The organism is Natrinema salifodinae, from assembly GCF_900110455.1.
GTDB classification, from domain to species: Archaea; Halobacteriota; Halobacteria; order Halobacteriales; family Natrialbaceae; genus Natrinema; species Natrinema salifodinae.
The window spans coordinates 1-51561 of record NZ_FOIS01000007.1; the positions used below are offsets into that span (position 1 = coordinate 1).

Consider the following 51561-nt stretch of genomic DNA (forward strand, 5'->3'; position numbering starts at 1 on the left):
CTACGGCTGGAAGGATCTCACCGCGAACGCCATCATCGACGGTCGCTCGGTCGTATTGGCGAACGTCTCGAAGGTCCCTGGAGACCGGACGTTCCAGGCGCTGAAGTACCTCGTTGATCGTGCGCGTGACCTCGTGGACGTCGAATGCTTCTACGCAGACGCCGAGTTCGCCACTGTCCAGTTCTGCCGTTACATCGACTACATCAACGAATACTACGTCTTCCGGAAAGGCCACAGAGACCCTGTTAAGGAGGCGTTCAAGGATTTCACCGGAAAGGCGGACTGGACAGACTACACGATGAAGACCAGTTCGCAGGCCGGGAAGGGGTCGAAGGAACACGACACTACACTATTCGCCGTAGAGAAGCGCGGGCAGATCGGCGTGAAGAAAGGCGAGAAACGTGATGAAGATCACAAGCAGGCTGGTCTCGACGACTTCCAGATGGAGAAGCCCGAAGGCCAGCTCACGTTCGACGACCTCGTTGACGACGAGGACATCGAGTACGTCGCCTTCGTCACGAACAAGAAGATCACCAGCAGCGGGATCGATCCGGCCTTAGACCCGAAGGCACACGACAACGAGCATACGGTCTGGGGACAGGCCGAACGCTACCGTCGGCGCTGGTCGATCGAGACGACCTTCCGCCAGGTCAAGTACCAGTTCATGGCGAAGACGCGATCGCGTGACCTCGGTACTCGCCGGTTCTTCTGGATGGTCGGTATCCTGCTGTACAACGGCTGGGCCACGATGAACCTGCTCGTTCAGGAGTGGGCCGCTCAGACGTTCGATGACGACGAGACCGACCCGCCTGTCCGCGGGAAGGTCTACCTCGAAGAACTGGCGAACTTCGACTACGGCTAACCCCGCTGTTTCCGCTCCGGGTTCACTGACTCGGTAGCCGCAGCACTCTCAGTCGCTCCTTCTTTTCGCCGTATCGTGTCGAGAATCAGTCAATCGACCCTACGCCGCCCGCACTGACCGGCTAGTCCGAGTCGTCCCTCCCTTCTTTTCCGATACTACTATCTGGTACAGAAGCCATATTTTGGAGTACTAATAGTACCTCCGCGAATCCTGCTCGCGTTCGTCATCACGCTCGAGCTTGGCGATTGCCGCGTCGACGTCCGCCTGGCGCGCTTCAATCATTCCGACCCGCCTCCGAAGGCATCGAGGGTCTGTTGCCCGCCCTCATCGGGCGTCGGATACTCATCGGCGTCACGCAGCGGGGAGAGGCCGACGTCCTCGGGATTGAGCGATTCGAGGAGGTCCGTACTCGTCGCGCCGCGATCGACGCCGAGTTTGTCCATCCGCGATCGGATGACCTCGGTGCTACGCTCGTAGTTGAACAGCGCCGCGAGCTTGTCGAGCGTGTCGTAGCCGTAGTCGTGATAGAGGTGTGCGAGTGCGCGGTAGTCGTCCCACGGCGCGAGCACGTTGGCGTCGCGGAGGTAGCCCGAGACCGTTTCGAGGGCGGCCTCGAGCGCGTCGGCGATCTCGTCCGGGCGGTCGCCGTTGCGGTAGCGCCGGATCGTGAGTGCGCGGTCGTCGGTCGTCTGTGCGAAGTCGGTTCGGTCGGTCGTAGTCGGGTTGCGAGTTGCCGTTGAGAACTCTTTCGAGTAGTTCTGGATGCTCATCGGTCGCCACCCCCGGCGTTCGAGGCTTCGCGGTCCAGTGTCCGGAGGATTGAGCAATCAGGACAGGCGTGGACGACGTCGCGGTTGTCGCCGAAGACACGGGCGAATTGGCGCGTGACCTGGCTCCCGCAGTTGCGACAGGTGCGGTTGCGATCGGCGTCGGCGGCCGTCGGGTTCCACGATGGGCGAGCGACGCCGCCGTCGGTGACGAGCTTCTGGTCGCCCTCGTCGTCGGCCGGTAGGTAGCTCTTGCGCTGCTGGCCGTCGTGGAACCCCCTGGCGGCTTGCAGGCGGCCCGCCTCGGCGAGTTGCGAACAGTGTTTGGCGATCGTCTTCGGCGCGAACGGGAGTTCCTCCGCGACGCGGGCCGGGAGGACGCCGCCGTTGCCGGCGATCGTCTCGCCGTGCTCGGTGAGCGTTTCGATGGTGTCGATGAGGTCCGCGTCGTCGAGTTGGAGGCCGTACTTGTGGGCGGCCATCTAGGCGTCACCCCCGTTCGTCGCGGCGTTTTTCGGTGGCTGCACGTCGATCGCCGTGACCGAGGTCGGCTCGAGCGTGCCGTCGATCCGCGCGAGCACCGCGTCGAACGTGAGCGGTTCGGCGGTCTCGTCGGCGGCCGTGCGGAGTAGGTACGGCGCGTTGGCCTCGGGCGTGGCCGGGAAGATGTATTCCGTCGGCTCGGCGCGTTCGAGGATCAGCACCTGGCCGGCGTCGAGTCCTTTCACGTCCGGATGGAGGTCGTCAGAACGGGATGCCGAGTCGGGGGTCGATGAGTCGGATGTGGCGTCTCCCGACTCGGCTGTTGTCTGGAGGTCGTCGGCAGCGATAGCCGTGTCGTCAGGGTTGTTGACGGGTGCGTCCTCGTCGTACTCGAGTTCGGTGCCACCGTCCGTCGCCGGGACCGGCGTCGGGTCGGGCTCGGGCGTGACGGACTCGCCAGTCAGTTCGCGTTCGCGAGCGTTGAGCCATTTCATGACGTTCGAGCGGCCCCACTCTTCGGCCTCGATCCGCTGCCACTCGCGGAGGTACTCGAGATCGTCGATGCACTTGATGCGTGCCTCGGCGAGGTACAGTTCGTCGAGCGAGAGGAACCGGGCTGGGTCTTCGCCGAATCGGTCTTCGACCGCGGGATAGGTCGGGCGGTCGGAGGTGCTCGCCTGGTAGGGCGTACTCATTGGTCGACCGCCTCCGCGAGCGTGAGGAACGAATCGTAATCGCGATCGTAGGACGGGGTCGCCGGGAGCGAGACGTCGATCTCGCCGTCGGCCGTGCCGACGACGCACGGCTGGGGTTGGTGGTTGGTCGCAGTCTGCGCACCGGTGTCAGTCCCGCCATAGTTAAGGCGGGGCGAATCTAATGACCTCATTGCTATCTCAATCTCCAATCGGGATAGCACCTGACGCCGTGCCCATAACACGGCGTTTTCCGTGACTCAGATTCTCCAGAGCCACGTGTCTCGGTGCTACATAGTCAATAGAGTTGATACTACTTATAGATATTGGATTATTCCCTATTCAGGAATAGCCTTATAAGGAACAATTCCGTATTGGAGGATAGATGGACCGAGAACTGGTTGCCGTGACGTACAAACACGCGCCGTCCGAGCGAAAAACGATCTGGAAACAGCGAGCAATCGGAAACGTGCTCGAAGAGTGGGAAGACGAACGGCCCACAGACTTCGAGCGCGTGTTCTACACTCACGATACTGGGTGGCTGATCGATTTTCGCGTTCCGACAGACGGGCTTGGGCAATACGGATGGGACACTGGATTCGACCTATCCGTCGAGGTCGACCACGATCTCGTAGACCAGGCCGATATCACCGACCCGGAGTACATCGAAGCACTCGAGCGACTCGCGTTGGCCCTCGAAGACGAGCTGCTGGCCGTCATTGAAGCCGAGCAAGAACAGTCACAGTTCTCCGCAAAGGAGTTCGCCGCGTTGATGCTCTATAAAAAGGAGATGGTCAACGAGGATCGGGCAGCGGATGCGCTCGGAGTCAAGATCGGGACCTATCGCGGGAAGCTCGGTCGGATTCGCGACAAGATCGACGCGGCGAAGCTCACCCTTGAGTTGACCGGCGAACTGGAAGACCATAACGAGCGCGTGCGTGAGTCCGAAGGCTACCACTCGTTCGGTGACTTCGTCGACATCTACGAGGGTGACGAGTACCCGGTTGGCTCGAAGTTACGAAACGATATCATTCAGCACATCCAGAATATCGTCGACCTCCTCGAGCACGAGGACGGGGCGGCTCATTACGACAGTGTTATCGAGCGGACCCAAGAGCGACTGGAGGTCTCCTATCACCGCGCTCGTTACGAGCTGGAGCGCGCGATCGGCAAGGACTTGGTCGAACGCGATGGGAACGTCGTAACGCGTCCCGAGTAGTATCGGCAGGGTTGTCGGGAATACGCTCTTGTACTCGGAAATTCTGTCTCTATTTAATGTCGATCCTGCGTGAGGAACTCGAAGAAGCCGACGCGTTGATCGAAGAGGCCGAAGGAAAGCTGGCTGCGGCAGCTCGAGAGATAGAACTAGTAGCCGAAGAACATTCGACGATGAACGCCCACCACGATATCGAGGACGGGACGATCACCGTCACGGTAGACCACCAGGCAACGGTGAAGAAGCTGAACGAACAACTCCCGTATCCACTCCGTGCGAAAGAGAAACGTGGTGATATCGAGATTGTGGACGTCAAGGCTGAAATCGAGAGTGAGGAGTTGTACAACCTGAAGCAGTTAATAAGAGCGATCGAGGAACAATTCGAAAGTGGCGCACCTATCAAGGCTGTGTTGCAGTACGCACCTGAAGCCTCATACACGAAAGCAGAAGCCGAGCGTGAGATTGAGAAGTTGAAGCAGAAGGGCGAGGTCTACGAGCCGAGTCGAGACCGACTCCGGACGACCTGAGTACACATAACATCGCTGTTATCGAAGTGGGCGGCTCAGGACACTGTTTCTCGAGAGTTTGGCCGGAGTGATACCAGGACTGGTGGCGGATTACACCGCTGTAAGAGAGCGTAAGAACAGGACGGGAGTGCCAACAGACCGCGGTTTGTGGCGAGAGGGCGATCAACGAGGCAGAGAACGGCGATCCAGGGAGGAACGAGTCCGAGAGGTTAGTACCGAGACCCCATGAGTGATTACGGTGTCGTAAACAACCTCAGACGACCGGCGTAAACAGCAAGACCACTATCTTTCACGACTCCATATAGAGTAGTGAAAGAGTAGTGATTACACCCCACAGTAACGAACCGAAACAAACAACCGCAACCGCACTGAAATTAACCGCTCTTATCTTTATCTTGATATCTTAGGGGCTATCGCCCAGAGTCGCTGTTTACGGTCGTCCCTCCGTCGGTGCTTACGACACCGTAATCACTGGCAGATTCGAGTCGGTCGAACTCCTGAGCAACTTCATCCCCACCGTCCTCTGCCGCATTCTCCGCGTTCACGGCGTCATCGGCGGTGTTTACGGTGCTGTCGTCCGACTCAGACGCAACGTCCGCGATCTCTTTCGTGTATGCAACCCATGCGTTCCGGTCGATCACGATGCGGTTCGTCTTCTCGGAGTCGTCGAACTCCATCATGTCCTTCCCGAACTTCCCGACGAACTTCATCGCCCGCCGGATCGTGTTCGCGTTCGGATTCTCGACGTCCAGGCGCTGGGCCAGCTCGGGCGTCGCGATCTCCCGTTCGAGGATATCTTTGACCTTCGTCGACGGGAGCATCATCTTCCCCTCATTCGAGTAGGCGTACTGTCCGAGGTACGGGAACAGGCGAGCGGCGATCTCCTGGTTCTTGCTCAGGTCGTGCTCGTCCGGCTCGAGGTTCTGCGCGGACAGGTACATGTTGTGCAGGGGCAGCAGGTCAGACGGATCGACGCCTGCGTTGGAGTTGGCGACGACCTCTCCTGGGTCGACCTCTCCGCGTTCGATCTTCTCAACCCGCTCTTCTAACTCGAAAACGTCCTCCTTATTGTTGAACGTCCGCCGGTCGTACTTGTTTCGGATCTTCTGAGTCTCTGTCTCGAGTGAGACTTCCAACTCTGCCAACGCACGTGTCAGGTACTGGCGCGCCTGGCGTTCTTGCTGGAGTTCCTTCTCGAGCTCGCCGACACGAGCGGCGAGTTTCTGTTGCTGTTCGACTAACTCTGCGACCGAAACGTCGTCGTGGTCTAACTCTTGCTGGTTGTGCTGACTCATCGCTGTCTTCGTGCGGTCCGGCGACGCCCGAAGACGCCACTCCGAGAGACAAAGCCACGGCTCACGGCGGTAGCTTTAACCTCTCGGAGCGAAAAGGGACAGTTGTCCAGACCGGCCCTTTTCGCCGAGGTTGTTTTCTTCAGCGGTGCGTATGCGAGTTTCCTGTCCTGCGTACTGTCCCTTTGACAGTCGTGTGGCTTAAAACTAGTAGCCACGTCGGACACAGGTCTAGGACTAGACACGCCCGACGGCGTGCCCTCACCGCGTGTCGTACTGTTCTGAATCACGTGAATCTCCAATCGGGATCATGGCGGCTCCATGTGGGTTGCTGCGCTCGTCGCGGGTGGCCTGCCCATAACAGGCGTCGCGACGGGATTCGATACAACGACGGCTCATCGGCTACAGCGTCACCTCTTCGAGTCCAAGTTCCGAGCACGCGGCCGCGAGCCAATCAGGCACGGTCGATGGCTTCGGCACCGGCCCGGCTTCGTCGTAGACGCTTTCGAGATCGCCGGTCGCGAGCACGACGTCGACGACCCAGGTCGTCTCGACGAGCGTCAGCCGGATCGTCGCGGTCGACTCGACGTCGCCGACGATCGTGGCCTCGACGGTCGCGGCCGCCTCGGGAAGCTGGGCAGCGCCGAGCGCCCGCAGGTCGATCCGTTCGGATCGTTCGGGGGGTTGCTCGGACTGAGTCGCTTCGGCGTTCGTGATTGCCATGTCAGAGAATACGTTCGAAGCCGCCTTGAGGCTAAGGGGGTCGTTTCCGACGCTTCCGGCCCCGCCGTCCGGCGATTTTCGTTTCCGGCCCCTGTGTCGATGGTCGGGCGACCGTGCCGCCAAACAGGTCGCGAAACCAGACGTTGCGCGCAGCGCAACAGTCGTAATGGCGGTATAGTTTAGGGGGCGCGTGTTCTCTGTCATGGTAGGGCGTCAGCCTTTGGCCCACTGGACGGCGTGGTGGAGTCACGCCCGTCCACTTCGTTTTCGCAGACAGGTTTCCCGTCCAGAGGCTCGTATTTGCTGACACTCTATCCGTAACACTGAATCCTCTTATACTTTTGGAGCATCTAATCCACAGCATAGACACCTACATTCCATATCGGCCACTTCTTCTACCCAAAAGATAAATACTCACTGCCCTCGAAATATCGAGGCAATTAATGAATGTGCTTTTGAAAGTGGGGGCATGCGCCGCCGGATACCAGGTATGGATCAATTAGACGAGCTAATCCTCGAGTTTCTCGAGGCGATGGGCTCACCCGGCGGTGAGGCTGTTGCTTTGCCACCGACTTCGGTATGGCTTAATCTCGCGAAAGTACGCGAGTCGACTGATAAGCGACAAAATACAGTCTCTCGCCACATGTCTGCGCTTGCTGATGCGGGTCTACTTGAGAAAGTGGATAAAGATCGTGGATACTACACCATCACGGACCTTGGTCGCCGGTACGTGAACAACGAATTATCTAATGAGGAAATCGAAGAGATAAAATCGAAATTATAGACGCCTGTTACGCCGTTTCGCGTTTGACATCCAATTCCTCGCGGACGTGCTCGCGCACTTCGTATTTCGGCCCATTGCACGTCTCGAACGGTCGCACGAGCTTCCGATCCTCGAACTCTGAGAGCCAATCGCGAACCATCCGTTGACTCCGCGCTTCGTCAACACGCTCGTCACTACTGTAGGCTTGCTGAATCGCCCCGCTTTTCGCCGGCCCGATCTCGGCAATCGTTTCGAGACAGATGCGCTGCGTGCGCGACAGCGCCGAGAGGTGCGACCGGATCACGTCGGGTTCGGACATTGGCGTCGCCTGGTCGATAATCTCCATTGTGAGTTCGCTGGCGTTTTGCCCTCGCGCCGTCTCGACGGCGTTGTTCAGGATTGCGATCGCCCGCCGCGCGTCATTTTTCGACCGGCTGGCAATCGTCTCGAGGTGTGTCTGGTCGACGACGCCAGGCTCTAACCCTGCATCGACTCGCGCCTGTAAAATTTCGACGAGCGTCGACTCGTCGTAGCATTTGAACGGCACCGGCGTCAGCGACGTCAGCCGCGAATCCAGGCGATCTTCGGCGTCGGCAAACAGGTGGTGCGTTTCGTTGACGACCGGGAGCAACACAACGCCGGTCATTTCGTAGAGTTCTTTGAGGACTGCCTTCTCACCGATCTGGTCGGCTTCGTCCAATAGCACGACGATGTATCCGTCGATCAAGGTGCGGGTACGCCGCTGGAGTTCGTCGGTCGCAATCGAGCGCCGTGTTTCTGCCGGCCCGTCGCCCAGCTCCTCGAGTAGTTCCTGGTAGACCTGGCGTCGTGACTTTCCGTTGTAGCAGTCGATGTAGGCCGTCTCGATCGGCGGACACTTGCCACCGTCGACGTACTCGGGGTCGACTTCGGCGGGGAGATTCTTGAGCAGCACCCGTGCGGCACACGTCTTCCCCGAGCCTGGCGGCCCGTGGATGAACGCCCCACTGGTGGTGAGTCCCTGTGTAACCGGCTCAAAGATGCTCGTCAGATGGTTGATCTCGCTGTTGCGGTGGACGATCAACTCCCGTGGCGGTTGGACGTCGGGTGTGAGAACGTCCGGGTTCGTAATCATACGTGTCCAGACGAACGACAGTCATATAATCGAAGGGGTGTGGCTGCCGACACTTCCGCCCGTCCAAAGGTCACTCCGCGGGCTGCCAGTCGACTATGAACTTCACCGATCGACTTAATCCTACACGCCAAACACAGCCGAGACGAATTTCTTAACCGCCCGTCGGCGAGCGATCTTCCGACGACCAGGCAACGGATAGGTTAACTCGACTTCACTGCCGCCCATTAATCCACTACCGTCACTCACTTCGACGAGAACAGGGACTCGAATATTTGCTTCTTTCACACTCTCCATGCCTTCGATGGTTGATTTCACGTCGTCGTTGATTGTACCGTCTGTGACGAATGCCGGGAACAATGGCATTGACGCAAGTCCACCCTTCCCGACCGTGATGTTATCGACACGGACGTTTTCTTCGCCAATCGATCGCAACTCGTCGATCCCTTCGCGGACGGTTGTGACAGTAAGGTCGTCGTTGACGATTGTGGGTGCAATGAACCGCCGCTCACGGCCTGCATCGAGCCAACTGGCTGTTTTCGTCTTCGTGTAAACATCCTCGAAAATCTCACTGCCGGAGTCGACAAACTCATAGTCGTTATCTTGCAGATTGAATAGCACCTTTTCAGAGTATTCCTCGGGCTCCATGATCCTAGCAGGAAATTAGTTGGTCTTAAAACTAGTTGGAATGAGAATGCGTTTCGGTTAGTTCTCGTCACCCGACGATTCACGCAGACTGCCTACAGCGCTTGCTGTTTTCGACCCGACCGACTTTCCAGCGCTCGCACTAGCTTTTGCTGTCGCTTTCGTTGCGTGCCAGGTCGTGTGGATCGATTCGAGGGTATGGAATCCGATCAATACCCCACCGATGAACAGAACCAGTGATGCGTCGACACCACTCTGGATAATCCATGGAATCGGGAGCTCGATACCGAGAAAGTTCAACACAAGTCCGGTAGTCCCACCGATCGAGATCCCACCGTACCGCATGGCCTTTTCTTGGGCGGTGAGTACTGTCCATACCATTCCAACAAGCCCAACGATCGCCGCGAACGCGTCATAGATTTTCGTCGCCGCCCCCTCACCACTGCCGTTACCGAATGTACGTTTGACTATCTGTCGGCCAGCATTTTGCGCGAAGACGAGCACTCCACTTACGAACCCGAGACTCAACAACACTGCATAGGGAGACTCGGAGTAGGCTGCTGGTAGAAGCGATGTTGTGTAGATCACACCCGCGAGCCCGAGACAGTACGCGGTTCCCGCTGCGGCGTAGTACTTGCGCCCGCCGCGCCGGACCAGGAGCACGAGCGCGGTAACGACCGTTCCTACCCCGATCGCAAACGCAGGCCATACGAACTGTTGGCCAGCAATGGCAATTGTGACAGCGATACCAACAATGGCTGTTACCACCCAATTTAAGATTTTCACACAGTCACGTTAAGAGATATATACTATAAAACTAGTCCGGGAAATTGAGATATCGGGCGACTGTCCGATGGGTTTGATATCAGCGTGTACGTTTCCTGTAGCTGACTGCCGGGCGATTGTTTTCTGAGTGCTCTCGACAGATTGTAGTAGTCGTAACGCAGTCATTTGGTCGTGGCAATCGGCCACCCACGCATGCTGCGCTCGCGTGGCTAAACAACAACAGCAGTGGAGGTGAGAATCCATACCTCCAGAAGTTCGAGCGGCACTCGCGACGGGTGGCGTGACCCTGCTGGCACAGGGAAACGCGCTCGGATGGGCGCTGGTCGCCGTCGCGGTCGCCGCAACGTCAGGCGAATCGGCCGACGAATAATCTGACCGCCTCACCGGTCAGATCCCTTTTCTCGTACGAGTGTAGGCGCGGTTCATCGGGGTGCCTACAGGATGTAGTATACCATGCCACCTGAAAAGGATTTCTCCCGATCGGCATACTTCGGACCCGCCTGGCGACTCGCTTTTAGTACACGACCGAAACGTTCCACGCGACGAGCCCGCTGCCGACCAGTACCAGGCCGATCGGCACACCGATCCGCCAGGCGCGCGGGCTCGCACGATACAGTCCGTACAGCAGTCCGATCGCGACGGCCTTCAAGGGAAGGAGCACCCACAGTCCGACGGCGCTGGTCACTCGCGGGTGATCCTCTCCGGCGCGTCGGTAATCGACCGGACTGAGTGATTGACTCGGAGGACTGACTCTTACGTGCGTGGAACTCGATAAGGAGATCAACCGAACGCTTTTCGCGTCAGATAGTGTAGCCACTCCCTGTACCCCGAACCCGGCCAAGGTCCTCGGGGGCTCCCGCTTACTCCGTTTCGTCGGCGTCCGACGAGTCGCGACTGTTCTCGAGCGCGTCGTGGATTGCGGCCCGAATCCGCTCGGGGTCGTCCAGGGCGTGTGGGTACTGTGCTTCGAGTGCCTGGAACGTCCGCCGTTTCAGCGTCACGTTCTTCGACTCGGTCTCGTCAAGCGACTCGTCGTCAGCGCCAACGGGCTCGTCGCCCATGCCCGAACACTCACGCGGACCGACTGTTAATCTACGCCTTCACGATGACTACACTGAATGTCGATCAAGATGGTTTGAACTAGCTGAAACGGTTGTTAGCGGTAGATTAATGTGTCTAGGAATGTTTGAATATGATAACCACGCTTGCCCGGCGTAGTCCCCTTCTGGGGACGCTCGACACAACCCCCGCGGTCTGCGCGGTAGGGCTCTGGGGTCGAGAGCCGATCGACGGCCGATCGCGGCAAGCGACATAGAGGCTAGTTTATCCATCCATGAGTGTCCAAGAGAACATTGAGCAACAGCGAGCGGCAGCACTGGAGGACTCTCCGTACCGACGTGATAGTTGGGTCGGCGAGGACGAGACTGACCGGCCCCGTGGCCACGATCCAGCGGAGTTCGACTACCACGCTGAACGCGCGGCCCACGTCGCCCACCAATATCTCAAAGAGACGTCTCAGCGGCTGCTGTGCCCGATCACGCTGAACGCCGACCCCGGCGCTGACGAATCGATCCACGATGCCAATCACGCCGTTGAACTCTCCGAACCCGAGGTCCACCTCCCGTTACAGACCAGCGAGGAGTACGGCGGCAAGCCACTCGAGTACGGCCAAAACCCGAATCGAGTGCGCTACAATCCCGAATACGGCTATATCGTCGGGCCACAGATCCCCGACCGCCCGACGCCACAGTTCATGTCGGTACTCGACGACTTGCTCGAGCACTGGCGCGACGAGCTGGACTTGCGTGACGGCGAAGTGGACAAACTGCGACGCGACGGCCACCGACTGAAACAGACTGGCGAGCGCGATGTGACGATCGTCGCGACGCTCGTCGAGGACGTGACGAGCGACGAACCACTGATTGAGTAACTGATCCTCATGACACGCAAAAACTCCTCTTCGAGCGACGCGACTAGCCGCTGGTTCAAACTCCGCGCTGCCCTATTTGCGGCGATCCTCGTTGCGTCGCTCGTCGGCGCACCGTTGGTCGCTGGAGCCGGGGCCGCCGCGGCGACGTCGACGACCACACAGCCGACGGATATCCAGCCGTCGTTGACAACTTCGACTGTTACAACTGCATCGTTCTCGGACGGTTTCGAAAACCAGCCTGCTGATGATGGCGCTCCTGATGGCTGGACGTCTAATAACGTTTCAGGTAACATTAGTGTATCGACCCAGAAAGTAGTTGAAGGCAATCAAAGCGTTGCACTGTCAGATAACACCGACGGCGCTGATATTGGCATAATCCCTGAATATCAGCCCTATGACAGCAGTAAAGAAGGGAACGTTTCGGTATCGATCAATGCGAATGGCAATGATGGCCCGACAGTAGTACAAATCCTCAATTCATCGGGGGACTATTGGCGTGTGGGTGTCCGTCAAGACGATATCCAAATACAAACGCCGAGTGGCTGGCAGCCGATCGCCAGTGGTGGGTTTAATTCCGGATGGGTGAACATGACCGTCTCTGGATTTGGCGACGGCGATGATGAAGTTATGGTTGAGTGGTCAAACGAGACTGACTCTGGCCAAGGGACCTATTCAGTCAGCCACGAAGTCTATACGGAAACACGACTCCTCACAAACTCACCGTCATCTGTCTACTTTGACGATTTTAGTATCGATGCCAGAGAGGTCACTGGCCGGGTAACAACCCAAGATGGAACTGCTGTCGCCAACGCTACGGTCCATGTCACAGGCGTCAACTACGATTCGATTACACCAGGACCAACACAGTCACTCGAGGACCGGGCCAACGAACTGTTCGACAAGGCTGAAAACCCACTGCCGCCGACCTTTGACCGCTCGCTCAACGTAAAGGGCAGATACATCTCGGACAAGAGTGAGGAGGTTCCACTTGCGTACACGCGCGAAGATATCGCCGTAACGCCATGGCAGGACAACGCCGACCTGCAACCGCCAAAGGTCGTGTTGCCAGCGGACGAACCGGTTGTCTTCGTGCCGTGGAATCCCGACGGCGACGCTGGATTTCTCGGCGACGAATACGCGAATCAACTGCCGGGCAAACAAATCAACAAAGGGCCAGTGATCGCAGAGCAACTCGGTCCGGACGGTTCGGTCACGCAAACGAACGTGATTCCTGTGGCCGAATCGGCCGGCGGTGGACTTACCGACCCCTCGTCACTCCCCTATGCGGAAACCCGACTCTCACCGGGTATCTATCGCATTTACCTCCAAGGCGACGATGCAAAATATCTCATCTCCGTCGGCAACCCGGACCAAATCGCCGGGGCGCTTGAAGATGACTTGAAAGACAAGGCTGGTGATTACACCGATCGCGCCAAGGATATTCGCCAACGCTTTGAGAACAACAAATTCGAGAGAGAAACCGTCCAGACAAACAGCACTGGCTACTATTCTGTAGGTGTTGGGAAGGCGACAGCGACCGTCGCCGTCGAAGCGTACAAAGCGCCGGACGTGCCGGTCGATCCAGGCTCGGAGACACACCCACGAACACAGATCCGGGAGCACATCGACACCTATGGCACCAACTCGTCGATCTATCTCCCATCGAAGCCAACTCGCTACGATGCGCCGACTGACAGTGCTGATGTCGAGTTGCGCGAGGTCAGCTACACGCCATTCGGAAATAACAGCAAATTCGAAAACCGCCTCGCAAACCTCGAGAACCTACTGACAAACGAAACGCAGCGCCTCGAAAGTGCCTTGCAGCAACCCGACGCGAGCCGTGAAGAACTCGAGAACGTCTACTCAGAACTTGAAGATGTCTCGGACCAAAACGACGAACTCCGCCAGCGTGTCGAAGAACTCCTGAACCGCGACCGCGAGACACAGGTCGACGTCACGATCGATCCCGACAACGCGACCGATGCGGAGTTGCGCGAACGGATCGCCGCCCTCGAGCAAGCAGTCCAAGAGGGCCGTGACACGCTCCCGTCGGACGGCACTGAGACTACCGTCGGCGAGGACACGGTCTCGGCGGTTGCACGCTTCCCCGGCGAGCTGACGAAAGACAAAATCACCGTGCTCGCACACCACTCTAATGGCACGACTAAAACGGTCAGCGAGGACTACATCACGCTCGACACGAGCGCGGCAACGAACGTCCCTGGCAACCAGATCGGCACGACCGCGGTCCACGTCGATGACTTCCCGGCCGGCGACGCCGCAAACGTCCAGTTCGAGTGGATCACCGCGAGACCTGACGGCGTCGGGCGGGCAACCGCAACGGCGAATAATCCGTTGGTCAACGCCGACGCACCCAAAATCGATTCAGTGCGCGTCTCGTCGCTCGCACCTGGCCCCGACGACCGCGTCGGCGTCGAAATCAACCCTGGCGAGGACTCGTCGTTCCGGAAACTTACGTCGGCAACGGTCTACGGCCCCGACGGTGTCACGATCCCGACCGAAGCGATCGAGAACGGTCGCGAGACTGGGTTTGTGACGAACGGCCAGGGCACGCACACCCTCGAGTTGACCTACGAGGATACCGAGGCCAACGAGTTCACCAAGACGCTCCGACTCGGAGCAGACACGACTGACCGGCCGCGACCGGCGTCGGTGCGTGCCGAGTCCGGTCCGACCGGTGTCTATGCACTCGTCGGTGACGGGCTCGCAGACGGTGAGGTGTCGATTGCCGAGAACGGCGACATTTCGACCAGCGCGACCGTCGCCGATCCCGAGAACCCACCGAGCGAAATCCACGTTTACACAGGAACGCTCGACACCGACCCAACCGGCGATATTTCCGCACGGCTGGTCGGCGAGGATGGCGCGGCGCTCAACCAGCGCGCGTGGGTCTACATCCACGCCAAGGCGACCACAGACGGCGGCACCTACGTCTACAGGAACGGCAACCAGCCCGTGACGACCGGCGACGGCAACCAGTTCGGGACTGTCACACACCAAGCTGACCAGACGCTGATTAAGACCTACACGAACGCCAACGGCGAGGCACAGGTCACAATCACACAGCCACACGGCCCGATCGACTCGACGGTCGAAGCCGCTCGCTGGCAGCTCCGGAAGTACACGGCTGGGTTCTCCGGGTCTGATCTCATTCCGTTCGCAGGTGTGGTCGGACTCGGTCTGTATACTCGCCGCCGTCACCGTAATCGAGGTGCTACACAATGACCCGTAAAGTCACAACCGTAGCGCTCACGCTCGCTGTCCTGCTCGCCGGAATCACGGTGCCGGTCGCCGCGGCCGACAGTCCGGTGGCGTTTCAGGAGTACGATCGCGGCGGTGACTTACAGCCGAGTTTCATCGTCCACTACGAGGATGGCACACTCGACAGCCTCGAGACGTGGACCGAGGAAGATGCCCGCTACGATCTGATTGCGGTCAACAACGACTCGAGCGAGGCCGTCGTCACTGGTCCACAGTACCACGTCTCGACGCCGGGCTTGCTTGAGGCCCCACGGATCGCCGCACTCGGTGGCACGTCGCTTGCGGTGACGCCACTTGAGTCTCGCAGTTATATCGAAGATGTGTCGCCGAACTACCGCCACAGCTACGTGGAACCAATCACCTCGCTGGCGACCGCCGATGAGTACGACACTCCGGCGAGTAACTGGCGTGTGCGTGGCTCATGGGCGACTGACGGCATCGCGTTCACCGACGACGCCAACGAAAGCACGATCGGTGACGCCCGGCAGGTGATCGACGCCGACGCGGTCAGCGCCGACGGCAGCGGCGTCGACGTGGCCGTGCTCGATACGGGCTTGAACGTCAAAAACGCAAGCGCCGATCCGCTGTATGGCGACCGCATAGCTGGCGCGTACAATTTCGTCACGGACGAGTCGGGCACCGTGACGAACGGCTTCGAGAACATTTCGGATGGCAACGGTCACGGATCGTGGGTTGCATCGGCGATCGCCGCCAACGCGACGAACGACTCGTATGACGGCGTCGCGCCGGGTGCGACACTGCACGTCGGCAAGACGCTGGCCGACGACGGCAGTGGGTCGACCGCTGATATTGTCGACGGGATTCGATGGGCCGAAACGCAGGATACGGATATCTTGTCGATGAGTCTCGGCAGCCCGGTCTATGACGAGGAAATCGCCACCGCACTCGAGGACTATCTCGAGGGCAACGGCACGGTCGCCTACGTGGCGGTCGGCAACTCTCGGATGGTGCGGCCAGCCCAAATCGCAAGCCCGGCGGACGTTCCAGAAGACGGCATCATCTCGGTCGCAGCGACGACCGCTGAGGAACCCGCCAACGCCTCCGTCGCGTACTTCTCCCAGACCGGCAAGGACAACGGCGTGACCGACCTCTCGAGTGGCACGACCCGCGGTGCGTCACCGGATGTGGCTGCACCCGGAATGCAGGTCACGGTACCGACCTACAGCGAATCAGGCTACCGAACCAACAGCACACTCTCTGGGACGAGCATGGCGACGCCAATCGAAGCCGCTCGCGGTGCGGTTGGACTCTCCGCCAACCCGTCTCTCGAAAACCAGACCGAGACGTTCGCCGAGTGGGTCCGAAACACGACGAACCCGGTTCCGAACGCCGGCATCACGGAGGTCGGCAACGGCATGGGCTCGGTTGCGAGGCTCGCGAATCTGAACGCCAGCGAGGAAACGCAGAAAGAGGCCCGCACCGACGCAGCCACAGGCCGTGATGCTGCAAACGGCAACTTCGGGACTGGGTTCCAATTCCAGGCAATCCGGCAGGTCCAACAGGCAGTGGGGCTGTGACGATGCATCGACGCCGATTCTTACAGGCCACGGCCGCGACCGCAGCGACAGTCGCGACAGTTGGTCGTGTGAGTGGGGCGACCTATGATAGTCAACCCGAATACGTCGATCTCGTCTACGACGAAGTCGCACTCGAGCAATACCAACCGTATCTCGTCACGCGTCACCTCGATGTTAAACCGACCGTGGCGTATGCGTGGGTGGCCGACAGCACCGAACGCGAGACGCGGATGTACTGTTACTGGGTCTACTGGACGGTCCAACACGGCCTCTCGCCGTTCGACAGTCACCAACACGACCGCGAACCGATCCTCGTCGAAGTCGACCCGGAAACAGACGAAATCGAGGGCGTCGTCGTCGACGGTTATCATTACCTTGCCAAGCAGTATCCAACGGTGCCGACCGAAGACGGCACCCACCCGCTACTCAGACCAACCCATAAGTGGCACTTCTACACGACGACCACCGAGGTCGGCGAGTTCGTCCCACTCGAGAGCATGCACACGAAGTATACGGCGTGGATGGACAATGGGTGGCTGGCAGACCCGAAGACAGTGACGGTCCCGTGGCGAATCAAAGAGCGCCGACACTGGTGGGACGAAGGCCGTGACAGCGTCTCGATGAATCGGTTGTTCTATTCGTCGCTACTCAACGCCAGTCAGATCACTGGCCTGAATATCGGCGGCGCGCAGGCGACCGACTTCTAACCTTCCCGAACTGGTTGTTCACTCGCGGTTCAAATCCCGTCGTGTGGTGCTTCTCCGTTTTCGCACCCTATGCCACCACCCGGACAGTCCAACAACCGACACAATAACACCTATTGGAAATAACAACAGCACAAACCATGCCCATGGACAACGACTACGACGGCGGCCGACAGCTCGAGCCAGACGAACCGGCCACAACCAGACGCCAAGCAATGGCTGCCGGTATGGCACTGTCGATGCCGATGTTGTTCGATAGCTGGGGCGATGACGACGAACTCGGCGAACTCGGTTTTTTGATACCCACTATGTCGCCGACAGTGGCGAGAAACTCACGATCGACCCGGAGGTCCTTAATTTCGCGAAAAACATCAACGTCAAAGCTCGGCGACTCGCGTGACGAGCTGCGGTACGAGAACTGATCTGTCGCCGATAGTGATTTAACTAACCTTACGAGAAATCAACTAAGAGGTACCAATGAGTGAGAGGAACGCGAAATCAGACGGTGAGGAAGCCGAACTGACCCGACGAGACACCTTGGCGGCAGGCGCATCGATGCCGCTTGCTTTCTGGGACGATTGGTCGATCTTCGCCGACGAGGAGGAAACTGAGTACGATATCCTCCGCGTACTCAACGCCGAAAGTCCGGTCAGCGAGGGCATCACACAACTCGACTTTGGGAACAACCTCTCAGTCGAGCAGACCGCAGAAGACGGCGTTCGAATTGACGCCGCGGCCAGTGGCAGCGGTGCAACCAAACTCGACGATCTCGACAACGTCGACGTTACGGGCTGGCTTGAGGGTACGATCGCCGACCGTCCGGCGAGCGGAGATCTCCCGGCTGGGGTTCGATACGAGGCGACAGACCAAGATATCACGTACCGGAACACATCCTCAAACGGATGGGTCGCTACTGGAGGGACAGGGACGGAATCGAATCCAATCCCAGAACAGCACATTCAATCGGCAAATATAGGTGAAATGTCTGGAGTTTGTACATTTATATCTCCATCTGACTCAATGGCCGACGTGAACAACGCGGTCTCCTCACCCGGAGTTGTTGTCTTCGAAAACGGCAACCATACTCTCAATGACTGGGTAGATATCTCCTCGTCTAACGTTACCGTCATTATACAATCCGGTGCACATATAAAAATTAAAGATAGTACAACTCCAAGTACAATCTCTGATAACAACTCGAATACACACACGCCCGTCTTTTTCGCTAGCGGCGTTTCTGACATCACCATTGTCAACAGAGGAACCATAGATGGGAACAACGCGAATCACGAACGCGGCCAGCCGATCCACTGGAATTCGGTGAGTAACGGCCACATTCGGTCCGAGGGTGGGAATATGGTCGATCTCCATCAAGGCGTTTGGCTCGTTGATTGTGATGATTGTACGACTGACTATCTCTACTCTGACGATTATGGGACTGGCGGCGGTACCCATTTACTTGCATTTGAGGGGTGTACTGGTTGCGAGTTTAACAATACTATCGGACTGGGAGGAGACGAGGTTGTTGATTCACAGGGTATCAATGAAGGATGTGCTGTAAATGGCGCTCTCGGCATTAACCTAGCCTCTGGAATGGAAGTTGCTGACTTCGGTGGTGACAAAGACTGCGAATATAATAATATCCGAGGAGTTGGTGTAGATCAAATAGTCACTGTCAAAGGAAGTGCAGACAAATCTTTCACATCCAAGACCGCATTTTCCCCGCCTGAGAGAGTAACTATTGATGGAGTTTATGGAAGTTGCTCTGAGAATGCAATTGTGGGTGCCAATTCGAGCGCGCCCGTGCACGATCTAACAGTCACGAATATCAATGTCGAGTCAGCTGTTTCTAACGATGCTGCCGTTATTTTCCTTGCTCGCACCTCTAATGGGTGGGATGGACTTACAATAGAGGGCAAAGTCAAGGCTACTGGCACATCTTCGAGAGCGGTCTTTGTGAATGGGGATAATTCGAACAACTATCACTGTGATGGATTAACCGTTGACCTTGATGTTACCGCTAGCGACCATAGTGGATTCAAGGCAATAAACTTCTCAAATATTCATGGATCTATCCGCGCAGAAGATTGTGGTTTCGCCGGTACCGTTCTGCAAGTAAATGGGTCCACGAATGCCAGTAATGCGAATTTAGAAATTCTGTCGGAGAACAATAGCGATAATGGTGTCTATGTTCTTGGGGATCAGACAAATGGGGGGACCTATGTTGATGGCTTCTTCCACGGGACCGCTGTTGGGAATGGTGGGGTAGATGTGAAGTTTCGAATGGAAGTCGAAGATTGCCGTTGGGAAGGCCAGGCAAATACGCTAGACACCACCGGGGTCCGAACAGTAATCAATGGGCTGGGATACAACTCGGGTGATCCTACATCTACTGGTGACTGGTACCAGAACGGCGAAGAGGGAATCCAAGTACGGGACACGTCGAACAACAATACGTACCTCTACAATAACGGCACATGGAGTCAGATTGCGTCGGCGTAATAAGTCTGCCCTGAACGGCGACATTGTGGCCTATTTTTGAGGAATACCACCACAACAATGACAGTAGCAACACGACTCATCGAGTTGTACCGAACGGGCGGCCGCGACGAACTGGCCCGCGGTATCGGCGATTGGATCGCAGTCAACCCACCAGGCCACCTGGCAGCACAACTCACCCAAACTGCGACCCTGTCGGTCGACGGCGTCAGCGCCACGATCGCCGTCGACAGCAAAGAAGACTTGTACCGCGCTCGCGGCCACGGCGAGCGAGACGTCATGGCCGATCTACTCGCGGCGATCGAGGCCGACGATGTCCTGTGGGATATCGGGGCCAACGTCGGGACGTATGCCGTCCTCGCGGCACTGACTGGCGCGACCGTCTCGAGACGCTGGGCTTCGACGTCGACGCGCCGTCCGCCAACTCCTGAAAGCTGAACGTAACTAACACTTCGCCCGTTTTGGAGCACGACGGTTCGACTCCGTCGGCGGGCCTTCGCCGTCGGTAGACGTGGGTGCGAGTCCCACCCGACGGTATCCTACACTTTTCACGCACACTATGACACCCGACCACCCACAGGTCTCGGTCGTCTGCTCGGTCGCCGGTCCAAACGACCGGCTCGAGACGGCGATCGACTGCCTGCTCGCACAGACTCATACGCCCCAAATCGTCGTCACCGTCGACGATGCACCCGACCTGGCGGCCTCCCTCGCAGACCGGTACGCCGACGCGCCGGTCGTGATCGATCACACACCAGGCGCGACTGGCCTGTCGGCGGCACGCAACCGTGGCGCGACCGTCGCCGACGGCGAGATATTCGCCTTTACCGACGCCGACTGCGAGCCGTCGGAGGATTGGGTCGCCGAACTCGTCCGGTGCTACGCTGCCCACGACGCGATCGCGGCGGGCGGCCCGGCGACGCCGGCCTGGCCCGACGACCGGCCGGCCCGTGTGCCACCGGAACTCGACTGGCTCATCGGCGCGACCCACCGCGGGTTCGCTCCCGACGGCGAGGGCATCCGCGAGGTTCGCAACACGTTCGGCTGCAACATCTCGTTCCGCGCGGACGTCTTCGACGCGCTGGGCGGCTTCGACGAACGACTCGGGAAACGCCCCGGTCACGAGATTCAGGGCGAGGAGGCCGAGTTGTGCGCCCGCCTGCGCGAACGCTTCGGCCAGGGCGTCCACTACAACCCCGACGCGGTCGTCACCCACCACGTCGACGACTACCAGCTCGAACGCCGAACGATCCTCGAACGGTCGTTCCTCCAAGGGCGCTCGAAACGCCTGCTCGCTGACCTGCTCCCCGACGCGACCGACACGGAAGCCGACTACCTCGGACGACTGCTCGGTACGTGGGTTCCAGAACGACTCACCCAAACGGTCACGGACCGCTCGCCACGGCCACTCGTCGAGACGGCCTGGCTCCTCGCAGTCACGGCCGCGGTCGGCGTCGGCTATCTGACCGGCGGCACGACGACACTCGAGACACCGACTGAGACACCACACCCGGAGGCCCAAACCCAATGACCGAAATTGCAGTCGCACACGAACACTACCTCGAACGCGGCGGCGGCGAACACGTCGCTGATACACTCGCTCGCACGTTCGACGCCGATATCTACGCCGGCCTGGTCCGCGAGGATGCGACGGCCGACGATCTCGATCCGGAACCGATCTGCGACGGCGCGTGGGCGTCGGTCATGGAGCGATCGGTGTTCGCTCGCGATCTGACCTACTTTCAGGCCTGGCGACATGCTTCCGACCTCCATGACTACGACGCGATTATCCAGTCGGGCAACAATCCTGGCTGGTACGTCCCGCAGGACGACCAAACGATCATCAAATACGTCCACTCTCCACAACGCACTCCCTACGATCGGTGGGCCAACGGTGACCCCGGAGCACTCACGCGCGCCTACGCCGAAGCCGCCCGCCAACTCTATCAAGAGACGCTTACACACCCGGACGTCTTCGTCGCCAATAGTGAGGTGATCGCCAGGCGCTGCCGGAAATACTGGGGCGTCCCCGAGGACAAACTCGAAGTCGTCTACCCGCCGGTCGATACTGAAAGCTACGGACAAGAGCACGCCACGGCAGAACCGACCTATTACTTCACGTTCTCCCGACTCTACCCCTCGAAGCGAATCGACCAGATCGTGCGGGCGTTCACGCGGCTTGACGACAGTTATCAGCTCGTGGTCGGCGGCTCCGGTCCCGACCGCGACCGTCTCGAGTCGATCGCCGACGACAGTGTTCAATTCGTCGGCTACCTCAGCGAAGCCGAGAAACGCCGCCGACTCGCGGAGTGTCGGGCCTTTATTTTCGCCGCCGAAAACGAGGATTTCGGGCTGTGTCCCATCGAAGCGTTCGCAAGCGGGACACCCGTCCTTGGCGTCAACGAGGGCTTCACGCAACACCAAATCCTCGCAGGCCAGAACGGCTACACCTTCGGACGCGACCCCGGTGACCTCGACGGAGCGATTCACCGCTTCGAGCGCGAGGGCGCGGCATGGTCGCCAACCCAACTCGAGACGTTCGCGGCCGACAACTTCGGACGTGAGCGCTTCGCCCGAGAGATGCAACGCATCGTCATGGAGGCCCGCGAACGCAGCGCCATCGACGTGTCCTACGACCGGCCACTCGAGACGACCGACGACGCACAACTGGCCGTCACTGACGGAGGGACCGATGAGTAACGCACACGCCCGCGACCGGTTACACCTCTTTTGTGGCGAGGACTACCGAGAGGAGGCGATCAACGTCGATGCCAATCCCGACGTGGACCCCGACCTCGTACTCGACTTGACCGACTACCCGTGGACCCCCTTCGAGGATGACAGTGTGACATACATCGAAGCCCGCCACGGCCTCGAACACCTGGCCGATCCGACGGCCTTTTTCGAGGAGTGTGCGCGGGTACTCCGATCAGGCGGCACCCTCGAAATCACCGTCCCGCTGGGGGTCAACGCTCGAATGGACAACGATCACGAAACGAAGTGGACCTACGAAACGCCCGAACAGTACTCCGCGCCCGATCGCCGCCCGTGGGACCCCGAAGTTCCCTTCGAGTTGGTCGACCGCAACGTTCGGACGTGGCTCGGCGGCCCACTCGCGCCACTCACGCCGCTGTTCCAAGCGGCTGCTCGCCGCTGGCCGGCGTGGGCCGCGGCCCGCTGCTACGGCGGTGAACTCACCGCGGTCTATCGGAGGGTCGAGCAATGAAGATCTCCCGAGACGGCGTCCTCCCGCAACTCGAGCCGGTCGGCAACCTCGGCCGGTGGCAAGTCCGACTCGGCGCGGCGAAACGCCTGTTCCAGCGGTCGGGCATCCTCTCGCGGATGATTACCATGTGGTCGGCCATGACGGCCGCCTACTCGACGACGCCGCTGTTACAGGATGTGTTCGGCTCGCTCATGGCCTTTCTCGTCGCCGGGACCGGCGCACTCGCGGTCTACGGCGCGTTCGACTACGTCGGACTCATGCCTGGCGAGCAAGCGTTCGGACAAACACAGAGTCAGCGATCGGAACGCTCGCCGCTCAAACGCGACACCGAAGCGATCCTCGAACGCCTTGAGACCGACGCTCCGCGAACCGACGGCGGCCAAGCGACGGTCGTCCCGGAGTGCAACCGCTGTAACAAGGCCGGCGTCCCGGGGACGCACAAAGGAGAGCGAACGATTCGGTGTCCCGATTGCGGCGAGCAACTCTTCCGGAGGATCGACCAATGAGTTTCACAGATTGGATCAACGAATCATGCGAGTTAGTTTCTGAGCAAGGCCTTCGACGTGGTGGGCGGCTTGCCGCCCAAGAGTTCGGCGTCGGCGTCGGCCGCCGCGTCGGGCAACGGATCAACTACGGCGAGTCGTTTTGGGAGCGTGGCGATTGGGACGTGCTCGTCTTACTCGACGCCTGCCGCCACGATCTCATGCAATCGGTCGCCGACGAGTGGGCGTTCCTGCCTGACGATGTGCCGTCGGTCTACAGCTCGGCGAGCATGTCCGAGGAGTTCCTCGAGCGTCACCTCACCGACGAGTATCAGGCCGAGATCGAGAACACGGCCATGGTCGCGGCCAACGCGTTCACGAGACACGATTGGGTTCACGAAGCTGGCTGGCCGCATCTCGACGAAGTCTGGACGCACAGTTGGTCGGAAGACGACGGCACGGTCCTCCCGCGGCCCGTGACGGATGCGGCGGTCGACTACTGGCGGCGTGACGATCGCCAGGCTGACCAGATGATCGTCTGGTACCTGCAACCACACGGCCCGTTCGTCCACGAGGAGTGGTCGCACGGGTTCGAGAAATCAGAAATCGGCGACGGCGCTGGCGTTCACAAATCCGTCTGGAACCGGCTTCGTGACGGTGAACTCACCGAAGAACAACTCTGGAACGGCTACCGCCGCAATCTCGAATTTGTGCTCGAGGACGTTCAGTTGCTCCTCCGCAATCTCGACGCCGAGAACGTCGTCATTTCGTCGGACCACGCCAACGGCCTCGGCGAGTGGGGCGTCTACGGCCACCCGAAGTACGTCCCCGCCCCCGCGGTCAAACGCGTCCCGTGGATCGAGACGACGGCAACCGATGCGGGCGGCTACGAGCCGGCCTATCAGGCCCGGGCCGACGAGACTGACACTGCGGAGATCGACGTCGACGAACGACTCTCGGCACTTGGCTATGCATAGGAAACTCCGATGAGAGAGCACACAATCCGGTGGACGGTCGGAGGGATTCCCCCGCCGCCAGTGGTACCACCACCGTCCTCACCTCCAGTCCCACCACCCGATACCCCTACCCGGGAGGACCCGAATCGTACGCTAACCAACCGTTCTCTGACATCAAATTCCGCTAATGAAATTTAATCGCAACACAGTCACGACGCTGCTTATGGTCGCGCTGGTCGCCCTCGCGGGCATCGGCGCGTTCGCTGGCTCCAGTGCCGCTGCCGAACCGACCGTCGACTCCGATTCGGACCTCCAAGACACCGATACGTGGGTCGACTTCAACGCCTCGGAAAACACGACACAGAAGATCAACTACACGAACACGGATGCACAGGACGGCGCACTCGTCGTCTGGGACCCCGATACGGGCGATAACGCCTCGGATGCGCAGGTTCACGCGGAGTTTGACAACTCTTCGGATGCGTTCTACGAGCGGAACGCGACCGCTGACGAGTACGGCTTCAACCTCTCGGGCGACGACTTAGAAACCGTCCCGATGGAGGCTGGTGAAAACAAGTCGGTCAAGGTCACGATCGCCAACCAGAGCGACTGGGAGGGCGAGAACGCGAATCTGACCACGATGGACGTCACGCTGGATAACACGATGGAGCGCAGCGTGATGTACATCGGCGACCACCAGGTCGAGAACGAAGCCTACGGCCTGAGCCACACGGACAAAGATCCGAAGACGGTCGCCGGTATCAACATCCCGTTCACGGGCGAGCAGGCGACCTCGCTCGATACGTCGCGGGACATCGACGGCTCGAACACGACGGTCTACGCCTACATGGCAAACGACTCGGTTGCGAGCCACTTCGACGATAACTTCGGCTCGCTCGATAGCGCCACCTGGTCCGACGATACGCTCGCCCAACTCGGCGACGACGCGGCGGTCAAGGCCTACGCGAGTTCGCTGCCCGACGACCTCGATAGCAGCACCTCGGCGCTGAAACACGATACCAGCGGCTCGACGGACGCGCTGGTCCTTGAGCTCGGCGACGAGCACGACGGCGAGTCCTCGATCGACATGCAGGTTAACTCCGACCCCGGATTCAGTGACCTGTTCAGCGCCTACGGCCTTGAGGCGTTCAGTATCGGCGGGTTCTCGCTCGGCGTGCTGTTCGTGGTCGGCGGCCGCCGTCGTCTCGGCGCGTAACGGACGCACTGTTTGCTAACTGATTCTGCGTTCGACCCGCACAGGCAGTCTTGCACTGGTTCGACTCCAGTGGCGGGTCCTTATGGCAACGCACGATCACCACGAGACGCTCGAACCGACCGAGACCGACCGCGATCGCGGACGGGCACTGGTCCCACGACTTCGCGAGGCCGGGCTGACGCTGTTCGATGCGGCGACGACGTCGCTGGATCTGCGGCCTAGTCCATCGGTCTGCCCCGATGGGGACTGGCTCTGCGATGAGGACCTCCCGCTCCGCAAGACCTGGTCCCGTCGCGGCCAGGCCGACCACATCCAACTGACTTCGGGCGGGCTCTCGGGACTGTGGACGGTCACGCACCAACTCCCTGACGGCCGATCCGAGGTGATCGCGTCGGACCTCGAGCGCGAGGCAGCCTACGCGCGCGCAGAACAGTACATGGCCGATCTCGATAGCGTCGCGCGGGCGAATCGGACCGGACGAGCGGCGGAGTAAGTAATGCAGTGCGGCCCAGCGGCCGGGACTGGCGTTCTGCAATGCGGGTTCGATTCCCGTCGGTCGCGTGCCCGGTCTCCTACCGGGCCACCAGTGGGGCTCGAGGGCGCTTTCCTCGCCTCTGGTCCTTCGCCCCCTCTCCCAACCGACCCCCCACCCTTCGTTTTCAGTACAAGACCAACCATGAAACTCAAAGATCCACACCGACGACGAGTCCTGCGGCAGACCGGCGCCACGCTCACGGCGATTGGGACTGCCGGGCTCGCAACGACGACCGCCAGCGCCCAGACCGACGACGACAGCCCGCCGGGTGGCCTCCTCGCAAGCGGGTTCGACGTCGGCAACGGCTCCATCTTCGCGTTCCTTCGAGGTTTCCGAAGTGCCCGCCAGTCGCCGCTCGCACAGACACCGTCACTCGAGAACCTCGCCGACGGGATGCGAAACGAGTTCGTCGCCAACGAAGAGCACTGGATCAACTACGGCAATTGGCTCGTCTCGGAGCACGACGAGGTCGAACCGCTCGGGACGACGACGCTCCAGGTCGACGTGTTCGAGTCGACCATCCGCGGAGAGGGCGACCGCGTCGAGACCGTCATCGAAGCTGAGTACGACGACTCGACAGAGGAGTTCACGGCGATCGACTGGCGGATTGAAGCACCAGAGAACCCTGATTATCAGGTCGGAATCAAGGATTCTCACGCCCGGCTGGCCGACGACGACCTCATGGAGTACCGACGCAAGTTCATCGACGAATCGGGCGACGGGAACCACGCAATGCCCGACGGTGAATACGTCGAAGAACTGAAGGGCCGCTACTGGGACGGCATTACGATTGGCCCCGACAGCAAGGGCGTCCTCGAGATCCTGGTCGGAGAGGTGAGTTCTAATGGTTGATATCGTCAAAGAAGCCCAAACGCAGATCGCCAACGCGATCGGCACCGGCAGCCCGGAAGAACAGATCATCGGCTCGGTCGTTCTCGCGGCGTTCGTGATTATGACCTCGAGTATCGGACTCGTCGGGACACTCATCCTCGTGCCGGTCGTCCTGCTGTTCGCGTTCCTCGGCTTCCTGCGGCTCATTCCAGCCGTCGACGACCGGTGGCCGCTGTGAGGTAATCCCATGACTCGCATTCGATCCTTGGTAGTGGTTGCGCTCCTCGTCTGTTCGCTGTTCGCGCTGCCGGCGCTGGCAGCCGACGGGACGACCGACGAGCACGTGACCGATATCGGGGCACAACACGACCTTGACTCCTCCGACGCCGTCTCGGAGTTCAACAGTCAGGGTCACACATCGACGAGACTCACTCGAATCGATATGACCGCGACCGTGGCAACGCAGAAAAGCGAGGTCGGCCTCGAGCACAAACTCACGCCGACCGACGCCGTCAACGACTACCTCCGGCTCGAGTATAACGAGGAGGCGACGCGCACGGTCCGCATCCTCATCCCAAAGGAGTATTGGACGCCGTACAAGCAGGAGGGCGTCGAATCAATCACGACAGACCACACGGCGACGTTCGAACCCGCCCGCGGCGGCGAGTACACGTCGGTCGTCCTCGAGTTTGACGGCCCGGCCGATGTCGTCCTCCCGGCGAAGTGGTACGACTCGATGAGCTACAAGGCCCTCGAGCGCGTCGACCAGCGGATGAACAAATCGGTCGGCGTCACACTTCGAGGCGACGGCTCGCAGTGGAACTACGTCACGGCAGACGAGCTCACATCGGGGCCGGGCTACGAGATCGGTACGCATTCCGACCAGCTAACCGTCCAGTACGACGCGACGCCAGACCAGCCCGAAGAAACGTGGATCAACGCGCCGCAGGGTGAATCCATGCGTCAAGACCTGTATTACTACACGCGAGACTCAGAGAACAGCACCTCGTACATCGTCTCGAAAACCGAGGACCCGCCGACGGTCCGATACAAGGTCAACGCGACATTCATGGACCGCCTTCGTGGGAATATCCGAGATATCCAGTTAATCCCGGATCGGTTTCAGGATCTCTTCGACGGAGGTGATCTCTTTGGGTAAACTACTACCAGACCCACAAATCGGCGGCATCGGCGGGATGCTCCTGTGGCTCTTTTTCATCACCATCGCGCTGACGTTCCTGTTGACGACCGGTCTCGCATCGGTCCTAATCGTCGCCGTTGTGTGGGGAGCAATCCTACTGGTGTTGTACTTCGTCCTCTCGAGAATCCTGTTCCGACTCAAGCGGGGAAGATAAGCGATGGATGCCGGATTCATCTTTCCCGCCGTCGCGACGGTGCTACTGACGCTGTTGGTGGTCTACCGCCACGGCGAGGCCGTCGAATCGGCGTACAACACGTTCGATTTCCTCCGCCGAGTTGTCGGTGCGATACTTATCGTACTGATTGCGTTTACGTTCCTCCGCAGCGGGAGCACGATGCTCTTTCTGATCGCCCTTGGCTTGATCGCCTTCGCGACCATCTGGTTTGCGGTTGAACGCCCCGACAAAGCACTCGTCTAACCATGCCACTCCATAGAGACCCACGCGACCGACTCGATGCGATCGAACGCGAACTCGATCGTGACAGCGTCGACCCCGAGGTGCGCGATCGCCTCGAGAACGAACTGCCGGAGGTGTACCAGGAGTACATCTCGTTGCAATCGGACAAAGCGTTCGACCAGCACGTCGCCAAATACGTCAGCGAAGCCTACGCGGAGAAACAGCGCGGCAATCGTGGCCCACTGTGTACGTGCTCAAACCCGACATGCCCGCTGACGAACGGCAAAATCCCGGCAAAGATCCGGTACAACGGCGACTCGGTCCTGCCCCAGAAAAGCGGCCGGAAGCGTGCCCTCGAGTACATCCACCGCCACGCCGGCGCCGAGGTGCTGCACGAAGTCCTCGATGCGTGGGACCAACGCGAGGGGAAACTGCATCGGCAAATCTCGAAGATCCACAACGAACTGCTCGAAGACCGTGCGTCTGAGCTTCGCGAGGTGCCAACTCAATGAGCAAGGCCTACGACACTGGCCCAGCCGTCACCGGGCCGAACGTCCTGTCCTATCACGAGTTTCGGACCGACGAGGAACTCGAGAATCGGCAGAAAGCGATCCGCCAGCGGATTCGGACGGCGATCGACGACGGCCACGAAGCCCAGTCGAAAGGCGAGTACGGCCAGCTTGCACGAATCATTTCGGCGGGCCTGCTGCCAGTGCTGGATATCGATCGGTACAGCCTGCGGCTGTACGACGAACGCCTGCACGACAGTCCCTACGGGTGGCATATGACCGCACTCTCGCGGTTTTTCGAGAACCAAGACCGCTATCTCACACCCGAATCCGTCGACGGGAGGGAATGGTTATCTGCACGCTCGAACCGGGGGGAAACGCCCGAAGAACACCGCCAGCGCATCCTCGATGGTGTGTTTGAAAGCCTCGAGAGCGCGGCGATCATGGAGGGCTACCTGCCCTCGCGCCTCGAGAAACAACAGCCGGTGTATGGCTTTTCGATGCAACTCGGCGAGCGGTACGTCCGGCCGGATTCGACCGCCGGCGGCACGCTTGACATTCGCGATACCGACGACGAGCTGAAAACGATCCTCTGTGCGGGCTCGAAAGGGTCGGGCAAGTCGACGGCCGTCGAGTCAATGGTGCTCGACTCCTATGCCAACGGCCACAAGATCGTGGACCTCGTCGACTTCTTCAAATCAGAGAACGCGACCTACGACCTCCCCCAACAGGAGCCGACGAACGCGGATCTGATCGAAGCCCGCGAGGCGATGGACCTCGGTGCCGGATTCGAGGACTGGGACGAGCGGCCGAACCTCGAGATCATGGCGCCACTCTCGCCCGGCCTCGAGAAAATGCAGGTGCCGTACAACGAGGACAGCGACGAGCCGGTGATGCGGCCGTTTACAATCCCGGCGTCGGATCTGACCTTCCGACAGTTGGTGATGCTGTTGCACAACACGACGCCGACTCAGGAGAATCACCTCCGATCGGCCCACCAGAAGCTCGTCAACTCCGGGCGCGACTGGACGCTGAAAGACGTTGCCGACACAGTCCGAAACAAAACCGGCGCGGGTGACTCGGTGTGCGATCGCATCGAGACGGCCCTCGAGACGGCACAAGGCAAGTCCTTCATCCGGGATAAGGAGTGTGAGCACCAACTCGACTGGTCAGACATCATGCAAAACGAGGACGTGATTACCTCGTTTACCGTCCACACCATCCGCGAGCCCTCGGACCGGCTACTGGTACTGTCGTACCTACTCGACTCGGTCTACGACGCCCGTGAGCAACTCACGCGGCACAATCTGACCGAGAACTTCGCGCCGATGACCATCGTGATGCGCGAGATGCACAAGGTCGCACCACGGAGCAAGTCCGAACAGGAGGCAGAGAGCACGATGGAGGGCTACATGATCGATACACTCTCAGAGTTGTTCGCGCTGGCCCGCCACGCGAACACCGAGATTATCGCGGACACGCAGGAGTTCAAACAGCAACTCTCATCGGAAGTATCCGGGCTGTTCGACCACATCTACTGTTTCCAAAGCCACGTCCCCGACGTGAAAAATATCTTCAAGACGCGACTCGACGACACCGACCCGGCAGAGACGATCGCCCAGTTCGAACAACCGGGGAAATGCGCGCTTGTCAACGAGGACGGCTACACCATGCCGATTCAGTTCGCGCCGCCGCCGTGTCACCACCTCGAAGCCAAAGAGGACGGTAGCGGCCTCGGAATGCGGGCTCGAGTCGACGAGACCGGCGAGAAGCTACTCCCGGCGCCGTGGAACGCGAACGTCCCGGCACGGCTCAAGTTCGACGACACGCCGGACGACCCGGTCGCGGAGTTCTGCGAGAAGTTCATCGACCAGACGAACGACATGAACGACTACGCAGTCAAAGAGTACATCACAGACACGTACAACGAGTGGGCGAAAGTCCAAGACAAGAAGATTATGAGCCACGACAAGATCCATCGGCGCGTAAAGAACCACTTCGACCTTGGGGACGACACTGATGCGAAGCCAACTGTCGACGGTGAGCGGAAGTATGCTCACCGGACACTTGTGCTTCGTGGCGAGGACGTTCCAATATAGACCACGGCCACCAAAGGCTACCACAGGCCTATCGCGTCGGCTACCTAAAATCGCAAGAGGAAGTCGGGATGCCCACCATGTCTACCGGTCTTGGCCCTGAGCGATAGTCCTGTATATTGGAAAGCGCGCGCATTACGCCCGCGGAATCAAATAGTACAGCAAAATTTCATGAAACGCGCCTACGCACACGTGAGAAGCAACTCCACCGACCGACCGCCGCCAATCGACCTCGAGCCGTCGTATCGCAATTCCAACTAACGAATTATCAACATCGCAATTCCCGATCCAGTGTTCAATCAATGAACCAACCAGCATCCGCTCCGCATGGATCAGACTACCACAATCAAGACGAGCCGGATCAGCATCGAACTGAGGGACGTCGACGAAGAAATACTGTGGCTCTTGCTCGAGGGCCGCTGCACGCCGCGCTACCTTGCCGGCGAGATCGGCGTCGTCCAACAGTACATCTCGCAACGACTCTCGAGACTCGTCGAGAACGACGTCGTCACGAAGGTCGATCGCGGACTGTACGAGCTGCCCGACGAGTATCGCCAGGAGGTGACGGCCGATGAGTGAGACCACGTCGCCGGGCTCGAAGTTCAACCCCTTCAACTGGCCAGACCACCTCCGACAGCGCCGGACCAAAGACCCAGACGAGCCGTCAGCTCGAGACGTTCATGATCCCCATACGTGGGAGGACCCGGACCCGTCGATCCGCGAACGACTCACGCCGAGTACGGCCGCCCAGTGGCTCTTACTCGGTGCTGGCCTCTTACTGTCTGCTGGGTTGGTCCTGTATCTGTATCCGATATTTGGAACGACGTTCAAGAATCCGCTGGCGCTTGGTGCGTTCGGATTCCTGTCTTACAGCCTCTTGGTGTACCTGAAAGGCCGGCAGGACGGCATTCAAGCCTACATCGACATGGCAAAGTCGCTGGTCTACTACGGCGACGACTTCGATCTCCGCCTTGGGGAAGAGCAAGGCGAGCAAGCCGGTCGGTCGCTGTTTTCGCCCTACGTCGATCTCTCCTATGGTGGCTTCAACTCCCGCCCGCTCAAGAAGCGAGACCTCCCCTACGAGGCGTCGAAACTCCGGTCGAACCGGAGCGACGACGCGGGCGAGGAACCCGTCGTTGATCGACTGAACGCGACGACGGTCACGAAAGAGACCGACAACTTCGGCACGGTCATGTTCACCCACGCCTCGGACCTCGAGTACGACGAGTTCGGGCTCTACTCGGATCGCTATACGCCACTGCCGAACGAAATGGACGAGGATGTCGTCGACAACGTGAACCAGCTTATCGACAGTCTCGAGCACTCGATTAAGACGCTTGACCAGAAGGTCGACATGTACCAGGAATCCAACGAAGAGCTTCGTAACGTCAAAGAGAGCCAGACCGCGCCGCAACTCAAAGAAACGCTGCAACTGCTGGGTATGCTCCGTGGGATGTTCGACCAGGACGGCCGCCGAACGACGGACGTGGAGGACTTCGAGAACCCCTACGACAAACTCGAGGAGGAGATGAACCAATGAGACGCATCACCACGGCCCTGCTTGCACTGCTGGCGATCTCGTCGCTGCTCGTCGCCGCGTCGGGGACTGCCTTCGCGGATGAACGAGCGGAGGTAACGGTCTCGCAACCGGACTACATCGACGCTGAGGTCTCGACCGACCGCGCCGAAAACGCGACCGTCTACCACGCCCACGGCCCCGAACAGACGCTTACACTCGAGAATGCGAACTACTCGAACGTGACCGACGTCGGAGTCCTCGACGGCCCCGGAACGATCGAACCGAACGACGCAACCGAGACGTTCACGTTCGATCCGCAGGGCAACGAGGCAACGACACGCGTCTATTTCGACGTCCGCGAGAACGGCGCAACGACGCGGTATATCGCTGATGTTCGCGTCTCAGACGTTGCGTGGGCGCACGTTCCCCAGAGTAAGTACGACGACCAACAGGACGAACTTTCAACGTGGGAATCAGTCAAACGCGACGCCCAGAACATCGCACCCGGGCAGGACCCAACGGAGACGATTCGGAGCGGCCTCCAGAAAGAGGGTTTCTTCGCGTCCCCCGGCCAGTCGTTGCTCAACGACATGATCGGGACGGTGACGATGCTGTTCTGGACGCCCGGCGGGCTCGTCATCGGCGGTCTGATCCTCGCGATTGTGGTCGTCTCGATCGCGAAACACTACCGCTACCGGAACCGCACGCAGAAACAGTTCGCCGAACTCGAGGAAATGCAACGCGAGATCGACGACGCGTGGCTTCAGAAGGCTCGAAAGATCATCCCGCAGATGAGCCTCAACGAGATGTTCCCCGACCACATCGCCCGTGCACTCCGTGACCACCTTGGTCGGAACACGTGGCTGGCGTTCAAGCAGTACAGCCTCTTCCGGTCGCCGGCGTCGGTCAAAGGAACGATGCTCCAGATGATGGCCCAGGTCGGCTACGTCGGCCGCCTCGAGTACGACGAAAACGGCCAGCTTATCGAGGCACGTGCGGTGAAAGGCTCGCTCGAGGACGATGGTGACGATGACGGAGAGTCGATCCCGATCTCCGACGGCGGCGAGCGAACCGGCCACGTGGAAACGTTCGACCTCTCGAATCTCGAGTACGAAAACGACCGTGCTCGCGAGATTATCGAGATGATCCCGGCCGACGACCTCGATGAGCGCGTGTTCGACGAGGAGATCGATATCTCGCGGGTCAACTTCCCGATCGACAACGACGAGGTGAGCGACGCCGAGCTGATCGACGAACTGAACCCCTCCTTCCCCGGCGACTTCGAGGACCGCGAACAGTACGCTCGCGTCCTCGCTGAACTCATGCAGTTCGTCGCCGACCACGACACGTACACCGACGACGAGGGCAACGTCCGCCGGGAGATGGACCTGCTGTCGTTCCTGATGGAGATGGATACAATTCTCCACGACGAGGCAGACTTCCCGCCCGCGTACATGTACCAGAAAGAGTTGCTGTGCGCTGCTGAACACATGGACAAAGGTGAGCGACTGAACGAACGCGTCGAATCCGCCGAACTCGACGGCGTCTCGAGTTCCCGAATCAACCTTGATGGCGTCGGAGGTGCTGACTGATGGTCCTGCGGCTACTCGAGAAGAGTGCACCGGTGAAACTCGAGGGAACGGACCGCTTTGCCTTCCGTTGGGGGCTGGCGTACATCATCTTCTTGCTGGCCGCCTCTGCGGCCCTGTTGCGTCTCCTCGGGGGCTCGAGTACTGTCAGCCAGTGGCGGACGGCCGTCTCGTGGCTCGCGTTCGCGACGCTGATCTTCTTCATCGCCGCGGCGAACAGCTACCTCAAGTACGACGCGACCGACGAACGCGAACGCGACCACCTGCGGGCGATTCGGCCCCAGTTGATCAACGTCTCACCGACGAAACTGACGATTCACCGAAGCGAATCCCTCGCCGGCTATCACGACCGGATTCTCGGGCTGTTCGACGGCGAACGGCCCGACGACGTCGCGACGGTCCGTGAATCGCTTGCAGAGTTCCGCCAGGTATGGGACGAACGGACCCGTGTCCTGCCGGGGCTTGCCTCGAAGTTGGCCTACGAGGGTGCCTTTATCCTCGTTGCTGGGTCGGTCCTGTACCTCCCGATATCGTGGTGGTCTGGGGGCGAATCAGCCGGCTTCAACATCACGCTCGAGCCGGTTGTCTCACTCCTTGGGACGCTTGCGACCGCGTTCCCCGGCTCGGAGGTTGCCCTTCCGCTTGGCCTGTCGCTGGTTTTGCTCGCCGGCGAAGCGCTGTACCGGCACTGGTTGGCCCTGTCGCTCACCCTCTTTGCCGGCGCGGCCGTCATTACGTGGCTCGACCGTGTCACCGCCGAGGATCTGGACGTAACGCTGTACCCCGACCGACGGGTCGCGGCCAGCGGCCTGGTCGGTGTCCTCGCGATGATCTACGTCGTCGGGGCGGCCGTCGCGACCGTCGTCGGCGGACTGTTCGGACTCGTCGGCCTATCGATCATCGGCGACGTACTCGGGCTGCTTGCGGCCGGCTTTATCGCCGTCGTGTTCGGCCGAGACGCCGTCGCCGACCTGCGTGCCCGTCTCGTCACGCGCCAGCAGTGGCCCGACGAGAACACCGAACTCGTGGCCGTCTACCTCGTCTGCCGGAAGGTCTTCGCGGCCGCTGGCTTGCTCTGTCTGCCGCTGGTGGTCGCGTACTCGGTGTCTGTTGTCGGGAGCGGCCGCCTCTTTGCCGTCGCTCTCGAGGTGGCCCGCGCCCCGTGGCACATCAAACTCCCTGCGGTGGCCGTCGTTGTCTTCGCGCTGGCACTCGTCGCGCGGAACTACCCCGATCTCGCCTCGCAACTCCGCGAGGCCTGCCGCCGGGCGCTGAGTTCCCAGCTCGTCCGCGGGATGTTATTTTCTCGTGGGATTCCGATTCTCGCCGTCCTCGTCGGCTTCGGGCTCTCGTTCCCATTTGCCGTTCAGTCCGGTGCTGGCCCGCCGGCAGCGATCCTCGTCGGCATCATCGTCGGAGCGTTCGCGAGACTCGCGACGATGGCATGGCAGGCGTCGAAATACCGCTTTATCGACTTCGCCAACCGCGATAGCGGCCGGTCGGAGGTCGTTGTCGAAGCGTTCACGCTCGAGGACGCCGACGGCGAGGACATCTATGTGGCCCGCGTGGACGGCCACGAACTCGCCCACCGGGACAAAGACGTCCTCGTGGGCGTCGTCCTGAAAGAAGTGCGTGAGCGCCTCGAGAGCGGCGAGATTCGCCCCTCATTCGCCCACTACTACTTCGAAGAAGCGACCGAGCACGGTCACGTCGATATCGGCTTTGTCGCCGACGAGTACCGCGGTGATATCAAGACCCGCATCGACGCGACGCTACGCGAGCACGATGGTGAGCTCGAGGTCGAAAAGCTGGACAAAGAAATGAAAGCAGAGTACGCCGACGCCGCGTACAAGCAAGCGATTCGGGCGCTCGAGGGACGCGGTGAGATCGACGTTCGGCGCGGGAAGTACGTCCTGCACTGATGTACGACGATCCGTCAGTGTGGGAACTCGGCCTCATCGCGGCGATCATCCTCGCGGCAAGCGTCCGCGACCGCCTCGAAAGCGACCCCGACCCCATCGAGGAGGCCAAACGCCTCTACGCCGAGGGCATGATCGACGAACCAGAACTCGAGCGCCGCATCGAGGAGGCCGTCGACGACGACCACGAGGCGATCCGGCTGGTCGTCGAGGACGTCAATGGCGTCTCTGACTCACGCTCGAAGGCGATCGCCCGCGAGTACGACTCGCTGGACGAGCTGCGTGCGTCCGATCGGGAGAAACTCGAGGGCGTGCCGGGGATTGGAGAGGAGTTGGCCGAGGCCGTGCTCGAAAGGGTTCGATCCACCGGAAACGCGGAGTGATAGGTACGTAACCAGGCTCTATCGAGTATGGGAGCGTGATGGGCTCTCGCTACCACTCTCATTATGTAACTTATCGATGGCCCAGGGAGTGAATAGGTACAATGTGATTTCGAAGTTATTCAGACAGAGGTTGATCGCAATTTCTTCAACCATACATATATAGTGTAATTACGAGTGACCCATTTAAAGAGAGACCAGCTTAGAGAAGTGCCTCTACCTCGAAAGCGATCAACACGTAGGCCGTATCTATCGATCTACCCAATGCGTGTGCACGAGCACGCCAACAACACCCGCAGCCCCAATTATCGTTGCGAGTTTTATCTCGAGTGACAGCGATCTCCTAGATAGGAGCAACGCGACTCCACCGAAAAACACAGCGAACCCAACCGTATGAGTGACGCCACGATGGGTTAGCAGTTCATCAAGGCTGTGTCCCGCTCCTTTTGCAACTGCCGCAAGCCCGACTACCAGTACACTACTACCAACCACGCTGACGGGGAGTTCTGTCAGTCCGAGCGCAGTCACCAATTTCAATCCGACCATCCTCGGTATCCATGGATTTTGTACGGACACGAATAGAGCCCCAACGACAGCCGTGCCGATGAGGATTTTCCCAAGGTATCGTCTCGGGATAGACGAATGGATGTCGATATCTGGAAGCACTGATCCTATTAATAGAACAGTGAATACGCCTCCGATTAGAATTGCTATCGTTCGTGGGGGATAGCCCTCTTTAATCGCATATGTGCCCGCAAGAGCGGCAGCAACGATCGCTACGATTGCTCCCGCTCGAACGTGTTCGTCGAACCCACCCATTTTGATCAGGTAGAACCAGAACCTCACATGATAAAGAAGTTCGTGAACGCGAGACCGTCACACAGGAGCTACTCACGAACCTCGTCGATACTCTTCGAGACGTCTTCCATTTGAAGGTCTGAATACGCTTCGTGTGTTGTCTCGATAGACTGGTGCCGCAACGCTTCTTGAGCCTTTTCGGACATGCCATTCGCGTACAGGTCGCGACCGAGCGCCCGTCGAGCGCCGTGGAGCGTGAGATAGTCGTAATCGCCGTCGGGGTCGATGTTCGCCTCTTTCGTGAGTCGTTTCAACAGCCGGCGAACGCCCTCTTTGGAGATCGACGGCGGCGGGACCTCATGTTCACGGTGTAGCGAGTCGAGAACCTCGGTTTTCCCCGCGTCGCCCCTACCCTCGAGTGCCGCAGATACCGCTTCCTCACTGACCGTTTCCTCGAGTCGGTCCTTTTTCGATCCATAGTGGCCGGTCGGGAAGACTGGCCACTCGTCGGTCGGCGGCTCGAGGAAACCGTACCACCGATCGAGCACGTTGTGAACGCTTTCGGGGAACGGTGCCTCTTCGTACTCGCGAGACTTTCCATACACTTCGATCAACTGCCGGTCGAAATCGACGTCCGACCAGCGCAGGCCCGGTCGCTTGTCGTCTTTCGGGTCGGCGAACAATTCCGCTCCGCGTGCGCCGGTGCCGCCGAGCATCACCACGATCGCCCGGTCGCGCAGTGCCGTCTGTGCGTCGGTTCGGATCGTTCCCTCGAGCGCCATGTCGACACGCTTGGTCGCGTAGTGCTCGAGTTGCTTTCGGTCGCGGTCTGACCAGTACTGGGTTTTCCGCTTCCCGTCGTCCTGCGGGAGTGGGTCCTCTGCCGTGTTCGTATTCGCCGGGTTCGTCTCGAGGTGCTGTTCGCGGACACACCACGACAGGAACGCCCGCACGTAGGCGAAGTACGTCTGTGCCGTCGACGCCGCGAGTCGTTCGTCCGGGTCGTCCTCGAGTTTGACCTTATCGTAGAGGTGTTCGCTGAACCGGCGGACGTGTGTCGGCTCGAGGTCGCCGACCAGCTCGACGCCGAGTTCGTTCCGGCAGTGTCTCGCGAATCGGTACAGCGGCGAGCGCATGGTCGTCTCGGACCCGTCGGCTTTGATCTTGTACCGTAGGTAGTCGTCGACGGCCTCGCGGACAGTCGTTCCCCCGGAGTTAGCCCGTCTCTCGCTGGGTGTAGACATTCGTATGTGGGGTACAGTGTCTACCCTAGTAAAGTCCCTTGGTTAAACTGGTATTTAGCCAAGTGTATCAAATAAGGCCTGTATCGTCTAATATCAGTACTTTCGAGACCCAACACCGCAAAATAGTATTCTATATACTGTATGTCGCTATAGCTTTCTTTCCTCTTCGATTAACTCCGCGACACGTTCTGGTTCTTCCGACGCTAATCGCAAGACGGCGTCGTGAATTTCCCGTTTTTCTTCGTCTCGAATACCTGCTTTTCGCAGTTCAGGGATGATCGTGATACCGAGCGCGTCGTCGAAATTGTCCCACGTCTCGCCTCGAGCATAGAGCGGCCGTTGTCGAACCTCGGAGTATTCGAACGGCGGCCCCTCGGTTCCAGCACTCTCCTCTGTCTCTCGAGTAGGCTTGTCTGACGACTGTTCTCGGTGAGTATCATCCGAATCAGATTCTGACGACGAGTCGGCATCGCTCTCGAGGTCGTCGAACGGATTGCTCATCGATCGACACCTCCGTTCGAGACGATCCCCGCAAGCTCCTCGTAGTACGGGATTTGGTCGCTCTCTGGGTCGTGATCCTGCAGCGGCTGGTTATGCTGTAGCGACCGGGAGAGTGCCGATCGGTGGCGAATTCCCGGCTTCGGCGTCGCGATCTCCCCGCTATCGATTTGGTCGAACTCGTCAGCCGTGATCCGAGCAAAGTCCGGTACTGCTTCTTGGAGCGGTTGTCCAGGGTTGACCTCGTAGCTGGCCGTATTGAGATTCTCGAGAAGTTCGCGATCTTCGGTCTGCTGGTCGATCCGGTCAGAGAGTTTGTTCGGGACGACCGCGAGTACGTCGACGTCGATGTACTCACGTGCGGGTTCGATGAGTCGTTCCATCGTGCGCTTGTAGCCGCCGATCGCGCTCGAGCCCGGTTCGATCGGGATCATAACGTTGCCCGTCGCGACGAGGGCGTTGTTGTTCAGCATGCCCGGATACGCCGGACAGTCGAAGACGATGTAGTCGTACTCGTCGCCGAGAAGTGGGTCCACGATCTTCGATTTGACCCTCGCCGATCCCTGCATTGCCCCAGCAAGGTCTTTCTCAACGTCCTCGAGCGTGTTCGACGACGGTAGCAAGTCGAATCCGTACTCGGTTGACTGAATGAGGTCTGCCGGCGTCGCATTGCCCTCGAGAATTACGTCGCCGAGATTCACGTCGCCCTGGTAGGCGTCCTCGAAGCCGAGGCCGTTTGTTGCGTGGCCGTTCGGGTCCAGGTCAGCGAACAGGACATCGCCGCGCTCAGCGAGCTGCCGAGCGAGGTTCATCGAAGTCGTGGACTTTCCGACGCCGCCCTTGAGAATGACGACACTAACTGCGCGCGGATCGTTCGTAGCTGCCATATTATGTGACTCCGTCCGCTGCAGTAGGCGCAATAGGAGCCTATTGTGCCGAGTACTGTTTCAGCGGACGATATACACGTCATTCTATAGGTTCTTAGTTCTACTGCAATAGCTACAATAGGTACCTCAGGTAAGGTAGCTACTGTGCCTATTGTACCTACTGCACCTATTGTAGATAGTGCACGCCGCTATCAGACAATAGCCACTCGACGGGGAGTAGGAGTCACAGGCGGCAAAGCCGCCCCAGTTGAAGCTGGTATTTGGCAGCCGACAGAGTCGGCACTTGAGGATATGCTCGCAAGTAGGATAGGCGTTGTGTCCTACACGTAGTCATGCGTCTTCGTCGCTCTCATCTTCGCCATCGGCCTGGTCCCGAGATCTCGCCGCGCGGCCGGCATCTGTATCTGGCCAGTCTTCCCGCTGGTACTCACCAGGATGTTTGCTGTTGATGTGCTCGGTCAATTCTGAGATTTCGCGCGCCTCATATCCGCAGTCGGGATCTGGGCACTCATATACTCTGTTAGATGGCATGATTACTCAGCCTCCGGAATTTTGACTTTGTATCGGCAGTCCCTATTCGGACAATTCGTGTACGCACCCCGTGGCATGGAGCCAGTGTACGTCCAGGCGTGGTCGCACTCGTGACAGCGCATTCGGATTCCGTCGGACATCGATGTGTAGTACTACAAAATCTCACATAGAAGTAGCGGTCGAATCATCCCCTCACATTCGCCTACTCCACGGGCTCGAGAAATCTGTCCGGGGGCTTGATCGATGGTGGCTACAGTTTTTTCAGAGACATCGTGATAGAAGGTGGCTATGGATTCCGTTGAGGAAGACCCAGACAACTGGAAAGAGATGCGTGAAGTCGTCCTCGAACGAGACAATCGGAAGTGCCAATTCTGTGGTGTGAGCGATGACGCCCACAAACAACGGTACAACAAGGGACTTCATGTCCACCATCTGAACCCGCGTCGGAATGGCGGATCCGACAAGGAAGACAATCTACTCACTGTCTGTCTAGGCTGTCACAAGGCTCTGGAATCTGCGACGAAGAAGGCGATAACGAACCATCTGGAAGCAGTCCAAGAAACAGTTGAAAATATGCGTAAGCATGCTCGCATTGACCGTCACCAGGCAGTTGATGAGGGAGATACGCCACCCATACGCGATGGAATGATTCCGTGGTGGCACCTTCAGGAAATGGACTCGTGGAGTCAAGCAATCTACTATCTCGGACGTGCAGAAGGACTCAAGCTATGGGCTGCCGAGATAGAGGACGTGTTTCCGGACAGCGAATAAGTCGTTCAGCAGGTTGGTCGCCTTCCATTTCACTCACACTCCATAATACGTCTGAGGAGTCTTCGTCTTCTCTCCGTCCCTCCTCTCTCAGCCCAGACGCGAATTGCTATTGCTCCGATGATAAGGACGAAACCGACGGCAGCAAGCACGTACTCGATACCGTCGAAGACGGCTACAGCAGTTCCCGGTCGCATGACGATATAGCCTGCCACTAGATACAAGATCGAGCCGATGAAGATCGGCACGAAAGAGAGGTTCGTGAGTGCTTTGTGAATCTCATAGTCGGACATACGATTCAGTTGTGCCTCAGGTCGGTCACTCATATTTCTCCTCGGGGATTTCGACGTCGTCCGCAGCTGGGACGTAGTTGACGAACCCGCACGATTCGCAGACCAGCGCGATCTCGTCCTCCCGGTCGGTCTTGTGCCACTCGACGTGTCCCTCGTGTTCATGACCGCACTCGGGACAGCGGTAGTCTCCCGTGTCGGACGTTGCATCTCCCGTCATCGGTTCGCTTCACCCCCGAAAGCGGTCAACTGTTCTTGCGGGTTCTCCTCGTCGACAGCTCGCTCCTCAACGGGACAGATCCGATGAACCTCGCCGTCGATCGTCGCCTCGGCGTGCTCCTCGAGCGGCTCGCCACAGCGGTGGCACCAGTCCATCGAGACGTCTCGGTCTCCGATAGTGTACTCGTCCTCCATGTCTCAGTCCTCCTTGGTTTCCCACGGTAGCGCCCCGCAGACGTGACATTCTCCGTGTTCGGTCGTTGCCTCTCCGCAATTATCGCACTCGTATGCGTATTCGGGATTATCGGTCGTCATGGCTCAGTTGTCTCCCGTAGCGGGTAGCTTGACCCATTCGCTCGAGCAGTTAGCACACGGTTCGTCAGCCGGCACGGTGTCACCACAGCCACGGCAGACACCGCGAATAGTCCTCTTTCGAGACGAATCGCTCATAGTACCCCCGCGAATTTCCCCGCGACGAACGTCAGTGTCACGCCGATCGCCAAGATAGCGGCCATCAGCAGGAGTTCTCGATTCATCTGGCTCTTTGATTGATCGCTCATTCTTGACACCCGTAGCAGACCCAGAGTCCGCCGTATGCGCTACCTTCGCGCTCATTACACTCAGTACCACACAGACCACACTGGCGACCGAGATCAAGTCGGTGGGACAAACTTAGCTCACCTCGAGTTCTTCGTCGAACTCCTCGTTTCGTCGCTCTCGGCTCTTGAAGACACGGCCACAGCACTCGCAGTGACAGTCATAGCTGCCGTGGTACTCCGTGAAGTGCGTCCAGTGCGAGCCACAGTGAGCGCACGGTTCGGCCTCTTGGTCGTAACTGAGCGGGCTGACCTGAATCTGATTACCTTCGCCCGCGGACGTTGCACGGTCAGACATCGAGAATCACCTCGACGTCGTCCATTCTCGAGTGGCTCGAGCAGAACGGGTCGTCCGTCATGTGCGAGACTGCGTTCTGGCAGCGGCCACCGTCGGCCTTCTTCGCGACACACTGCTGGGTGATCTCGGCGTCATCCCGCCGATCGAGATCGTCGTCGGGCCCGACATCGACCCCGAAGCGAGAAAGTTGATGGTCCGCATTCATCGCTGATCACCACTCGGCTGTTCGTTGCACTCGCACTCGTCAAGAGCGCGGTCGACGAATCCCTGAGCCTCGTTGATCTCCGAGAGAACATCGCCGACCGGCGCATCCTTCGCGTTCTGGAGCGCGTGCTTAGCGCGTAGAAGGCTGTGTTTCGGTTCCTGCATTACACTGGCACCTCCGATCCGATAAGGACGTCTTCTTGATTCTCGTCGATGAACTGCCGTCGTTCAGCGTCATCGATCGGATCCGTCCCGTTGAGTGATGCACTCGGGTTGTTTCCGAGGAAACCAGGCCGCTTCATGTCGACCATGCGAGCGGCCTTCACGAGCTCGTCTTTCACATTGTCTGGATCGCCGACGAGAAACACCGTAACCGTGTTCTCGTGCGTCGAGTGGTCGCCGTCTGCTGCAACCTCGATCTCGAGTACTCGATTGACTCGCTGGGAAGATTGTTCGCTCATGCTATCACCGTCTGTTGAGTTCGCTGGTCTCTCTGGTCCGACCGGTACACCATTCCGCGCCTGTCGAGAGTATCGCCTAAGTCCTCGGGATACTCGCCGAAGACTGCGATGATCGACGGGAACGGGGCGTTTCTGACTTGTTCTCGAGGATCGCCGAACGTCAAGCGTCCTTCAAGGAACGCGACCGCGTCTGCCTTCGTCGCATACTTGTGGAACCACTGGGTCGATGTGCGAGCTGGCGCGAGAACCAGCACAAGATCGACATCCTCTCGGTTTGACTCGTTGACCGCCTTCTGCATCCACGACTCCATGTCCGAATACGGAGGATTACACCAGACAGTACCGAACCAGGCCTGTTTCAGCCCGTCATCTTCAGCGGTATACGTCTGCTCTGCGATCGACTTGCGTTCTGCTCCAGAACACGGATCGAGGTCGAATCCGCCGACAGCTTTCTCGAGTGAGCGGAGGAGTTCTGGGGGAGTGGACCATTCATCGGTCTTTGACCCGAAGTGTCCCGGCGGCGTGTCCCATTTTTCGCGATCAGTTCCTTTCTCGGACATTACGCGGACTCACCTCGTTTGCAGCGTGCGTGAACGTAGTCACCGCTCTCTACCGGCTGACCAACAGCTAAACCAGCGCGTAGCGCCCACTCCTCGTCGGCATACAGTGGTTCGTCACACTCTGGACAGCAAGGGAGGTCGGTCATTGGTTGAGCCACCTCCCGAGGTCATCGTGGCAGCCCTCACAGAGCTGGAGGAACTCTCGGTCGCCCTCCCAGGTTCGAGTCGCGAGATCGCCGCATCGATCACACGTGATCGGTTCGGGTGCGAACTCTGTTCCACCCTCCTGCATCTTTGAGCCTGGGGCTGGGTGATTTCTTCCGCTCATGCTGTCACCTCCGGCTTGAGCCGGCCGCTCTTTCGCAGTTCAGTCTCGCACGTCGAGCAGACGCCCATCTTCTTGCCGTCGATCCTGTACGAGTTCGAGACGTGGCCGTTATCGCAGACCTGACACTGACCAAGTCCGTTCATGCTTCTGCGTCACCTCCAAATTTCTCCTTGTGGACGTTCAGAACAGTATTATTTGAGACTCCGAACACATCTCCCACATCCCTGCTGGACATCTCGGTTGCGTCGTATAGGGATGCTATAGCCCAACGTTCGGGTGGTTTCACTTTCCGGTGTAGCTTCTGATGATCCTCGTTTGAAACCAACTCGAGGTTATCTGGCCTGTTATCCCAGTGGAGCCCATTCTCGTGATGGACATGGAGTTCCCCCGCTTCCTCAAATCCGAACTTTGCGACGGCCAATAGTCGGTGGACGAGGAGGTTGTTGTCACCAGATCTCCACTGCTCATAGCCCTGGGGATTCGTTGAAAAATTCGCGTGAAGGCCGTGATTCAACTGCTTGGCCTCTTTGATCGATCTTTTCTCGATCCCGTGTTCATCGAGCCATTTCAGCACGGTAGAGATGGAGCAATCGAACAGCTTGCGGATATCATTTGCTGCCATCTTTTCGTCGACATACAGCTTCTCCATCAACTCCTTGTCCCGCCATGGGTTCTGCTGTTCTTCTGGATACAGTTCATTTCCAGATTTACCGCTCATTGGTGCTCACACTCCTCGTTTGGACACGTCTTGCCGACCTTCCAGCTATTCGGTCCGTCTGACTTGGTGTAGGTCTCGTATGGAGTATCGCACAGGATGCACCGGCCGTACGGTGCCTCTTCCTGCTCGGTCCCATCGGCAGACATTACGCTGGCACCTCCACATCAACGCCAGCTTGCTCGAGGTACTCGTCGTCGATCTCTGCGAGCTTGCGCTTCGTCACGCGTGAGAAGTGATCCGGGTCGGGATCGGAACTCTCGAAGTCGTGGTATCCGAGGCCCACGACCTTCATGACGAACCCTTCGTTCGTCTCGACGTTGCGCTTGTCGACGCGACGCTCCACGTTCTTCTCTGCCACCGCGTAGGGCTGCTCCCGAGACTCGACGAGGCCGACGTACTCCTCCTTCGGATGGCTCGTGACGAGGTACAGGTGCAGGCGATTGCCTTCGTCTTCGGACTTATCAACGCCGCCGTCAGTCACCAGAACCGGCTCGCTACCGTCGTTCTCCGCACTGGACTCAGTGGATTCTTCCTCGAGTTCGTCCCACGACGGGGAAGAGCAATCGCAAGTACCCGTGCCGCTTGGTGTCTCGACGGTCGCCGACTCGACTTCGTCGGGCTGCCAGAGTCCGTCGTCAATCCGGTAGTCGCTCCCAATCGTCCACGCCTGGAGTCGGTCACTCCAGCGGGCGAATGGACACGACTCCAGGTCATCCTCATCGACGTCGAGTCCCTCGGCTTCCTCGTCGCTGAACGAGGAGCACGAATCGCATCTCCACGAACTGTGGTCGTGTGCATCCGTTGGTTCGCCCATGTGTGGCGTCGCATCTGGCTCGCGGACCAGTTCGCCACAGCACTCGCACTCGACGACAGCGTTCGATTGGTAGTGGATTGATTCAGTGATCAGCCCCTCCTGAACGCTCATTTCGACCACGGGGGCCGGTCGATCCGGTGCCTCGAGTTCGGTAGTGACCACTTCGAGGTCCTCGAAGATCGAGAGTCCCCAGCTCTTCCGGTGGCCGTCCGGCGTCTCACCGACGATCGTCGGCTCGTCTTTGAGCATTGGGTCGTCCGTCGGGCTCTCGATATCGACGACTTGGTATCGCGTTCGCTGGTCGCGCACGACGGTTCCCAGATAGGACTCTGCTCTCCGCTTGGTCTCGTTTTCGAGTTGATCGCTCGCTTGTCTCTCTGCCATACTACAGTATATTGTAGCCAACAACTTATAGCTAACGCATACTGTAGCCTACATCATACGGTAGCTTTACAGAACTGCGTAGCCTACCGTAAATTGTAACATGGACCGCACTGCACAGGCCGTCATGGCCGACGATGGACCGCGTGGACTCATGACGGACCGAGAGCGCGAGATTCTACTCGGAGACGCTGATGTAACAGAGAAATACTACGGAGTCGTCGTTACGCGCGTGCGAAAACGGATCGATAGGCTCGGCGAAAAGGAACTCGAGGCGCTCGAGAAACACGACAGTCTCGCCGACGAGCTGCGCGAAGCCGTCTGCAAAGACTAATCCTCGTCTTCGTCTTCTCCGACGTCCATCGTATACTCGTTAGCGCCGACCTTGCTGTTCTTCTCCTTGATCTCCTGTAGCTTCTCGATGTCTTCCTCGGAGAGACCGGGTTCTTCGTCTTCGTCGTCCGGCATACCAGGCGGTACGTCACGCGCGTTGATAAGTAGCGTTACAGTGCACAACCGGACATACCGCGGAAAGACTCTACCAGTCCGTCAGATCCACTGCTCGTTTCCGCAGACGGTACATTTCCAGTGATTGTCCCCCTTGTTCCCGCTGCGCATATTGATTCCGTCAGTACCACACTCCGAGCACTCGTCCGGTTCGTTCAGCTTCATAGGTCCACCTCGCTTGGATCGACTCCAGCACAGTCGAAACAGAGTGCCATTCCGCTGTCGTCCCGGCTGAAGGTCTGTCCGAGATTGTCCCCGCACTCGCTACACTCGACTGGGACGGTTTCGAAGCGAATCGCTTCGACCGCCTCGGCCGTCTGCTGTGCCTTCTCGACTTTCTCTCGAGCCGTGCTGAGCGTATTGTCCAGCGTATTTTTCGATATTCCCATCGAGTCCGCCGCAGCCTCTCGAGGAACCGCCTCGACGTCACGGAGGACAAACGCCTCTGCCTGCCGCTCAGTCAATAAGCCGGCGTTGGCCAGCTCGGAAACCGCGTCGTCAGCGTTCATTCGACGTCCTCCCATTCAAGTTCGACCGTGTGCGGTGCGTAGTGGCTGACCCGTCCAATATCGAACTCCTCGGGGAGTGAGTGTTTCAGTTCCTCCCAGAAGATCCGGCGTCCCTCTTCAACGAACTTCTCGATGCCGCCGCCTTCTTCGATTTCTTCTTCGGAAAACTCGCTGCGCGTATTGGCTTCGGTCGGCCACTCAACACCGCCGTAGGTGCTGAAGAAGTCCGTCTCCTCGAGCATGATCGTCTCAGGCGAGATGTGAATCGGTTTCTCGTTCCACTCGTCGTTGTAGTGAACACCCTGCTCACTCTCGTAGTATTCAGCCTCCATTTCGGCCTCGAACGGCGGGTACAGGCGAAGGACGTACGAGCGCCCCCAGCGGTCCGGTTCGTCCAGGAAGTTGCGCTTGAGTGCTTTCTTGAAGGTCTCGAACGAGATCGTGATTTTCTCGACCTTCGCGAGTCGGTCGTCGATCTGGTTCATTGGGTCGTCGCCGCCGTCGGCCGCAATCTGTTGCGCCATATTACTACAATACGGTGGTAACTACTTATACTTTACCCCCAATTGGTAGTAATGGGACAATCGGACGACAGACTAGATTCTCGGATCTAGCACACACCACGTTGCGAGTGAAACTTTCGAGCTGGAGGAAAAAGATCAGTCTGCGTTATCGAGCGTCGTCGAGATCTACATAACTCCCCTCAGTCGCAGAGAGCCACGCACCGTGAGCCGTATCCTCGCGCACATCGAAGATCTCGAACTCGTCGGGCGCGCCGGAATTGCGGACGTGAATCGAATCGATCTGGTAGTCGTTCAGCGCGACCCACTCGAAGGTATCCAGTCCCTCGCTCATTGATAGTACAGTACCTCCAAGTTTGATTGCTTGCCAAACGAACATCGTTGAAATATTGTGCGCATATTAGTGGAGCAGTTTTCCGAGAAGCGTGCTCGATTCCTCTTCGTCTTCGGCTTTCTTGACACGACTGACTATCGGGCGCTCATCGGGCTCCCATTCGTGCCGAAGACTACGGCTGCACCACGGGCAAAACTGGCCGCCGTCTTCCCCAACTGGAGAAGGGAATCCGCCACCACAGTCGGGGCATTCCCAACCGCTCATCGGCGACCACCCATCTTGTTGAACGTACACGAGGTGCAGCGTTGTGGGGTCATCCCTGTATCGGCCATGTTTCAGTTGTCCTCCATAGCGGATTGTTCGTCAACGACGCTCGTCGGCCAGAGGCGCCGTTGCACTTCCCACTTGAATTGCGGAATCAGGCCGCTCTCGTATCCCATCGCCATGAACCAACACGTCGCGCCAGTATAGACGCCGAGCCACGGTTCGGCGATGAACGCGATCGCCGCCGGACCGAACACCAGCGCGACTACGAGCCCGCCGCCGAGAAAGAGCAGCCCGTCGAACGTCCATTCCTCGTCGAGCGGAGCAGTGCTTTCGGTCATGGTGTATCAGTTCTCTCCATCTGAGTGCCTTCCTCCTGTTCTGTTTCCGTCTTGAGTGAGCGCTCAACTGATTCGAGTTGGAATTGAATGTCGGCGTACTCGTCGTGATCGTAGACACCCTTCGTTCCGCTCCGAAGGTCTGCCTCAGTGTTCTTCGTGAGTAGACACCGGGTGATTCCGGGGGCGTCTTCAACGTCTTGCCACGGCCCAAAGTAGATGAATCCGTCGTCGAACGGGTGTCTAAAGAGGATTCCACAGTACTGAGCCACCTGAAACTCTTTCTCGGTCAGTGTGATAACCAACCGTCGGCGTTCATCCTCGATGTAGCGGACGACCATATCGCCAGCTCTGGATTCAATCTCTTCCTCCGCGAACCACTCGCATTCAGTATCGTTACTCGACATCGATCTCGACCCCTTCTCGTTCTGCAACCGGTGGCAGTCGGCCCTTCTCTTTGAGACTCTCGTAGGTCGCCTCAGGGAGATCGCCGGCCATTGGATCTTTGACGGTCGTTACGTGCTTATTCGCCAGAAGAGAGACGACGAAAATGTCTTCGTCACACTCCTGGCATCGGATCACGCCGATATGACGGTCGGTGTCGAAGCGGAACTTCTGTCGGCGATCGCCGCAGCTTGGACACTCCGGGCAGTGTAGGTATTCGCTCATTCTTCGACCACCCGAACAGACCGTGAGTCACAGTCTGGGCATTCACCGTCCGGGCCTTGGAGTTCCGTTCCGTGCCCGTCCCAGCCGCAGTCTAAGCACTCGTAATCTTCCTCAACTCCGGGGAACGGCTCTCGGCGGGAGACCGGGACGCAATCACGGCTTTCGCGGTGGTCAGTCCCACAGGCCTCGCAGTCTTCGATCCAGTCCGACGGCGGCATCCACTCGGCACCACAGCACTCGCAAACCTGATCAACGAGGTCTGTACGGACGTCCTCGCTGTGGCTGTCGGTCTCGTGAGTCTGGTAACAGACAGGGCACTCTGCCTGCCAGTAGCTGTCGAGCAGCTCTTCTTTCGTTCCGACCGTCTTCATGATCCTCACCGACTTGATCCGGAAGACGCCCTCGTCGGTGGCGACCTTCTCACGGTCGTCGTAGCAGTGGTCGGCGACGCACTCGGCGTGAGCGAACTTATCGCCCGGCGATTTGTAGTGTCCCGGTTCAAGCGGGTCTACCGGCTCTCCGCAATACCGGCAGTCTGGTTCTTCCACTTCAGTTTTAGGTGGCGCTTCTGCCATACATATACGTTTCAATGTCCAATGGCATAGTTCTTTGGACTGCTTAACGCACCCCAACAGCACCCAAAGAGTTAGTGCGTATCGGAACGATAATGGCAGTATAGATGGCGGTCAAGAATATGGTCAACGAGAACTACGAACCGAACGCTCACGAGGACAAGGTGCTGGATTTTATCAAGGACGAACCCTGCGGTCGGGTGACGAACCGATACGTGCGTGAAGAGACCTCGATGCCAGCAGAGCGCGTCGATCCCGCGTTGAACAACCTCGAAAAGGCCGGCTGGGTGAAGCGACTAACGCGCGGATTCTACGAGCTCGTAGAAGACCCGAGAGACCGCTAACTGGTTCTTTTTATATTTTGGCTCTAGCCGCTTATATGGTATCGTGAATTACTAGAGCGCGAACGTGTCGAGGCCGGCTGCTTCCCGAGACCGGATCGCCGAACAGGTCGCTTCTGAGGGGTTCGACCTCACCCCCACAGAACCATCTGACGACGATTACCGATTCATCGCCGGGAAAGTGGCCGAACACGGGCCACCGATCTACTACGAAGAAGACGGGTACGAGGGCCGTGGCGAGGAGAACGCCAAGGCGATGGCGAACCTCCACGTTTACCGCCACGTCGTCGAAGGCCTGGACTCGTGGCCCGAGGTCGAGCGGCACCTCAAGACCACGCCCGGTGTTGCCGAAAACCTCGGTCTGGAGAAGCCGAGGAGCCGCGAGACGCTCCGTCTCTCGTGGAAAGAGCAGTTCGAAGACGAGAACACGAGAGAGGCGATTCGTTGTCTCGCGTGGGACCTTCGGGACTCGATCGGCTGGGGAATGGACGGCGTCCTCATGGCGATGGGCGTTGACGACCAGTCGCTCTCCTACCCGGAGTTTAGTGAAGAAGGTATCCGGCAGTCCGCGAAGGAAGACGCCTATGAGCGTATCGCGCCGATTCTCTACGACATCATCGACTTCGAACGAGCGGAGAACGCATCCGTCCCGTTCGACGATCTCGCCGACTACGCCGGCTGGCTCGCTCGCCGGCAGGACTTCCCCGAGTCGATGGAGACATACGCTGAAGAGCAAGGTCTCGACGAGGAACCGTTTGACCCGGAAACGTTCCGGCGGGCAGTGCGGAACAAGGAACGTGAGCGCGTCGTCGTCGATGGCGAGGTTCACTGGGTGAAGCCACGCGCGCACGTGGATGAAGCCGAACCTAACCCAGACCAGTATGATAGCTGGGAAGAACTGGAGGAAGACGGCGTGGACTGGAGCGTCGATCTCCTCGATGACCCCGGCGGCACCGACGACTGGCACTCCACGATGGAAGAAGGGATCGAGCAGTTCGTTGCCGAGCTGAAGGAAGAGGACATCATCGACGGCGAAGTCCCCGTCTGCATCGACGGTTCGATCCGGAGTTGGCACAAGCATCCGGAAGGAGCCGACAAGAGGCCGGACGGCGTCTACCAGGAGTCGTACTTCGAGACGAACTACGGCTGGAAGGATCTCACCGCGAACGCCATCATCGACGGTCGCTCGGTCGTATTGGCGAACGTCTCGAAGGTCCCTGGAGACCGGACGTTCC

Annotated in this window: 68 protein-coding genes and 2 pseudogenes; 34 read left to right on the forward strand and 36 right to left on the reverse strand. The window is 59.1% G+C overall.

Features of this window, described 5'->3' with window-relative positions:
* Positions 1–862, forward strand: a pseudogene (locus BMY29_RS20050) (transposase); the annotation flags it as partial.
* Positions 863–1140: 278 nt separating this feature from the next.
* On the opposite strand, the gene BMY29_RS20055 reads toward BMY29_RS20050, so the two are convergent.
* From BMY29_RS20055 to BMY29_RS20070, 4 genes and pseudogenes are all read right to left on the reverse strand, one after another.
* Positions 1141–1632, reverse strand: coding sequence for a hypothetical protein (locus BMY29_RS20055; protein ID WP_049991434.1), 492 nt, complete (start codon positions 1630–1632; stop codon positions 1141–1143).
* Positions 1629–1811, reverse strand: a pseudogene (locus BMY29_RS21760) (DUF7563 family protein); the annotation flags it as partial. The pseudogene BMY29_RS21760 and the gene BMY29_RS20055, both read right to left, overlap by 4 nt.
* A 300-nt stretch (positions 1812–2111) precedes the next feature.
* The gene (locus tag BMY29_RS20065; protein WP_074854885.1) at positions 2112–2807 is read right to left on the reverse strand and encodes a DUF8129 domain-containing protein; all 696 of its coding nucleotides are present in this window, start codon (positions 2805–2807) and stop codon (positions 2112–2114) included.
* Positions 2804–2998, reverse strand: a complete 195-nt coding sequence (locus BMY29_RS20070) for a hypothetical protein (RefSeq protein WP_049991490.1) — start codon at positions 2996–2998, stop codon at positions 2804–2806. Before BMY29_RS20070 ends, BMY29_RS20065 begins: the two co-directional genes overlap by 4 nt.
* 191 nt (positions 2999–3189) lie before the next feature.
* On the opposite strand from BMY29_RS20070, the gene BMY29_RS20075 reads away from it, so the two are divergent.
* Complete coding sequence (locus tag BMY29_RS20075) at positions 3190–4023, forward strand: hypothetical protein (protein WP_049991489.1); 834 nt, start codon at positions 3190–3192, stop codon at positions 4021–4023.
* Positions 4024–4079: 56 nt separating this feature from the next.
* On the forward strand, positions 4080–4547 hold the full coding sequence (locus BMY29_RS20080; protein WP_049991488.1) for a hypothetical protein: 468 nt from the start codon (positions 4080–4082) through the stop codon (positions 4545–4547).
* Positions 4548–4957: 410 nt separating this feature from the next.
* Here BMY29_RS20080 and BMY29_RS20085 read toward each other — a convergent pair whose 3' ends face one another.
* Both BMY29_RS20085 and BMY29_RS20090 read right to left on the reverse strand, forming a co-directional pair.
* On the reverse strand, positions 4958–5842 hold the full coding sequence (locus tag BMY29_RS20085; RefSeq protein ID WP_049991487.1) for a hypothetical protein: 885 nt from the start codon (positions 5840–5842) through the stop codon (positions 4958–4960).
* A gap of 399 nt (positions 5843–6241) precedes the next feature.
* Entirely contained in the window at positions 6242–6562 is a 321-nt protein-coding gene (locus tag BMY29_RS20090) for a hypothetical protein (RefSeq protein WP_049991486.1), read from the reverse strand.
* 490 nt (positions 6563–7052) lie between these two features.
* Here BMY29_RS20090 and BMY29_RS20095 point away from each other — a divergent pair, with 490 nt between their 5' ends.
* Positions 7053–7346, forward strand: coding sequence for a helix-turn-helix domain-containing protein (locus BMY29_RS20095; RefSeq protein WP_081985501.1), 294 nt, complete (start codon positions 7053–7055; stop codon positions 7344–7346).
* A gap of 7 nt (positions 7347–7353) precedes the next feature.
* On the opposite strand, the gene BMY29_RS20100 is transcribed toward BMY29_RS20095, so the two are convergent.
* From BMY29_RS20100 to BMY29_RS20115, 5 genes are all read right to left on the reverse strand, one after another.
* Positions 7354–8439 carry a Cdc6/Cdc18 family protein gene (locus tag BMY29_RS20100; protein WP_049991485.1) on the reverse strand — a complete coding sequence of 362 codons (1086 nt, stop codon included), beginning with the start codon at positions 8437–8439 and terminating at the stop codon, positions 7354–7356.
* 120 nt (positions 8440–8559) lie between these two features.
* The gene (locus tag BMY29_RS20105) at positions 8560–9084 is read right to left on the reverse strand and encodes a hypothetical protein (RefSeq protein ID WP_049991484.1); all 525 of its coding nucleotides are present in this window, start codon (positions 9082–9084) and stop codon (positions 8560–8562) included.
* A gap of 57 nt (positions 9085–9141) precedes the next feature.
* The gene (locus tag BMY29_RS20110) at positions 9142–9867 is read right to left on the reverse strand and encodes a hypothetical protein (protein ID WP_049991483.1); all 726 of its coding nucleotides are present in this window, start codon (positions 9865–9867) and stop codon (positions 9142–9144) included.
* 514 nt (positions 9868–10381) lie between these two features.
* Positions 10382–10552 (reverse strand): hypothetical protein, encoded by a 171-nt coding sequence (locus tag BMY29_RS21300; RefSeq protein ID WP_160290119.1) that lies wholly within the window; start codon positions 10550–10552, stop codon positions 10382–10384.
* 175 nt (positions 10553–10727) lie between these two features.
* Positions 10728–10928: a hypothetical protein gene (locus tag BMY29_RS20115; RefSeq protein WP_049991482.1), complete on the reverse strand. Its 201-nt coding sequence runs from the start codon at positions 10926–10928 to the stop codon at positions 10728–10730.
* Between the two features lie 272 nt (positions 10929–11200).
* Here BMY29_RS20115 and BMY29_RS20120 point away from each other — a divergent pair, with 272 nt between their 5' ends.
* The 26 genes from BMY29_RS20120 (at position 11201) to BMY29_RS20250 (ending at position 36679) form a co-directional block, all read left to right on the forward strand.
* A complete protein-coding gene (locus BMY29_RS20120) occupies positions 11201–11797 on the forward strand; it encodes a hypothetical protein (RefSeq protein WP_049991481.1) in 597 nt (198 codons plus the stop codon).
* A gap of 9 nt (positions 11798–11806) precedes the next feature.
* The gene (locus BMY29_RS20765) at positions 11807–15043 is read left to right on the forward strand and encodes a hypothetical protein (RefSeq protein WP_143067755.1); all 3237 of its coding nucleotides are present in this window, start codon (positions 11807–11809) and stop codon (positions 15041–15043) included.
* Positions 15040–16617, forward strand: coding sequence for a S8 family peptidase (locus tag BMY29_RS20140; protein ID WP_049991477.1), 1578 nt, complete (start codon positions 15040–15042; stop codon positions 16615–16617). The genes BMY29_RS20765 and BMY29_RS20140 overlap by 4 nt, the downstream gene beginning before the upstream one ends.
* A 68-nt stretch (positions 16618–16685) precedes the next feature.
* Positions 16686–17324 carry a hypothetical protein gene (locus BMY29_RS20145; protein WP_049991476.1) on the forward strand — a complete coding sequence of 213 codons (639 nt, stop codon included), beginning with the start codon at positions 16686–16688 and terminating at the stop codon, positions 17322–17324.
* Between the two features lie 143 nt (positions 17325–17467).
* Positions 17468–17743, forward strand: a complete 276-nt coding sequence (locus BMY29_RS20770) for a hypothetical protein (RefSeq protein ID WP_143067756.1) — start codon at positions 17468–17470, stop codon at positions 17741–17743.
* 55 nt (positions 17744–17798) lie between these two features.
* Positions 17799–19823: a hypothetical protein gene (locus BMY29_RS20775; protein ID WP_143067757.1), complete on the forward strand. Its 2025-nt coding sequence runs from the start codon at positions 17799–17801 to the stop codon at positions 19821–19823.
* A gap of 57 nt (positions 19824–19880) precedes the next feature.
* Positions 19881–20258, forward strand: a complete 378-nt coding sequence (locus tag BMY29_RS20160; RefSeq protein WP_143067758.1) for a hypothetical protein — start codon at positions 19881–19883, stop codon at positions 20256–20258.
* A gap of 121 nt (positions 20259–20379) precedes the next feature.
* Complete coding sequence (locus BMY29_RS20165; RefSeq protein WP_049991472.1) at positions 20380–21351, forward strand: glycosyltransferase family 2 protein; 972 nt, start codon at positions 20380–20382, stop codon at positions 21349–21351.
* Positions 21348–22520, forward strand: coding sequence for a glycosyltransferase (locus BMY29_RS20170; protein ID WP_049991471.1), 1173 nt, complete (start codon positions 21348–21350; stop codon positions 22518–22520). Before BMY29_RS20165 ends, BMY29_RS20170 begins: the two co-directional genes overlap by 4 nt.
* Entirely contained in the window at positions 22513–23046 is a 534-nt protein-coding gene (locus BMY29_RS20175) for a class I SAM-dependent methyltransferase (RefSeq protein WP_049991470.1), read from the forward strand. The genes BMY29_RS20170 and BMY29_RS20175 overlap by 8 nt, the downstream gene beginning before the upstream one ends.
* A complete protein-coding gene (locus BMY29_RS20180) occupies positions 23043–23552 on the forward strand; it encodes a hypothetical protein (protein WP_049991469.1) in 510 nt (169 codons plus the stop codon). The genes BMY29_RS20175 and BMY29_RS20180 overlap by 4 nt, the downstream gene beginning before the upstream one ends.
* Positions 23549–24505 carry a hypothetical protein gene (locus BMY29_RS20185; RefSeq protein WP_049991468.1) on the forward strand — a complete coding sequence of 319 codons (957 nt, stop codon included), beginning with the start codon at positions 23549–23551 and terminating at the stop codon, positions 24503–24505. Before BMY29_RS20180 ends, BMY29_RS20185 begins: the two co-directional genes overlap by 4 nt.
* A 202-nt stretch (positions 24506–24707) precedes the next feature.
* Entirely contained in the window at positions 24708–25700 is a 993-nt protein-coding gene (locus tag BMY29_RS21805) for a hypothetical protein (protein WP_049991467.1), read from the forward strand.
* Between the two features lie 82 nt (positions 25701–25782).
* Positions 25783–26193 (forward strand): hypothetical protein, encoded by a 411-nt coding sequence (locus BMY29_RS20195; RefSeq protein WP_049991466.1) that lies wholly within the window; start codon positions 25783–25785, stop codon positions 26191–26193.
* Positions 26194–26376: 183 nt separating this feature from the next.
* Complete coding sequence (locus tag BMY29_RS21545) at positions 26377–27087, forward strand: hypothetical protein (protein ID WP_241471315.1); 711 nt, start codon at positions 26377–26379, stop codon at positions 27085–27087.
* Entirely contained in the window at positions 27080–27304 is a 225-nt protein-coding gene (locus BMY29_RS20205) for a hypothetical protein (RefSeq protein WP_049991465.1), read from the forward strand. The genes BMY29_RS21545 and BMY29_RS20205 overlap by 8 nt, the downstream gene beginning before the upstream one ends.
* A 9-nt stretch (positions 27305–27313) precedes the next feature.
* A complete protein-coding gene (locus BMY29_RS20210; RefSeq protein ID WP_143067759.1) occupies positions 27314–28225 on the forward strand; it encodes a hypothetical protein in 912 nt (303 codons plus the stop codon).
* Entirely contained in the window at positions 28218–28421 is a 204-nt protein-coding gene (locus BMY29_RS20785; RefSeq protein WP_143067760.1) for a hypothetical protein, read from the forward strand. Before BMY29_RS20210 ends, BMY29_RS20785 begins: the two co-directional genes overlap by 8 nt.
* 3 nt (positions 28422–28424) lie before the next feature.
* Positions 28425–28685 (forward strand): hypothetical protein, encoded by a 261-nt coding sequence (locus BMY29_RS20215; RefSeq protein WP_049991463.1) that lies wholly within the window; start codon positions 28425–28427, stop codon positions 28683–28685.
* A gap of 2 nt (positions 28686–28687) precedes the next feature.
* Complete coding sequence (locus BMY29_RS20220) at positions 28688–29176, forward strand: hypothetical protein (RefSeq protein WP_049991462.1); 489 nt, start codon at positions 28688–28690, stop codon at positions 29174–29176.
* Positions 29173–31272, forward strand: coding sequence for a hypothetical protein (locus tag BMY29_RS20225; protein ID WP_049991461.1), 2100 nt, complete (start codon positions 29173–29175; stop codon positions 31270–31272). The genes BMY29_RS20220 and BMY29_RS20225 overlap by 4 nt, the downstream gene beginning before the upstream one ends.
* A gap of 324 nt (positions 31273–31596) precedes the next feature.
* Entirely contained in the window at positions 31597–31848 is a 252-nt protein-coding gene (locus BMY29_RS20230; RefSeq protein WP_049991460.1) for a winged helix-turn-helix domain-containing protein, read from the forward strand.
* Complete coding sequence (locus BMY29_RS20235) at positions 31841–32809, forward strand: hypothetical protein (protein ID WP_143067761.1); 969 nt, start codon at positions 31841–31843, stop codon at positions 32807–32809. Before BMY29_RS20230 ends, BMY29_RS20235 begins: the two co-directional genes overlap by 8 nt.
* The gene (locus BMY29_RS20240; protein ID WP_049991458.1) at positions 32806–34380 is read left to right on the forward strand and encodes a hypothetical protein; all 1575 of its coding nucleotides are present in this window, start codon (positions 32806–32808) and stop codon (positions 34378–34380) included. The genes BMY29_RS20235 and BMY29_RS20240 overlap by 4 nt, the downstream gene beginning before the upstream one ends.
* Positions 34380–36299, forward strand: a complete 1920-nt coding sequence (locus BMY29_RS20245) for a hypothetical protein (RefSeq protein ID WP_049991457.1) — start codon at positions 34380–34382, stop codon at positions 36297–36299. The genes BMY29_RS20240 and BMY29_RS20245 overlap by 1 nt, the downstream gene beginning before the upstream one ends.
* Complete coding sequence (locus BMY29_RS20250; RefSeq protein WP_049991456.1) at positions 36299–36679, forward strand: helix-hairpin-helix domain-containing protein; 381 nt, start codon at positions 36299–36301, stop codon at positions 36677–36679. The genes BMY29_RS20245 and BMY29_RS20250 overlap by 1 nt, the downstream gene beginning before the upstream one ends.
* A gap of 246 nt (positions 36680–36925) precedes the next feature.
* On the opposite strand, the gene BMY29_RS20255 is transcribed toward BMY29_RS20250, so the two are convergent.
* The 4 genes from BMY29_RS20255 to BMY29_RS20270 form a co-directional block, all read right to left on the reverse strand.
* Entirely contained in the window at positions 36926–37522 is a 597-nt protein-coding gene (locus BMY29_RS20255; RefSeq protein WP_074854890.1) for a metal-dependent hydrolase, read from the reverse strand.
* 41 nt (positions 37523–37563) lie between these two features.
* Positions 37564–38718, reverse strand: a complete 1155-nt coding sequence (locus BMY29_RS20260) for a tyrosine-type recombinase/integrase (RefSeq protein ID WP_049991455.1) — start codon at positions 38716–38718, stop codon at positions 37564–37566.
* Between the two features lie 147 nt (positions 38719–38865).
* A complete protein-coding gene (locus BMY29_RS20265; protein ID WP_049991454.1) occupies positions 38866–39219 on the reverse strand; it encodes a DUF7970 domain-containing protein in 354 nt (117 codons plus the stop codon).
* A complete protein-coding gene (locus tag BMY29_RS20270; protein WP_049991453.1) occupies positions 39216–40103 on the reverse strand; it encodes a ParA family protein in 888 nt (295 codons plus the stop codon). The genes BMY29_RS20265 and BMY29_RS20270 overlap by 4 nt, the downstream gene beginning before the upstream one ends.
* Before the next feature lie 819 nt (positions 40104–40922).
* Here BMY29_RS20270 and BMY29_RS20280 point away from each other — a divergent pair.
* Entirely contained in the window at positions 40923–41405 is a 483-nt protein-coding gene (locus BMY29_RS20280; RefSeq protein ID WP_074854894.1) for an HNH endonuclease, read from the forward strand.
* 29 nt (positions 41406–41434) lie between these two features.
* Here BMY29_RS20280 and BMY29_RS20285 read toward each other — a convergent pair whose 3' ends face one another.
* From BMY29_RS20285 to BMY29_RS20330, 12 genes are all read right to left on the reverse strand, one after another.
* Entirely contained in the window at positions 41435–41695 is a 261-nt protein-coding gene (locus BMY29_RS20285) for a hypothetical protein (RefSeq protein WP_049991451.1), read from the reverse strand.
* Positions 41696–41720: 25 nt separating this feature from the next.
* Complete coding sequence (locus tag BMY29_RS20290) at positions 41721–41912, reverse strand: hypothetical protein (protein ID WP_049991450.1); 192 nt, start codon at positions 41910–41912, stop codon at positions 41721–41723.
* Positions 41909–42106 carry a hypothetical protein gene (locus BMY29_RS20295; protein ID WP_049991449.1) on the reverse strand — a complete coding sequence of 66 codons (198 nt, stop codon included), beginning with the start codon at positions 42104–42106 and terminating at the stop codon, positions 41909–41911. The genes BMY29_RS20290 and BMY29_RS20295 overlap by 4 nt, the downstream gene beginning before the upstream one ends.
* Positions 42107–42583: 477 nt before the next feature.
* Positions 42584–42805, reverse strand: a complete 222-nt coding sequence (locus BMY29_RS20300; RefSeq protein ID WP_049991448.1) for a hypothetical protein — start codon at positions 42803–42805, stop codon at positions 42584–42586.
* Entirely contained in the window at positions 42798–43010 is a 213-nt protein-coding gene (locus BMY29_RS20305; protein WP_049991447.1) for a hypothetical protein, read from the reverse strand. The genes BMY29_RS20300 and BMY29_RS20305 overlap by 8 nt, the downstream gene beginning before the upstream one ends.
* Positions 43007–43174, reverse strand: coding sequence for a hypothetical protein (locus tag BMY29_RS21305; RefSeq protein WP_160290118.1), 168 nt, complete (start codon positions 43172–43174; stop codon positions 43007–43009). The genes BMY29_RS20305 and BMY29_RS21305 overlap by 4 nt, the downstream gene beginning before the upstream one ends.
* The gene (locus BMY29_RS20310; RefSeq protein ID WP_049991446.1) at positions 43174–43470 is read right to left on the reverse strand and encodes an HAD family hydrolase; all 297 of its coding nucleotides are present in this window, start codon (positions 43468–43470) and stop codon (positions 43174–43176) included. Before BMY29_RS20310 ends, BMY29_RS21305 begins: the two co-directional genes overlap by 1 nt.
* On the reverse strand, positions 43467–44030 hold the full coding sequence (locus BMY29_RS20315; protein ID WP_049991445.1) for a DNA N-6-adenine-methyltransferase: 564 nt from the start codon (positions 44028–44030) through the stop codon (positions 43467–43469). Before BMY29_RS20315 ends, BMY29_RS20310 begins: the two co-directional genes overlap by 4 nt.
* A 142-nt stretch (positions 44031–44172) precedes the next feature.
* Positions 44173–44358 carry a hypothetical protein gene (locus tag BMY29_RS20320; protein WP_074854896.1) on the reverse strand — a complete coding sequence of 62 codons (186 nt, stop codon included), beginning with the start codon at positions 44356–44358 and terminating at the stop codon, positions 44173–44175.
* On the reverse strand, positions 44355–44501 hold the full coding sequence (locus BMY29_RS21310) for a hypothetical protein (protein ID WP_160290117.1): 147 nt from the start codon (positions 44499–44501) through the stop codon (positions 44355–44357). Before BMY29_RS21310 ends, BMY29_RS20320 begins: the two co-directional genes overlap by 4 nt.
* Positions 44498–45076, reverse strand: a complete 579-nt coding sequence (locus BMY29_RS20325) for an HNH endonuclease (RefSeq protein ID WP_049991444.1) — start codon at positions 45074–45076, stop codon at positions 44498–44500. Before BMY29_RS20325 ends, BMY29_RS21310 begins: the two co-directional genes overlap by 4 nt.
* 145 nt (positions 45077–45221) lie before the next feature.
* Positions 45222–46274, reverse strand: coding sequence for a hypothetical protein (locus BMY29_RS20330; protein WP_049991443.1), 1053 nt, complete (start codon positions 46272–46274; stop codon positions 45222–45224).
* Positions 46275–46374: 100 nt separating this feature from the next.
* Between BMY29_RS20330 and BMY29_RS20335 the strand changes: the two genes are divergently transcribed.
* On the forward strand, positions 46375–46605 hold the full coding sequence (locus BMY29_RS20335) for a hypothetical protein (RefSeq protein ID WP_241471314.1): 231 nt from the start codon (positions 46375–46377) through the stop codon (positions 46603–46605).
* Here the strand turns inward: BMY29_RS20335 and BMY29_RS21315 are convergent.
* The 9 genes from BMY29_RS21315 to BMY29_RS20370 form a co-directional block, all read right to left on the reverse strand.
* On the reverse strand, positions 46602–46739 hold the full coding sequence (locus BMY29_RS21315) for a hypothetical protein (RefSeq protein ID WP_160290116.1): 138 nt from the start codon (positions 46737–46739) through the stop codon (positions 46602–46604). The two genes, BMY29_RS20335 and BMY29_RS21315, sit on opposite strands and share 4 nt — an antisense overlap.
* Positions 46740–46820: 81 nt before the next feature.
* On the reverse strand, positions 46821–46943 hold the full coding sequence (locus tag BMY29_RS21635; RefSeq protein ID WP_275041257.1) for a hypothetical protein: 123 nt from the start codon (positions 46941–46943) through the stop codon (positions 46821–46823).
* Entirely contained in the window at positions 46940–47287 is a 348-nt protein-coding gene (locus BMY29_RS20340) for a sigma factor-like helix-turn-helix DNA-binding protein (protein WP_049991442.1), read from the reverse strand. The genes BMY29_RS21635 and BMY29_RS20340 overlap by 4 nt, the downstream gene beginning before the upstream one ends.
* Positions 47284–47811, reverse strand: a complete 528-nt coding sequence (locus tag BMY29_RS20345; protein ID WP_049991441.1) for a DUF8009 family protein — start codon at positions 47809–47811, stop codon at positions 47284–47286. The genes BMY29_RS20340 and BMY29_RS20345 overlap by 4 nt, the downstream gene beginning before the upstream one ends.
* Positions 47812–47956: 145 nt before the next feature.
* Positions 47957–48142, reverse strand: coding sequence for a DUF7511 domain-containing protein (locus BMY29_RS20350; RefSeq protein ID WP_049991440.1), 186 nt, complete (start codon positions 48140–48142; stop codon positions 47957–47959).
* 335 nt (positions 48143–48477) lie between these two features.
* Positions 48478–48747: a hypothetical protein gene (locus tag BMY29_RS20355; RefSeq protein WP_049991439.1), complete on the reverse strand. Its 270-nt coding sequence runs from the start codon at positions 48745–48747 to the stop codon at positions 48478–48480.
* On the reverse strand, positions 48744–49151 hold the full coding sequence (locus BMY29_RS20360; RefSeq protein ID WP_049991438.1) for a hypothetical protein: 408 nt from the start codon (positions 49149–49151) through the stop codon (positions 48744–48746). Before BMY29_RS20360 ends, BMY29_RS20355 begins: the two co-directional genes overlap by 4 nt.
* The gene (locus BMY29_RS20365) at positions 49141–49413 is read right to left on the reverse strand and encodes a hypothetical protein (RefSeq protein WP_049991437.1); all 273 of its coding nucleotides are present in this window, start codon (positions 49411–49413) and stop codon (positions 49141–49143) included. The genes BMY29_RS20360 and BMY29_RS20365 overlap by 11 nt, the downstream gene beginning before the upstream one ends.
* A complete protein-coding gene (locus BMY29_RS20370; protein WP_143067762.1) occupies positions 49410–49988 on the reverse strand; it encodes a hypothetical protein in 579 nt (192 codons plus the stop codon). The genes BMY29_RS20365 and BMY29_RS20370 overlap by 4 nt, the downstream gene beginning before the upstream one ends.
* Positions 49989–50107: 119 nt before the next feature.
* Here BMY29_RS20370 and BMY29_RS20375 point away from each other — a divergent pair, with 119 nt between their 5' ends.
* Both BMY29_RS20375 and BMY29_RS20380 read left to right on the forward strand, forming a co-directional pair.
* Positions 50108–50329, forward strand: coding sequence for a hypothetical protein (locus BMY29_RS20375; RefSeq protein WP_049991492.1), 222 nt, complete (start codon positions 50108–50110; stop codon positions 50327–50329).
* Between the two features lie 64 nt (positions 50330–50393).
* A partial coding sequence (locus tag BMY29_RS20380; protein ID WP_143067763.1) for a hypothetical protein occupies positions 50394–51561 on the forward strand: 1168 nt, incomplete at its 3' end.

What these genes read in the sequence shown, in the direction of transcription:
- BMY29_RS20245 (WP_049991457.1), top strand. Translation starts at nt 34,380, where the DNA reads ATGGTCCTGCGGCTACTCGAGAAGAGTGCACCGGTGAAACTCGAGGGA.
- BMY29_RS20285 (WP_049991451.1), bottom strand. Translation starts at nt 41,695, where the DNA reads ATGTCCGACTATGAGATTCACAAAGCACTCACGAACCTCTCTTTCGTG.
- BMY29_RS21315 (WP_160290116.1), bottom strand. Translation starts at nt 46,739, where the DNA reads ATGCCGGACGACGAAGACGAAGAACCCGGTCTCTCCGAGGAAGACATC.
- BMY29_RS20235 (WP_143067761.1), top strand. Translation starts at nt 31,841, where the DNA reads ATGAGTGAGACCACGTCGCCGGGCTCGAAGTTCAACCCCTTCAACTGG.
- BMY29_RS20120 (WP_049991481.1), top strand. Translation starts at nt 11,201, where the DNA reads ATGAGTGTCCAAGAGAACATTGAGCAACAGCGAGCGGCAGCACTGGAG.
- BMY29_RS21305 (WP_160290118.1), bottom strand. Translation starts at nt 43,174, where the DNA reads ATGCAGGAACCGAAACACAGCCTTCTACGCGCTAAGCACGCGCTCCAG.
- BMY29_RS20230 (WP_049991460.1), top strand. Translation starts at nt 31,597, where the DNA reads ATGGATCAGACTACCACAATCAAGACGAGCCGGATCAGCATCGAACTG.
- BMY29_RS20175 (WP_049991470.1), top strand. Translation starts at nt 22,513, where the DNA reads ATGAGTAACGCACACGCCCGCGACCGGTTACACCTCTTTTGTGGCGAG.
- BMY29_RS20105 (WP_049991484.1), bottom strand. Translation starts at nt 9,084, where the DNA reads ATGGAGCCCGAGGAATACTCTGAAAAGGTGCTATTCAATCTGCAAGAT.
- BMY29_RS20265 (WP_049991454.1), bottom strand. Translation starts at nt 39,219, where the DNA reads ATGAGCAATCCGTTCGACGACCTCGAGAGCGATGCCGACTCGTCGTCA.
- BMY29_RS20345 (WP_049991441.1), bottom strand. Translation starts at nt 47,811, where the DNA reads ATGGCGCAACAGATTGCGGCCGACGGCGGCGACGACCCAATGAACCAG.
- BMY29_RS20300 (WP_049991448.1), bottom strand. Translation starts at nt 42,805, where the DNA reads ATGTCTGACCGTGCAACGTCCGCGGGCGAAGGTAATCAGATTCAGGTC.
- BMY29_RS20335 (WP_241471314.1), top strand. Translation starts at nt 46,375, where the DNA reads ATGGACCGCACTGCACAGGCCGTCATGGCCGACGATGGACCGCGTGGA.
- BMY29_RS20310 (WP_049991446.1), bottom strand. Translation starts at nt 43,470, where the DNA reads ATGAGCGAACAATCTTCCCAGCGAGTCAATCGAGTACTCGAGATCGAG.
- BMY29_RS20055 (WP_049991434.1), bottom strand. Translation starts at nt 1,632, where the DNA reads ATGAGCATCCAGAACTACTCGAAAGAGTTCTCAACGGCAACTCGCAAC.
- BMY29_RS20195 (WP_049991466.1), top strand. Translation starts at nt 25,783, where the DNA reads ATGGCAACGCACGATCACCACGAGACGCTCGAACCGACCGAGACCGAC.
- BMY29_RS20355 (WP_049991439.1), bottom strand. Translation starts at nt 48,747, where the DNA reads ATGACCGAAAGCACTGCTCCGCTCGACGAGGAATGGACGTTCGACGGG.
- BMY29_RS20140 (WP_049991477.1), top strand. Translation starts at nt 15,040, where the DNA reads ATGACCCGTAAAGTCACAACCGTAGCGCTCACGCTCGCTGTCCTGCTC.
- BMY29_RS20065 (WP_074854885.1), bottom strand. Translation starts at nt 2,807, where the DNA reads ATGAGTACGCCCTACCAGGCGAGCACCTCCGACCGCCCGACCTATCCC.
- BMY29_RS20115 (WP_049991482.1), bottom strand. Translation starts at nt 10,928, where the DNA reads ATGGGCGACGAGCCCGTTGGCGCTGACGACGAGTCGCTTGACGAGACC.
- BMY29_RS20165 (WP_049991472.1), top strand. Translation starts at nt 20,380, where the DNA reads ATGACACCCGACCACCCACAGGTCTCGGTCGTCTGCTCGGTCGCCGGT.
- BMY29_RS20375 (WP_049991492.1), top strand. Translation starts at nt 50,108, where the DNA reads ATGGTCAACGAGAACTACGAACCGAACGCTCACGAGGACAAGGTGCTG.
- BMY29_RS20360 (WP_049991438.1), bottom strand. Translation starts at nt 49,151, where the DNA reads ATGTCGAGTAACGATACTGAATGCGAGTGGTTCGCGGAGGAAGAGATT.
- BMY29_RS20340 (WP_049991442.1), bottom strand. Translation starts at nt 47,287, where the DNA reads ATGAACGCTGACGACGCGGTTTCCGAGCTGGCCAACGCCGGCTTATTG.
- BMY29_RS20770 (WP_143067756.1), top strand. Translation starts at nt 17,468, where the DNA reads ATGGACAACGACTACGACGGCGGCCGACAGCTCGAGCCAGACGAACCG.
- BMY29_RS20370 (WP_143067762.1), bottom strand. Translation starts at nt 49,988, where the DNA reads ATGGCAGAAGCGCCACCTAAAACTGAAGTGGAAGAACCAGACTGCCGG.
- BMY29_RS20070 (WP_049991490.1), bottom strand. Translation starts at nt 2,998, where the DNA reads ATGAGGTCATTAGATTCGCCCCGCCTTAACTATGGCGGGACTGACACC.
- BMY29_RS21545 (WP_241471315.1), top strand. Translation starts at nt 26,377, where the DNA reads ATGAAACTCAAAGATCCACACCGACGACGAGTCCTGCGGCAGACCGGC.
- BMY29_RS20295 (WP_049991449.1), bottom strand. Translation starts at nt 42,106, where the DNA reads ATGGAGGACGAGTACACTATCGGAGACCGAGACGTCTCGATGGACTGG.
- BMY29_RS20765 (WP_143067755.1), top strand. Translation starts at nt 11,807, where the DNA reads ATGACACGCAAAAACTCCTCTTCGAGCGACGCGACTAGCCGCTGGTTC.
- BMY29_RS20350 (WP_049991440.1), bottom strand. Translation starts at nt 48,142, where the DNA reads ATGAGCGAGGGACTGGATACCTTCGAGTGGGTCGCGCTGAACGACTAC.
- BMY29_RS20365 (WP_049991437.1), bottom strand. Translation starts at nt 49,413, where the DNA reads ATGAGCGAATACCTACACTGCCCGGAGTGTCCAAGCTGCGGCGATCGC.
- BMY29_RS20220 (WP_049991462.1), top strand. Translation starts at nt 28,688, where the DNA reads ATGCCACTCCATAGAGACCCACGCGACCGACTCGATGCGATCGAACGC.
- BMY29_RS20330 (WP_049991443.1), bottom strand. Translation starts at nt 46,274, where the DNA reads ATGGCAGAGAGACAAGCGAGCGATCAACTCGAAAACGAGACCAAGCGG.
- BMY29_RS20250 (WP_049991456.1), top strand. Translation starts at nt 36,299, where the DNA reads ATGTACGACGATCCGTCAGTGTGGGAACTCGGCCTCATCGCGGCGATC.
- BMY29_RS20260 (WP_049991455.1), bottom strand. Translation starts at nt 38,718, where the DNA reads ATGTCTACACCCAGCGAGAGACGGGCTAACTCCGGGGGAACGACTGTC.
- BMY29_RS20215 (WP_049991463.1), top strand. Translation starts at nt 28,425, where the DNA reads ATGGATGCCGGATTCATCTTTCCCGCCGTCGCGACGGTGCTACTGACG.
- BMY29_RS20075 (WP_049991489.1), top strand. Translation starts at nt 3,190, where the DNA reads ATGGACCGAGAACTGGTTGCCGTGACGTACAAACACGCGCCGTCCGAG.
- BMY29_RS20240 (WP_049991458.1), top strand. Translation starts at nt 32,806, where the DNA reads ATGAGACGCATCACCACGGCCCTGCTTGCACTGCTGGCGATCTCGTCG.
- BMY29_RS20305 (WP_049991447.1), bottom strand. Translation starts at nt 43,010, where the DNA reads ATGAATGCGGACCATCAACTTTCTCGCTTCGGGGTCGATGTCGGGCCC.
- BMY29_RS20185 (WP_049991468.1), top strand. Translation starts at nt 23,549, where the DNA reads ATGAGTTTCACAGATTGGATCAACGAATCATGCGAGTTAGTTTCTGAG.
- BMY29_RS20080 (WP_049991488.1), top strand. Translation starts at nt 4,080, where the DNA reads ATGTCGATCCTGCGTGAGGAACTCGAAGAAGCCGACGCGTTGATCGAA.
- BMY29_RS20320 (WP_074854896.1), bottom strand. Translation starts at nt 44,358, where the DNA reads ATGAGCGGAAGAAATCACCCAGCCCCAGGCTCAAAGATGCAGGAGGGT.
- BMY29_RS20100 (WP_049991485.1), bottom strand. Translation starts at nt 8,439, where the DNA reads ATGATTACGAACCCGGACGTTCTCACACCCGACGTCCAACCGCCACGG.
- BMY29_RS20170 (WP_049991471.1), top strand. Translation starts at nt 21,348, where the DNA reads ATGACCGAAATTGCAGTCGCACACGAACACTACCTCGAACGCGGCGGC.
- BMY29_RS20325 (WP_049991444.1), bottom strand. Translation starts at nt 45,076, where the DNA reads ATGAGCGGTAAATCTGGAAATGAACTGTATCCAGAAGAACAGCAGAAC.
- BMY29_RS20280 (WP_074854894.1), top strand. Translation starts at nt 40,923, where the DNA reads ATGGATTCCGTTGAGGAAGACCCAGACAACTGGAAAGAGATGCGTGAA.
- BMY29_RS20085 (WP_049991487.1), bottom strand. Translation starts at nt 5,842, where the DNA reads ATGAGTCAGCACAACCAGCAAGAGTTAGACCACGACGACGTTTCGGTC.
- BMY29_RS20090 (WP_049991486.1), bottom strand. Translation starts at nt 6,562, where the DNA reads ATGGCAATCACGAACGCCGAAGCGACTCAGTCCGAGCAACCCCCCGAA.
- BMY29_RS20210 (WP_143067759.1), top strand. Translation starts at nt 27,314, where the DNA reads ATGACTCGCATTCGATCCTTGGTAGTGGTTGCGCTCCTCGTCTGTTCG.
- BMY29_RS20205 (WP_049991465.1), top strand. Translation starts at nt 27,080, where the DNA reads ATGGTTGATATCGTCAAAGAAGCCCAAACGCAGATCGCCAACGCGATC.
- BMY29_RS20180 (WP_049991469.1), top strand. Translation starts at nt 23,043, where the DNA reads ATGAAGATCTCCCGAGACGGCGTCCTCCCGCAACTCGAGCCGGTCGGC.
- BMY29_RS20775 (WP_143067757.1), top strand. Translation starts at nt 17,799, where the DNA reads ATGAGTGAGAGGAACGCGAAATCAGACGGTGAGGAAGCCGAACTGACC.
- BMY29_RS20290 (WP_049991450.1), bottom strand. Translation starts at nt 41,912, where the DNA reads ATGACGGGAGATGCAACGTCCGACACGGGAGACTACCGCTGTCCCGAG.
- BMY29_RS20270 (WP_049991453.1), bottom strand. Translation starts at nt 40,103, where the DNA reads ATGGCAGCTACGAACGATCCGCGCGCAGTTAGTGTCGTCATTCTCAAG.
- BMY29_RS20160 (WP_143067758.1), top strand. Translation starts at nt 19,881, where the DNA reads ATGACAGTAGCAACACGACTCATCGAGTTGTACCGAACGGGCGGCCGC.
- BMY29_RS20095 (WP_081985501.1), top strand. Translation starts at nt 7,053, where the DNA reads ATGGATCAATTAGACGAGCTAATCCTCGAGTTTCTCGAGGCGATGGGC.
- BMY29_RS21805 (WP_049991467.1), top strand. Translation starts at nt 24,708, where the DNA reads ATGGTCGCGCTGGTCGCCCTCGCGGGCATCGGCGCGTTCGCTGGCTCC.
- BMY29_RS20315 (WP_049991445.1), bottom strand. Translation starts at nt 44,030, where the DNA reads ATGTCCGAGAAAGGAACTGATCGCGAAAAATGGGACACGCCGCCGGGA.
- BMY29_RS21310 (WP_160290117.1), bottom strand. Translation starts at nt 44,501, where the DNA reads ATGAACGGACTTGGTCAGTGTCAGGTCTGCGATAACGGCCACGTCTCG.
- BMY29_RS20225 (WP_049991461.1), top strand. Translation starts at nt 29,173, where the DNA reads ATGAGCAAGGCCTACGACACTGGCCCAGCCGTCACCGGGCCGAACGTC.
- BMY29_RS21635 (WP_275041257.1), bottom strand. Translation starts at nt 46,943, where the DNA reads ATGAAGCTGAACGAACCGGACGAGTGCTCGGAGTGTGGTACTGACGGA.